Raw genomic sequence first — 57,671 nt, 5'->3', positions numbered from 1 at the left:
GCGGTTGCATTTACTGGTGTTACCTTAGCTATTGGTGTGTGCACTTGGGTATTGTCACCCATTAAATTTCAAGCTGACATGGGCTTAATGCTTACTTTCATGTTTATCTGGAATATGATCGGTGCTCTATGTTTCCTACCCGCGCTAGCATGGTTGTTAAATATTGGCGGTAATACTCAAGTCGTAACACCAAGTCAACCCACTCAAATAGAGGTGAATAAAAATAACGCGGCGTAAACTTATGCTTGTTATTTTCATTGACTTAATCATTATCATTTAAAAGGCAGCTCCATTTGGGGCAGCCTTTTTACTAATATGGTTAAAAAACAGTTATTATGAAGTTCTATGCATTGAAAGTTTGGTATTTTAGTTAACCTAGGTTTAAAATGATTGTCTATCTCAATAACAAGACAGTTTTCATGGATCAACAGCGTACAGCTTGGCAAACGGTTAAGCGATTTTCTATATATGTTCTCGACTTAAAAACCACCTTAGGTTTTGGTATCCTCGCTATGCTTGGTTACGGCATTGTCGATGCAACGTTACTTAATATTCTACAGCCGCTTGTCGATGATGGCTTTAACGCTGAAACGTCAGCATTCTTAAAGTGGATGCCACTCTTTGTTGTCGGTATGGTTTGTTTACGTGGCTTAGCTTCATTTGGTTCAAGTTATTGCATGGCGAAAGCGGGTAATACCGTAGTAATGCGTTTACAACGTCAGTTATTTGATCATTTAATGCATTTACCAGTGAGCTTCTTTGATAAAACCCCATCCGGTGAATTAGTATCAAAAATTATCTATGATTCCAGCCAAGTTTCAGGTGCAGCATCTAAAACAATCATAAACGTGTTCCGTAGTGGTGCGTTTATTCTTGGTTTGCTTATTTGGATGTTCTACCAAAGCTGGCAGTTATCCCTCGTTTTATTATTTATTGCTCCACTGGTCGGTATCATTATTGGTACTGTGAGCCGTCGCTTTCGTGTGATCAGTCTACGACTACAGCAAGCTATGGGTAATGTGTCATCAACAGCGCAGCAAATGTTACATGGTCATAAAGACGTATTAATGTCAGCTGGGCATGACACAGAACGTGAACGTTTTGGTATTGTGAGTAACCATATTCGCCAGCAACAAATGAAAATGGCGATAACCGGTGCAGCAAGTAATGCGCTAGTACAGGTCGTGGCTTCATTTGCACTTGGTGTTGTTTTATATCTTGCGTCTTTTGAATCCATTCGTGCGGAACTTACGCCAGGTAAATTCGTGGCCATTGTCGGCTCTATGATGGCGTTATTACGTCCATTACGTGATATTACTAACGTCAATTCTGAAATCCAAAGAGCAATTTCGGCATGTAACAGCTTATTTGATATTCTTGATCTCGAAGCAGAGAAAAATACAGGTACCTATGTAGCGGAACGTGTTACAGGTAAAATTACCTTCTCAAATGTTGATTTTACTTATCCAACCGCGAGTTCGCGCTTGATTGAGAATATGAACTTTACTGCACAACCCGGTGAGATGATCGCTCTTGTTGGTCGCTCGGGTAGTGGTAAATCAACATTGGCCAGTTTGATTACGCGTTTTTATGAAATAGAAAAAGGTCAGATTAGTATTGATGATATGCCTCTTCATGACTATGAATTGAAATCTTTACGTAACCAGATTGCCTTAGTATCGCAAAATGTACATCTATTTAATGATTCGATCGCTGCTAATATTGCTTATGGGCGTATTAACGAAGTGACACGTGCAGAGATTATTGAAGCCGCGACTAAAGCCAACGCATTAGAATTTATTGAAGGTTTTGACAATGGCTTTGATACTATAGTTGGTGAAAATGGTGCAATGCTATCAGGTGGTCAACGCCAACGTCTGGCCATTGCACGAGCATTGTTACAAGATGCACCCATCTTAATTCTCGATGAAGCAACGTCTGCATTGGACGCTGAATCAGAACGTAAAGTACAGCAAGCCCTTGAAATATTACAAAAAGATAGAACGTCATTAGTGATAGCTCACCGCTTATCAACGATTGAAGCAGCAGACCGAATTTTAGTAATTGAAAATGGCTCTATTATTGAAAGTGGCTCACATAGCGAATTACTTGCTAAAGGTGAACATTACGCACAATTACACCGTTTACAACTTGGTGGCTAAATAGGACTCAGTGTGAAAATAGAAGAGGATGTTTGGTATGGTAACCATTGGGCTAAATGGTTACTTGCACCGTTAAGTGTTACTTTTGCAGCCATTACAGGTTGCCGTCGCGCGTTATTTAAATCGGGCATTAAAGGCAGTATCAAACCTTCGGTACCGACGATAGTTGTTGGTAATATCACGGTTGGTGGTACTGGTAAAACGCCGCTTGTTGTATATTTGTGTGAGCAACTGACCGCTGCGGGTTATAAGCCTGGTATTATTAGCCGAGGTTACGGATCTAAAGCACCCCAATATCCTTATATTGTTACTGATGAGTCGCCTGTTGAGCACAGTGGTGATGAGCCGTTTATGTTACAGCAACGTACGCAGTGTCCTTTGGTGATTAGTCCTGTACGTGTCGAGGCAGCTGCGCACTTGTTAGCTAATTTTGATGTCGATGTTATTATTACTGATGACGGGTTACAGCATTATGCCATGCAAAGAGATATAGAATTAATTGTGATTGACGGTAAACGTCGCCTTGGCAATGGTCATTTATTACCAATGGGACCGTTACGAGAAGGGGCTTGGCGTTTAAAAACGGCTGATTTTGTAATCTGTAATGGTGGTAACGGCTTGGCTGGCGAGCTGAATATGTTATTAGTTGCTGCGCCATTACGTAAAGTAGCAAATAATGAATTAGTGACATCGGGTAAATCTAAATCGATGGTTGCAATTGCCGGCATTGGTAATCCTCAGCGTTTTTATACTACATTAGATAAACACGATTATGTGATTGAAGAATATCTTTCATTTCCTGACCATCACGCTTTTACTGCCGCTGAAATTGAACAATTTGCAGCAGGCCGAACCGTTATTATGACTGAGAAAGATGCTGTAAAGTGTCAATCTTTTGCTCAAGATAATTGGTATTATTTACCGGTAAACGCAAGTTTAGATAGCGATTTTTTACCGCAGTTATTATTAAAATTAAAGGAATTAACCCATGACTCTGGATCATAACTTACTTGAAATTATTGCTTGTCCTGTTTGTAAAGGAAAACTGCATTATGATAAAAGCAACAACGAACTTATTTGTAATGTAGATCGTCTTGCTTATCCAATTACGGAAGGTATTCCAGTACTACTTGAGGTTAAAGCACGTCAGTTAAGCAGTGAAGAGTTAGATAAATGAGTTTTATTGTCATTATCCCATCACGCTATCAATCTAGCCGCTTGCCCGGTAAGCCGCTCGTTGATATTTGCGGTAAAACAATGATTCAACGAGTTGCCGAACAAGCTATGCAAAGTGGTGCTTCACGTGTTGTTGTTGCTACAGATGATATTCGTATTGAACAGGCTGTTACTGCTTTAGGTTATGAAGTTTGTATGACTTCACCCACGCATAACTCTGGTACAGAGCGTTTAGCTGAAGTATGTAGTAAATTAGGTTTTAATGATGATGACATTATTGTTAATGTACAAGGTGACGAACCATTAATTCCACCGCGTATTATTGAGCAAGTAGCGACTAACCTTGGCAAACAAAGCGAAGCGCGTATGGCGACACTATCTGTTGCTATCACCGATGTGGAAGAAGTCTTTAACCCTAATGCGGTGAAAGTTGTCACGGACAAACAAGGTTATGCTTTATATTTTAGCCGTGCACCTATTCCGTATCATCGTGATAACTTTATGCATGCGACAGTGACAAATATTAAGCCTGTGTACCAACGCCATATCGGTATTTATGCATACCGTGCTGGTTTTATTCGTGATTACGTTCAGTGGGCGGAAACAGAATTAGAGCAGATTGAATCGTTAGAGCAATTACGTGTACTTTGGCATGGTGAAAAAATTCATGTTGAAGAAGCGCTTGAAGCACCCGCTGCAGGCGTTGATACACCAGAAGATCTTGTTATTGTACGTAACATTGTAAACGGTTGATGGTTTACGGATAATACAAACTTATTTTAAGTAGATTAAGTCATGTAAACTTCTCTTTCAATAAGTATTTGTCAGTATATAAAGCACTAGCGTGGAAACGTTCGGTGCTTTTTTAGGGCGTAAAAATGATGACTTTATACGGTAAACATTAGGTATTTAAGTTTAGCTTTCATGAATACCTTTTATTAAGATCTGGTATAAATGTATTTTTAAGATGTTTAAGATCTTGATAGGTAATGGAATCTAGCTCGTGATGTAGCTGTAAAAATTGCTCTAATTTTATTAAAGAGTAGGGGGATAAGCTTTTTGGGTGCCCCATTATATTAAAAATACTATCTTGATTTGCTTGTTCTAGATGTTCTTGAAATGCCTTCTCTAGCTGTCCTGCTTTAGAGCCATCAATCATGACTGGCCCGTAAGTTGTTTTCGTTAATCGCTCAATATAATAACTGCGACTTGCGATCATTGCTCGCCCATCGCCGAAGGTACTAAATAAATGGCTGGAGAATCTTTTACGAAATGCGAGCTTCCAAAAAAATAGAGGTGATGTTTTAGTCGCACTGATGGGAAGTTCGGTAAAGTAACCGTCTTGTTGTTGTTTTAAAGGATCATTATCAAAAAACCAATATGCTTGCTTAGGTATGGTATTAAAATCAAATCTGCGAGTTGGATCATCTGAATGTCCTTGAGAAAACACGGTACTGTCTAACCAAATCCCACTCGCTTTTAACGCTAACTTGATTTTCTCAAAGGGTTGTAAACACCAGCCGCCAGCTCGAAAAGCGAATACAGCTTGTCCACTACATGATTCAAGTTCTTGTTTATAGCTTTGTACTATGTCATAGATTTCTTCCGGGTTAAAATCATGCAAGCGATAGCGCTTAGTATTAATTACCCAAGTATTACCATTATAATAGCTATCCTGCCAATGAGGATGAATATGGAGTTGTATATCATGGCCTTGTGATGACAATGATTTTAATTGTGTTTTAATCGTTTGATATTGTTTTTCTAAAACTGGAAAGTCAAAAGATTGCGCTTTTAGTTTAACTAGAAACCCTGCATCAACAAATAAGCTGACTTTACAATTATACTTATTCAATAATTGAAGTAACTGTTGTGTCGGATTAATCATACAGTTTTCAATACTGCCAGTACTATCACCAAAAAAAAGCTCATAATCTAAACTGAGTATTAATTTTACTTGATGTTTTTCCATTAATTCATTCCCATGAAAACAAGTGACTTATTACCTATCAACGCTATACGGGTATAAATTGGTATAGGGTTAGTTGTGTTGCACCTGATTATTACGACGAGTGAATCCAAAGCCTAAAATAGCTAAACCTAAAAGCGCTGCACCAGCAGGCGCAGGGACCACAGTCGGAGGGAATGAACTCCTAGTTCGGATAATACTAGGGGGGGCAGGAGATACTGTTGCAGAGAAGGAATTATTACCTCGTCTGCTACTGTAAGCCCAATTATAGGGCGTTGTTTCATAGCCAGCCTTTGAAAGAAAACCAGCCCCTTCAACGATAGCTACACTACCCACAATCGTATTTATAGTAATAGCAGCAAGGTCAAATTCAAACCCTCCTATATGCCATAAATCAATTGTTGGAACTATGGTGGCTAAATCCGAAAATATGACTGTATCACCTGGCGTCACAGCTGGAATAAAATCACCTGTAACCGCATCGATTTCAAACGTAGAGAACATCAATGACGTTACTGCTGAACCATTGTCGGTAGTCGTTGATAGACCGGTGAAGTCTATTTTACCTTCAAGTAACATTGCAGATGTTGTCGTGCTTACTAATAAAAATAACGCTGTTAGTAGATATATAAACTTTCTCATGGTTATTGCCTTTAAAATATACCTATTCAATATAAAGCATTTTTCACACCAATTTTAATATTATTTAATTTTCAATGTGCTACATATTTACAGTTTGATTACTTGAAATTTGTGTAAATTATTTCGACAGTTATCCCTTACTTACCTCGTCTAAATGTTGTTGAATGTTTTTATCATTAGGCAATAATTTACTGGCTTGTTGGATTAAGGCTTTTCCTCGGTTTTTATCCCCATTATGAAATAATATCCAACCATAAGTATCTAAAATGGCAGCATTATTGGGCTTTAATTTATAGGCTCGCTCAGCAAAAGAAAGAGCCTGTGGAATACCAGCTTCAAAAGAAAGCCAAGCGGTATTGTTTAAACTGATTATCTCATTTGGTGCTTTTTGTAATATGGAATTATAGATGGCAATCGCTTGCTTATTTTCACCTTGTTCCTGCAAGTAAATAGCCTTATAACGAGTCGGTATCAGGCTATCAGGAAACTCATTTTGCCATTCATCAAGAAACGTGAACGCTTTTTCTGAACTATTAGTTTTTAATTGTAAATATAATTGCTCAGCGACGCTTCTATCTTTTACTTTATTCCAGTATGAATGTAATAGCTTAATTGCTTTATTTTTTTCTCCTTTGGCATCCAATATCTGTGAATTGAGTAGTGTAGCTAATGAATTATTAGGTAATAATTGGTTTATTTGTTCAGCTAGGCTTTGGGCTTCGTTATATTGACCTGAAGCAATCTCTATATGAGTTAATAAACTGAGGAGGTGGACATTATTTACATAATGTTTAGTTGTAGAAGTAACTATTTCTCTCGCTTTTAGATAATCTTTTTCTATGAAAGCGGTACGTCCTTTCAATAGAGCAACTTGTACCGTTAATTCATCATGGTTTACTTGGTATTTTTTAGGCAACTCATTGTTTGCTTCTTTTGCATAATTATCAGCTAAATCAAGCCTATTTTGTTGTAGGCTTAAATGGGCTAAGGTTAGTGCTAATACACTAGCATTATAATTTTCGGGAAGGTAGTCAGCTGTCTTTAAGGGATCTTTTTTTAATTTCATTAAGCTCAGTATCGCTCCTTTATAGGCTGTGATTTCAGTAGGGTAAAACTTAATAATGTCGTTATAGCTATTTAAAGATAGCTGCCAGTTTTTATTTATATTATTGATTTTAGCCAAGGTATAAAGTGCTTGGATATTATCTTTCTCTGATACCAAAATATTTTCTATTATTGGCATTGCCTTATGTAATCGCTGTTGATACATGTAGTAACTCGCGATAATTAATTGTGTATTCGTATTTTTACTATATGTTTTCTCTAAACTTGCCACATAGTTATCTACTTCCGTTGTTTTATTAAGTGTAAGTAGTTGTCGAATGTACAATGTTTGTAATTTTGGGCTTTCTGGATTAAAAGTTAAACTTGAAGATAGGGTTTGTAATGCCATCTTTGGCTGTGGTTCTGGTAAGTTGCTGTAATAAAGGAATGCAAGTAATGCAACACGCTCAGACTTAGGGCTTAATGACATTGCTTTATCAAGACCTTCTTTGGCTTTGCTGAACTCTTTTTGCTGGATTGCAGCACTTATATAAAGAATCCATGTGTCAGTATCTCTATTTGTTTCGGGTATATACTTAAGTAGATCTAATACATTGTCATATTTATTTTGTTGTAATAGGGTTTTAACATAAAGTTCTGTGAGTTTTTTTGGAGATACTTCTGGGTCAACAACATCTATGAGATACTTTTCGGCGTTTTCTGGGTTACCTTCATTGTAAAGTATTAATCCTAATAAGGCGGCTGATTTTTTATGCCCAGGAGAACCATCTAAAATTTCCAATAATATTTCTTTAGCTGCTGAAAAATCTTCATTTTTAAATAAGTTAAGTGCCTGAGTATATTGTAGTGACAATGATTCTGACATTGGGAATTCATCAGATAAAATACGTGTATATATTTTTGCTTCAGATAGTCGACCTTGTTGTGTTAATACGTGTGCTAAGCTCTGAAATATTTTAATTCGTTGTACTGTAAATATATCAGCATTTGGAAGGCTAGCTAGTGTTTGTGATAGTGCTTCTTCGGCATTAGTAAGCTCATCCATATTGATATAAATTAGACTTTTTAAGAAGAGAGCTTCTGTGTTTTTAGGGGCGATTTCGATGATACTATCAATTATATTGATTGCATTAATTTCGTTGTCTGAGGCAACTTCAATTTTGGCTAAGCCAAGCATGCTCTCAACTTTGTAATCCGGATCTTCTAATAATTGGTTAAACGTTGTTTTGGCTTTTTCTAACTCATCGGTATGCAGTAGTTGCTGTGCAACGGATAGCTGTAAACGCTGTGCTTGTGTCGATAGTAATTGTTGTCGTTGTTCAATAAGTTGTTGTGCTGAAATTAATTTGTTTGACATTTGGTAGGCATCCAGTAGTGCAAAATAGTACTCGACATTTTTACTGCCAGTAAAAGCTTCAAGCACTTTAATACTATCTTTGGGATGCCCTGATTGTAGGTGTATTGACGCTAAAATAAGATAACTCTCAAGTCGGTTAGGATCGGCATTGATCCCTTCAGTTGCGGCATTAAAAGCGGATTTAAATTGATGCCCGTCGAGGAATACTTTACTCTGTTGAATATATATATTTGGATCAGTGTTGTTCTGTAAATCAGCTGATTCATTGCAGCCTGCGACTAGAATTACACCTGATAGTAATAATGCTGTGAAGAGGTTTTTTATTTGAATATTAAGTTCAATTAATTTCATATGTGTCTTCCTAGTCTAACTTTTTTAAGGTTTATGTGTTTGACTGATTTTTAGTTTGTGATTAAATTAGGTTTGTTTTTAAGCTTGCATCCAAATTATGTTTTTTCATTAAATCGTATAATGTAGGTCTAGTGACACCAAGCAGTTTTGCAGCTGCAGAGATATTATTCCCCGTTGCACTTAGTGTTGTTTTAAGCGCATCTTTTTCCGCACTTTCTCTAATAACTTTTAGATTTAGATGGATGTTTTCAGCTGACTTTAGACCGAGATCTTCTGCGCTAATGTATTTATCTTCACACATGATTGCGGCCCGAGTTACTTTATTGCTAAGCTCTCGAATATTGCCAGGCCATGAATATTCCTCGATAGCATTGATGGCGTCTTCACTAAGACCGACTATGTTTAAATGTTCTTTTTGAGCATATTTTTTTAACAAATAACGAGCGAGTAAAGTTTTGTCTGAGCTTCTATCTCTTAATGGCGGAATTTCTATCTGTATTTCTGCAATTCGATAATAGAGGTCTTCCCGGAATGCGGCGTTAGCCATCATATCTTCTAGATTTCTATTGGTTGCACAGACAATTCTGGTATCTAGGTGAATTAACTTCCGACCTCCAATTCGTTCTATTACTTTCTCTTGCAGAAAGCGTAGTAGTTTAGCTTGTAATTGCAGGGGCATTTCCCCAATTTCATCAAGAAATACTGTTCCACCATTCGCAAGCTCAAACTTTCCGGGGGTACTTTTTACAGCGCCGGTAAACGCACCTTTCTCATATCCGAATAATTCACTCTCAAACAAATTCTCGGGTAGGGCTGCGCAATTTATTGCCACAAAAGGATACTCATTACGAGTACTGAGAGTATGTAATGCTTTAGCTAATACTTCTTTACCTGTTCCACTTTCACCAAGGAGTAAGCAAGCCGCATTGGTCGGCGCTACTTTTTCGATTAATTTACAAAGTTTTAGCATTTTATCATCGGTAGTGATTAATCCTTCCAGGTTGCTACTTTTAGATAAGTTAAAGGCTCTATTTTTGCTTTCAAGTTGATGCATATGAAAGGCACGTTGAACGATAAGTTCCAGTGTTTCAGGGTTGGCTGGTTTACTATAGAAGTCATAAGCACCTAGGCTGACCGCTTTTAGCGCATGCTCATTACAATCATTACCTGTCATCACTATTAATTTCATGTGGGGATGTATACGCAGGGATTGTTGTAGTAATTCGAAACCCTGTATTACACCATCTGGTTCGGGTGGTAAGCCAAGATCTTGCACCATAACTTGTGGTTCATGTAAACGTATAGCTGTAATAGCATCATTGACATTCGCAGCTACCACTACATTATAATTAGAAAAATGCCATTTAAGTTGAGTTTGAAGTCCAATGTCATCTTCAACAATGAGTAATGTTTGAGTGATGTTTTTTTGCAAAATATACTCCCTAATATAAGAATATTTAGTATCTGAAAGCTATTCTCGTTGCATAGTTTTTCTCTTCATAACCAGCAGAGTTCTGCATGCTATTTTGTTTTTCAAAAGACACAGTAAATTGGATATATATTGAGGAATTTAAATTATAACGGCTGCCAATTTTTGCTTCTACGAATTTTTTTGTGTCGCTAGTTGAAAGCTCTGCGTTATAATAGTTGAGGAATAAGTTAGCACTTAATTTGTGTGTAAATGACCAGGATAGCTTTACGTAAGCGCCATATCTATCTTGATCGCCAATATCAGATCCGTCAATGGATGTGATCGCATCATCATTGTCATAATATAAGCGGATTGTACTGAGTAATCGTTCATCTAATGACGTGTACTGTTGTTGCAATGAAATATTAGTTCTATAAAACAATTGATTTTTTGAAAAGTCTAACTCGTCATCTGTGCCAACTTGGGCTGAAGTATTGGTTAATACTTGAGATGCATTAAAGATAAATAAATGCCGATGACGTCTTGCATCAATAGTGAACCCATAATGGTATCCATCATATTTTTCGCTGGAAGTATCAACCCAGTTTCCTCCTGCGTTAAAGGCGTAATTTCCCAGTAAGTATTGACGTGTTAAGCTGACATCTAAGTTGTGCTCATCGTAGGTGTAATCAAAATCATCAAACTTATTTTGGCTACGAAAATAACTGAGTTGAATTTGTGATATGTCATCGAATGCATATTGCAAACTGACTTGGCCTTCGTTCGTACTGTTATCATTAATTTTCTCTTTTTTAAACCAAGTTTGTGTATGTGTAGCACCTAATATAAAGATGACTCGGGGTGAATAAGGTATTAGCCATTGTAAACCAGCTGTTAGAAGATCCCTTTCATCTTGATTGCTATCAAGTCCTGTTTTAGTTTGATCTATAAGGTAACGCTGACGTGTATGCTCAAGATTAAACAGCAGATTTTTACTGAAAACGTCTTGTGAAATTGCAGAGTTACCGACCCAATAACTATTACTTTGTAATTCTGCTTCACTTGTCTCTGAGTGTTCAGCATAGTAGTTAAGAGTAATGCGGTTGTTGGCTTTACTTTGCTTATAGCCGAGTTCTATTCCTGCAGTCGTCGTCGTCCCATCCTTCTTGCGATTAGGTAATTTATAGATGTTATCGCTGTGTTCATACTCCGCGCCTACCTCTATAAATTTATTTCGGGCGTCGGCTTCAGATGCAATAGCGCTACCCCCGTAGAAGATGCTAAACGAGGATAGAGTTATATATATTCGAATAGTATTGTTACTCATATTCATAGATATATTACTCATTGTTAAGAATAACACCCGCTAATTTATCACTGTTAATCAGATCAATTCCGGTCTGCACTTCTGATGCTGTAGTATGACCGTAGCGAATGACTAAAATAGCTATATCGCAAATTGACGCTAAAATTTGGCTTTCTACATAAAGGCTAATAGGTGGAGTGTCTAAAATAATAAAACGATCTGGATAACGTTTTTTTACTGTATCGATAAACAATTTCATTTTTTCAGATGAAAAATTTTCAGCTGCATATTCAGTTCGAATACCGCTAGGTATAATCCTGACTCGACGAATACCTGAAGGGTAGATAATATCTTCGATTTCTTGGGTGTTTTGCTCAAGGTAGTTAGATAATCCGAGTGGATCTTCATCCTTCACATAGTTATGTAAATGAGGGTTGTAGCTATTACAGTCTATTATCAGCGCTGTTTTACTGTGGTCCAGTGCAATACTTGCAGCCAAGTTAACTGCAACATGACTCGTTCCAGCCCCCTCTGCGATGCTAGAAACCATACAAACAAAATTTTTGTTATTGGCTGCTTTTAATAGTTTAGTGCGTAATTCGCGATAATAATTAAGAGATTTATCATTTTTACAGCCGGGATAAATTATTTTTAGCTCATCTAGTTCTTCTGAAGTGAATAGACAAGCATCATTCATATTTTTAATTTTTTTACAGTTATCGCTATCCATACTATTCGAATTCAATTGGCCACTACTAATATTTTGTGCTTTTAAATTTAAAGGGTTCTGTGTCATTTTATTAATTCCATTAATTGAAAATACAATGGTGTAATTAATGTTGGTATAGATACGTCATATTTTTGCGTAAGTGCAGTTGCTATATAGATCGTTAATGCGCATAAGAAGTAAAACGTGCACAAAATATTGTTTATTTTTTGTTTTTTTCTTTCAGAGCGACTAAAAGTGTGATCAATACTGATTAGAAGTTGTGTATTAGTGAGTGATGACAGTTGAGATGCAAAGCGAATCTTATTATCGAGTACGACTTTTACTGCAAATAGACAGATGACCGATAATAATCCAAGGATGGGGCCTGCAATAACGAAGTGTATAAAGCGAAGTCCAGATGGGATCATGGGGTAAGTTGCTGGCTCTTGTATTTTGTAGTTAACACCTTGTCCTTCAATATCTAGCACCATGGAAATGCGCGCTTTTTCTTTATTTGCAAGCATGTCTTCATATAGAGTTCGAACTACATTGTAATCCCGAGTCAATTCAGACAACTCTGCTTGGTTATTTGCAATTCGCTTACGTCGTTCATAGGCATCTTCAATTAACTTATAAAAGGCTTTAAGTCTGTTTTCTATTGTGCTGTTTAAAATAGTGGCTTCTGCTAAATTTATTTTTAGCTCTTGATATAATGGGTTGAGAGTACTTGATATATCACTTTTCTCTTTTTTTCCAGAGTTCAAATCTTGAATAACTTTATTTAGATTACTAATTTGGTATCTAACGTCAGATACTTCAGGGTAATCGTCTTTATACTCGAGTAGTAGGTTTTCAAGGCGAAGTTGTAATGCCCTAAGTTGATTTTGGTAAATGGATACTTCATAATCATTCGATGAGAATTTTTTTTGAGAACTTAATTGTTTTTTAAGTAAATGAATACGATTTAAGTTTTCTAATTTTTCTATTTTCATATCTTCAATATCACTACGTAACACTGAAATTCTAGATTCGACGCCTGTTTCTGTGCCATCTAAATGTGATGATTTAAATCTCTTTAATTTATTCTCAGCTAACACTAATTGATTCTTATAACTCGTCACTTGTTGTTTTATAAAGTTATATGCGCTTCGACTTTCATCTCTTTTAGTATTCGCACTATCTTCAATGAAGAGTCTAACTATTTCATTAAGTAATCTATAGGTTTTCTCAGGGCTATCATCTTGATACACTATTTTAATGTAATTACCTGATAACCCTTTGACCTCTAGTTTTTCTCGTATACTGGCAAGCTCTTGCTCACGGTCTGCCGCTGTTGTGAAAGTATCTTTGCCATAAATATTATTAATAACTTTATTTAACTGTCTAGGGGAGTACATAACATCTCGAATTTGTGCTGTTCTACTTTGTTTTACATTTGTTACTGAAGTTTGCTTTCCTAGTAAGGGTTTGATTATATTTTGAGTATCAGCAAAAATAGTTACTTCACTATTAAATACAGAAGGTTTATAGATTCCTATACTTAAAATGGCAAAGCTGATTAACGTTATAAGCAGTATCGATTTGAATTTTTTTAAACAGATTCTCTGCCATATAATGGGTATATATTTTAATATTTCATTTTGTTCCATGTTTAAAATACCTCATTAAATTCACGTTAAAATAAACTTTCAGGGACAATCAGAATATCTGATGGACGTAATTCATAATTCGTAGATATATCCCCTTGTTTAATAATGTGATCAAGTTCTACAGAGTAACGTTTAACACCATCGTCTGTTTTTCGGTATAAAATAGCACCGTCACCGTCGGCAAAAGGGGTTAGACTTCCTGCTTGTAATAGTAAATCGAGTACGGTCATCCCTTGTCTGTGAGGCGTCGATTGAGGGGCGTTAACTGCGCCAGTGATACGAACTCGAGTTAAAAATTCGGCACTGATCGGTGATGTAACTATTACCGTCACCTCTGGGTCTCGAATAAACTTCTTTAAGCGTTCGTTAAGTTGCGCAGCTAATGTCTCTGCAGGAAGACCTACGGCGCTAATATCACCAACAAGTGGGACGGATATTTTTCCATCAGGACGAACGAGCATATTTAGTGATAAGTCCTGATTTTTCCAAACGTTAATATATAATTGATCCCCTGCACCTATTTTGTATTCAGGAATACTGACATTCTGTTCAGGTTCGCTCGTTTCGAGTGAACCTGATGTAGAGCAACTTGTTAATATAAATATTGTTAATACAATGGATAAAATGTTTGGCATATAGTCCTCTTTTAGTTGAGCTAAAGCGTGCCAGTTTTTATGTAATGATCATGAATGTGCAATATCTTATTTATTTCTATTGTTATTCAAGGGTAAAAAAATTAAGAATGTGGTGCCTTTTCCTATGATGCTATCAACAAAAATTTCTCCTTGTAATGAATGTATAAGCTCCCTTATTTGGTATGCACCAATACCCATTCCTTTATCTTGTTTCGTACTTGAAAAAGGTTTAAATAATTGTTCCTTAATAAATACTTTGTCCATACCACATCCGCTATCTTTTATTTCGAACCAAAGTTCTTCATTTTTCGTCGCTAGTTTTATTGCTATGGTTCCACTATTTTCTGTTGCATCTTGCGCATTTCTAATTAAATGATAGAGCACCATTTGTAATTTATCTTTATCTGCCATTACAAATGCATCTTTACCTTGTATGGATACTGTTGGAGTCGGAAAGTTAGATATATTCATTTCTATCGCATTTTTAAGAAGTTTATTTATATTGACGAGCTTAATATCACCGTGTGGATTTCCTTTTAGCTTGACTAATAATTGGTCCATTTTTTCTACTGAGTTAGTAATCGTTAATATGACATCATGAATGAAATCAGGGTGGTGCATAAATTTCTCGGCGTTATTAACGATCAAACTTTGTTGTGAAATAAGATTTTTTATATCGTGAATAGCAAAGGCTGTGATTTTATTAAATAGATCAAATTGCTTATTTTGAATTAGTTTTTCAGACGTTTGATGGCTAATAATATAACTACCGATCTGGCGTCCCGTTAGTTTTAATATATCTAAGTCTTCCCAAGTTAATGGTGCATTAATTGTGTTCTCACACAGTACGGTAAAGCCAATTAATTCTTGATTTGCATTTAATGGAACGATAACCCAAGGGCCTTTAGCGTTGAGATACCACAGAGGTAAAAGTTTATTTTTTTCTTTATCATAAATATTGGTATTTCTATGAGCTTTAAATACCCACTCATTTTCATCCATTAATTGTATAAAGTGGCTGTTGTTTGCTTCAATTGCACCAGAGGAGGGTAATTCGAAATTTTTTAAGGCAACTGGGGAGTAAAATTGCTGGCCTTTTAACCAAATTCCTCCGCTGTTACATTTAAATAAAGTGGTCATGGCTGAAAGTGCTATTTCGTAACCGTTGTTATCTTCTCGTTTTTTTGACAGCAACGAATCTAACTCAATCCATTGTTTTTGATAGTCATATTTATTAACAAAGAAATGCTTACTAATCCACACACTAATAAGTAGACGAAATTTTTCGACACACGATAAGGCAGCTATGGCAAATATTGACATTACATACAGAAGGATTTTAGAGACTTGAGCCCATTCAGCATTAAATATATTAACCACAAGCCCCAATGTAGCCATGCATATAAGGAATATTCCTCCCAATATGAAACTGGCATTAAACATGATGATCGAACGAGATAATTTAAATTTACTATCTTGTAACTGCTGAAATGGGTATATGATAATTGACAGTGCGAATATTAGAGATGTTGTTGTGCTAATCATGCCCCTTGTATACCAAAGGCTATAATTCTTGCTGGTAAATAATAACAAGTTAGAAAAAACGAGTATGTCATAAGAAAGTAGAGTAATCGCAACAAGTGCCACTAATTTACTCACTCTATTTGAATGCGTATGTCTGAGGATTTGTTCTGCGGTAACGACTGCCATCAAACACAATATTATTTTTATATACAGCCATGATTTTGGATGAAAAAATGGATTCAACGGTTTGTTTAAACCAAATAGATAAGTGGCACTCGCGGTAATAATGATGAGGTACATAAAGGTTGAGTAATGTGCTGGAAGGCGTGTCTTTTGTGAATACATTAATAGGTAAATAAGCACCAAGAATAAACCAATGTAACGCATTATTTCGAGCAGTTGAAATTGGTAACTAGATGCTAGATTAGTGAATGGCGTTTGACTTAAAGTGATATGCCAAACAGCTGAAAAAAAAGAGAAAATACAAAAGCTAAGCTTTATTTTTACGTTTTTTATTTTAATCAGCGCAGTTAAAGCAAGTGCGAGTTCAACGCAAGCTACTAGAAAATCAAATGTAGTTAATTGGGATAAATAACCCATCATGGATCTTTCGCAACCTTTATCTGCTGTAATGCCTGAATATCGAAGTTGGATGGAGCTTTAACTTATAGGATCCCGCGAGTATCAATAACAACTTGTTTTGAAAACAGGGCTTTATCTGCCGCTTTAAATTCTTGATGGTCTACAAGTATAACGACTACATTAGCAACCGCTAAGGCGGTTTCTAAGCTTGTTAACTCAATGTCTGAATGTGATAAATGTGGGGGTAATGACCTTATGTTTGGCTCGACAGTAAGTAATAGACCTACTCTTTTATTGGCAAGGAATTCAACTATCTGCAAGGCTGGACTACCTCGAAGATCATCAATGTCAGCTTTAAATGCAAGTCCTAAACAGGCAATTATAGGACGTTTAAATTCATCTGCAGCACGTATTATTTGATCAACAACATAGTGGGGTTTGTGATCGTTTATCAAGCGTGCTTGCTTTATTAATTGTGCTTCTTTGGGGCAACTGTCAATAATAAACCAAGGGTCGACGGCAATGCAGTGTCCGCCAACGCCTGGGCCTGGATTTAAAATATTAACACGAGGGTGGCGGTTGGATAGTTTGATTAGCTCCCAGACATTTATTTTTAATTTGTCACAAATAATAGAGAGCTCATTAGCAAATGCAATATTCATATCACGAAATGAGTTTTCAGTTAGCTTCGCCATTTCAGCTGTTCTAGGGTTTGTCACGATGCATTCACCGCGAACGAAAGTGCGGTAAAGTTCAACGGCTTTAGCACTACAAACGTTGCTCATACCACCTATTACGCGATCATTGGAGATAAGTTCTTGCAAAACATGTCCTGGTAATACTCGTTCTGGGCAATATGCGATATTGATGTCTGCTGCATTCCCCTCATCTTGAGGAAAAGAAAGATCGGGACGAGCTCTCGCTAACCAAGCCGCTAACTTTTCAATCGTTCCCACGGGAGATGTTGATTCTAGGATGACCAAGTTACCTTTTTCAAGAACGGGGGCGATTGTTTTAGTTGTTGATTCAATATAACTAATATCGGGTTGATGGCTATCATCATCACTATGGATAAAAGGAGTTGGCACGGCTACTATAAATACGTCTGCTGGTTCAGCTTTTGTCACTGCTCGTAAATTACCACTAGAAACCACACTGCGAACGAGAATGTCTAGGTTAGGTTCGACGATATGTATTTTTCCTGCGTTAATAGTTTCGACAGTATCTTGGTCAACTTCGACCCCAATAACAGTCAAGCCACGAGAAGCAATAATTGCTGCAGTAGGAAGCCCTATGTAACCTAACCCAATTACTGATACTTTATCGAGTGCCATAATTTATTGCCTTTAAACTGTTATTGAAGATTATTAATACATTGAGGTCGTTATTGCTATTCACCATTATTCCTTATACCTAAACAGAGCGAATAATACGTGTATTATGGGGTTTCGAAATAGTGCTTTATTTTAGCTATTATTTTCTGACACGCTTGCCCATCTCCATAGGGGTTATGTGAACGACTCATTTGATTATAGTGAACCTCATCTTGTAATAAGCGCTCTATTGCATTCACAATCTTGTTTTTATCAGTACCAACAAGTAAAACGGTTCCTTCACTGACTGCTTCAGGACGTTCCGTCACATCACGCATGACTAAAACTGGCTTACCTAAGCTTGGTCCTTCTTCTTGGATACCGCCAGAATCAGTTAAAATTAAGTATGCTTTGTTCATTAAGTATATGAAAGGAAGGTAGTCTTGTGGCTCGATTAAAAAAACATTGTCGAGGCCTGATAATATTCGATTTACGGGTTCTAGGACGTTTGGATTTAGATGCACAGGATAAACGATTTGAATTTCAGGGTGCTTACTTGCAATTTCAGATAACGCTTCACAAATTCGTTCAAATCCACAGCCAAAGCTTTCTCTGCGATGCCCTGTAACTAAAATAAGTTTTTTATCGTTACTTAATTGTGAGAATCTGTCTGCGAGAGTGTTGGATAATTGATAGTCATTCTTGAGTTTATTCGTTATTTCTATCAATGCGTCGATTACTGTGTTGCCGGTTACTTCAATGTCATTAGGATGTACACCCTCATTAAGTAAATTCATTTTTGAGCTTACAGTCGGTGGAAAATGAAGCTTTGTAATTGCGCCTGTTAGCTTTCTATTTCCTTCCTCTGGCCAAGGGGAACTTAGGTTTCGAGTACGTAAACCTGCTTCAACATGTCCAATTGGAATCTGTTGATAAAAGGCTGCCAAGCTTGCAGAGACAGTGGTGGATGTATCCCCATGAACTAAAACTAATTGGGGTTGAAACTCTTTAAGAATGGGCTCTAAACCTAATAGTATATTCGTCGTAACTTCGGACAATACTTGCCCAGGTTTCATTATATTTAGATCGTAGTCAGGTATAATAGAAAATAAATCAAGAACTTGATCTAGCATTTCTCTGTGTTGTGCTGTGACGCAGACTTTAGCATCAATACCTTGTTGATCATTCAGCGCATTAACAAGAGGGGCCATTTTAATTGCTTCTGGCCGAGTACCAAAGATGGTTAATATTTTTATAGGCATGATAATTTCAACATTCTGTATGAATTGTAATACCTAATACTAAAAGTATTAGGTCTGTTATCTTGTAGTACGTATATAAATTAACCTTATAAAGAATGAGTTTCATAAAATCGCTTGCTACTTTCAAAACTCTCCACGTAAATGAGGCTGAGAGTTTGAGCTGTCCGATTGATAATTGCCGTTGGAAGTATTAGTATTTGGTGCATATTGCCAGTGAGTATTTTCAATGAAGTATAGACAACGATTATCAGTTGTTTACAGAAAATGTGATTTTTTAAATTTGAAATAATTATTCTAGTTATATAATCAAATTTTTGAGCATTTATAGGAAATTATGCATATAGACTTATTTGAAGCGGAGTGAGAGGTATGAGTGCTTAATATCATGAAATAATAGTGACAAAAACCGTAAATCGTAAGCCTGAGCCTAGTCAGTAAACTAATGTTAGATAATCGCGATTACATTAGTTTTACTGAATTTGCACGAGAAATTATTTAATATGAATATATTGATAACTTCTACAAAATATCCACAGTGTCGCTGCATTTACTTTCAGAACCCGCGGTACTATAAGCTGATATACAAAAAAAGTAACTGTTGTTTGAGTCTAAATTTTTGATGTCGTATGAGGTTTCTGAGGGGGTGTTGACTATTATCGATACGTCGAGGTTAGTTATAGATTGACCATAATATATTTTATACCCTGCCAAGTTCGTCAGTGTTGAGCCATTTTCGTTTTCAGTCGGTGCTGTCCAGTTGAGTTGGGCTGTATATTTCCCATTTTCTGGTAATACAGTTACAGACACTGCATCTTTATATTCCTGATCTTGATTGTCAGTGACTGTTACTTCGAATTCTAAAAAGTCATTTACAAGTGGCGTAAATGCGATATATGAACTTTTATTGTCTGGTAACGATATTGTATTTCCGGATGTTTGTATCCATAGGTAAGAGATCGTATTCGAGTCCAAATTTTTGATTGTAGGGCTGAGGTGAACGGACTCACCGATCTCGACAGTTAAGTCAGGGCCTAAATCAACACTTGGGCTCGTGCCATTGTTTGATGCTGAATCTTGATTACAAGCTGTTAAAAATGATAAACATAAGCAATAAAAGACGAGTAGACGAGGGTGCTTAATGGAAACGCTCCATTGTTTTAAATCATTCATTTTCAACTCCATATTTATTTGTAATCTCAGATATTAAGATGTGCAGTCTAGTTCATAATCCTTAGAAGTCAAACGTGATAAACAAGGCGAACAATTTATTGTCCGCCTGTGCGTTTGGCAGTGTAAATGGCTGAAATCATTTGTTTTAATTTTTATGTTTAGCTTTTTATATGTTTTATTTTATACCCGGAACTTTCTATTGATTTGATTTTTAAGCTATTATTTTTTATAAAAAGGTTAAATAATTTATAGGGCATGATGAGGTGGTTTATATGGTAAACGGAGAAGATAAATCTATCGAGATTAGAGTCATAAAAGAGTGGAGTGAATTTGAGGCTTTGAAACCGGATTGGCAAAACCTTCTCGAACAGTCTGATGCGAATCATATTTTCCTGAATTGGGAGTGGATAGATTGTTGGCGGAAAAGTCAAAGTACGGTGATTAATCCACTCATCATCGTGATTCAAAATAGTCAACAGATCCTCGCCATTGCCCCTTTCTACATACAAGAATACCGATTAGCTAATTTAATAACTTATCAATCTTTACGCTTTGTTGGCGATCAGAACTCTGGATCAGAATATTCAAATTTTATTGTTAAAGCAGAGAGGTGCCTCGAGCTTAAAAGCATGCTTTGGGCGTATTTGCTTAGCCCTGATATTAAACTATATTGGGATTTCATTTGGTTTACTAATGTTGCATCTTGGACTGCTGGAGGTACAACATTATTAGAGTCATTAGCAACAGTAAAACCCCTCAATTGTAATTGCCGTAGTGTCGAGTTTGCTCAGGTGGCGTTACGAGATTTAACAACAGAAATACTACCTAGTCTATCTAAGAATTTACGTATGAGTATACGTAAAACTCATCGTCGCTTAGACAATATTGGACCTTGGCAGGTTGAAATTAGCCATAAACGTGATGATATTGGAAAGCATCTTGAGAAACTGTTTACATTACACAATAAACACTGGCAATATTTAGGTTTAGGTTCTTTTCAGCGGCGTCCTGAGTTAGTTGATTTTTACCGTGACTTTGTGCCTTTGGCATTACAAAAAGGTTGGCTAAGATTACTCAGACTTGAGAGTGAAGGTGAAATACAGGCTATGCAACTTGGGTACGTGTATAACAACCAATTTTTATCCATTCAAGAAGGTTATAATCCTGATTACTTATCAGGAATCGGACAGGTTTTACGTTATTTCTCATACAGAAGGTGTAAAGAAGAAGGTGTATGTTGTTATGATTTTCTTGGTGTTTACACAGACCATAAAAGACGTTGGCTTGCAGAAAAAAAACACGGGGAAAACCTTTTCATTTGGCATAGACAAATGAAGAACCTGCCTTTTGAGGCTAAACAGATTTGGCCAACAGGGCGCTATTTAAAGCCAATATAATATCTTATTAAATCCAAGTGATGACTGTGGTGAATAGTTTGTTTCCACTGATATTACCTTTTGAAATTAAAGTGTTAATCGCAGTGCGGTGATGATAGCTACGACTTATCCAGCCTAAAGATGTATGGTCGGTATCTTCATGCCATTTACCGCTAGCTATTTCATGAGTTAAATTTTCGGGCAGGCAGATACATATTTTACTGCTGTTTAAGTAAAGGGTACAAATGTGACCTTCTATTTTAATATTACTGCAAGCTTCTGATAGATGAAAATATAACGCAATATCATGATTGCCTTGAGACTGTATTTTATCAGTTATTGCTAAACTATTTCTTTGAGTGTTCAAATCTAAGTGACGTTCATGAATAAGTGGCGATGAGAGTCGTTGGTAACCATTATGAAAACCAGCTACCTGTCCTCCTGACTTAGTGGGATTCCAGAGAGTGCACTGCGCTTGTGCATGTTGCTCCCACATAAATGGACCAGTCATGACCGACTGATCTACGCCATCAACTTCGATCGTATTATGTGCTTGCGTTTTCCTAAACTGATTACGCCAACGTGGAAAACTATAATAATCGTATGTACCACTATCAATGAATAGATCGTTGCCGTTTATACGCATCACTAAGCTTAATGCATCGGCATGACCATGAGCAGCGATAGATGTATAACCTAGCTCTGCGCAATCAAATAAAATACTAACTTGATCATTATTAGTGAGACTACCTGCTTGTAATAAAAAGTAGCCTGACTCTTGAAATTGTCTAGAAATTAAATGAGGAACCTCCTGTAAAACGTTGTGCTTACGCTCTATGCGTTGATTGAATAACCAAAATGAAGACTCACAGGGTTTTCGGTAATTGATATGAAATATTTGATTGTCATAAAGGTGGGCTGCCAAATCACAAAGTGCATTTACATCATGGACATGGTTTCCAAGATCAAGCGCATAACCATCGTCTTGATCACCTAGCATGGGATAGTCTTCACCTCCTTGTGCAATTAACGCAATAAATGCCGCCAATTTTTTTAACGTATCTTGGTAGGAGGCAGAAAAATCATCTTTTTGCCAACGTCCAACCTGTGCTGAGAACAAGTAGAGCTGAAATACAAAAAATTGATAGCTGAAGCCGTGCTCTTTTGAGCATCCATCAGCAAAGGTTTGTGCTTGTATTTCAGTTTCTAAAACATTTTTACTTTTATGACGCCAATGATTAGCATTTTTTAACATTGAAAAATAACTACTGGCTATATAGACACCTGCTGCTTCACCAACCAAATGGTTATTCGCAGAAGAGCCTTGTGAAAATTTACTACTAACATCACGGCAATGAAGATAGACACTATTTAATACTCGTGCTTTAAAGTCACCAACAAACAGTCCGGAGTCGAGAATAAGATCAATTGCCCACACCCAATTAATCATTCTTATACCTAATTCAAGGGGGCTTTTCCAATTCATGCCGTAGCCGTAAGGGTTAGCATCTAACCAGCTTGTTAGTTGAGTAACGACACTGTGTGCATATTTTATTTCACCCGTTATTTTATATGCGCGCGCTAATACTACAAATTGATGGTGTCGGTTAGGCTCCCAAACTAATTTGCAATCGCCATTTTTACTCATATCACGATAGTTAACAGACATGATAGCTGAACGACTTGTTTGTTGACCTGTTGCATGATCTTTATGCCAGTTGATAGGGGTTTCTAGATGATGTTCTTGTAAATCAAAATAACTGAGCTTATGTTGTATGATTTTATCCGCTTTGTTAAGTAGCGATACCTGCCACTCAGGACTAAAGGCTGATATATCACCTATAAATACGTTAAATGGAGGTTGAAATGGTGCATTTTCTTGATAGTTGTCATGAAACTTCGCTTGCGATACGAGGTTCATACTTACTCGTAGGTGTTCAAAAAGTGCTGAGGATAATGACGTTACACGCCAAGTAATTTCCTTTATCGACATCGTTTTAATTCGTTTTATATACCAAGATAGTGCTTGCATAGGTTATTCTTATATTGATTTGTTCATGTTGATAGCGTGTGAGCTAAAGAGTGTGACAAAATTAGTCATGGTTTTTAAGGCGCGCGTCTCATTTTCATTACTGTAATCAATTGCAATAGCAATGAGCGTCGCGCCTGGTTGGCCTTTAATAGCGGCTTGAACCTCATGCCACTTAGCTGTTTTTTTATCGGCTATAAAGTGGCTGTCGACTAAGTACCAATAGGCAATTAATCGAGAACGATGGCTGTCTTTTCTCAGCGTGATTAAATTAACCTGCTTAAGAAAGGGGGAATTTAATAAGGTTGTTTGTTGTTTGACATTGAACCAACGATTTTCATCAAAGAGGGTATTTCCAACAAAAATAATCTCTTCGCCTTGTCTTTGTCGAGCGTAATTTGCCAAGTAAACTTGTAGTAAATCCTTATCTTGTAAAAAATAATTAAACTCTTCGCTAGTCGCACCGTGTGAAACAGGGAACCAGTTTTGACTCGCTGCATTATTTAATGATAAGTGCGCATAGGATGGGATTATAGGCAGGGCGAATTTATAATTAGGATCAAAGCGGGAGGGAAGTATTATTGTCGCAGCCGCAAAAAATAGAGTGATGGTCGATACTGCGAGTAAATACCATGCACTTATTTGTTGTGGTTGCTTTATTACCTCTTTCTGCTTGCCATTTTCAGGGGGCTGCTCACCAAAATAGGTGTTTCCTGCAATGATGACAGGTATGAAGCAAGCTGCAAAAACGAACCAGCCGAATGTTAAATGGTCTTGGACGATATAATGCTGCATCGCGGTTTGGCTTCCAACGATAATGATAGTCGTAATACGGATCCAGTTACTTATGACTGCAACCATTACGGCGAAAGTGAAATAAACGAGCGTTGCTGGTCTAGATAGATTATTAATCTGTGCGACAAAAACAGCGTATAAAGCTGATGCTAAAAAGAAACTGAGTCCAGAGCAAGCACCTTCAACCATAAAAATGCCACTCGGTGTTATTAGCTTGTATCCTTCTCTAATTATTTCAAATCCTAATAGATGAACACTATGAAAGCTTACCCAAGTAGATATATCTCTTAGCGGTAGTTGTAATACATTCCAAATAGGTAGTATTAATAAAATCATCAGTAAAGGCAGTAATAGCCTAGTGACAGATTGAAAACCAAAAAAAGAAAGTAATAGCGCTAATATCACAAGAAACAAGCTGAGCATTTGTAGTTGACCAATACTGGCTAGATTAGCGATCAAGAGTAATAGGCTCGTCGCTATTAGTAGAACCAGACCGAATAGATTACTTTGCGGAGATGAAAAATCCTCTCTTTTTGTCCAAAAAACATATATTGCAAGTGCTAGCCCTAATAGACCATGATTATAAGCGCCAGTGCTCCACCACTCCTCAATGAGATTGACAACGACAACTGAGTTAACCGCTAATACAAATAAAAAATTAAACAGGAAAAATGAGATTAATATTTTCCGATTATAGGCCCTCATAGAATGTCCCTAATATAATCATTTGACTAATACGGTAAGTTATTAATACTAAATATTGCAATGGTATTATCTAAGTTGTTGATAGTAGGTTACAAACTAAAATTTTAACTTTTTTTGTAAGATTCAAATAGTATTTGTAAGCGTAGCGCTGTTGAGTTTAGTTAAGGATATTATTATCCGCATCATTAAAGCATCTGTTTGAATAGTTTGACATTGTAAGAGACTGTTTTTCTATAATTAATTGTATGAAAATAACTGGGCTACGATCATTTAGTCTGATTACTAGCAATGCATAGGCATTGTGACAAAGCTTGCACTATGCTTGTGAGAATGTCATTACATGCAAGCCTAGTTTTTCTGGAATTAAATGATTAACATCGCATTGAAGTTTTATTTGTGATTAAGGTGGTTATTAATGCTGTCATTTAAGGACTTAGGGGGTTATTCCTCTCTTTCTAAATTTGAGGTTTCACAAGAATATGTCAATATATTTGGTATTAAAGTTCACGCCTTAACGTCAGTGCAGGCCTTAGATAATATTGACCGAGCTATCAAAAATAGGCAATCACTACACATTGGGATGTTAAACGCGGCTAAAATTGTGAATATGAAACGCAACCCTGCGTTAGATAAGGACGTCCGCTCTTCGAATATGATCCTTGCTGATGGCTACTCTGTTGTTAAAGCAAGTAAAATACTGAGAAAAACTTTACCTGAACGTGTTGCTGGTATTGACCTGATGCATGGGATTTTAGCGCTAGGCGATAAAAAAGGTTATCGGATATTCTGTTTAGGCGCAACGCCTGAAATTGTGACTAAAACGGTTACTGAAATCGAAAGCCAGTACCCTGGTGTGATAATTGCTGGTTCTCAACATGGTTACTTTACTGACAGCGAAGAAGCAACCGTTGCGCAGAAAATTGCAGATTCCAATGCGGATATTTTATTTGTTGCTATCACCTCACCGAAAAAAGAACAATTTATGGCGCGCTGGAATAAAACCATGTGCGTACCTGTTGTGCATGGCGTTGGCGGTTCGTTTGATGTACTGGTCGGCAAAGTGCAACGAGCTCCACTTATTTGGCAAAGGTATGGCATGGAATGGCTGTACCGAGTGAAGCAAGAGCCTGCGCGCTTGTGGAAGCGTTATTTGGTCACCAATACCTTGTTTCTCGCAATGTTAGCCAAAGAAATATTTTATCCAAGTAAACCCTTTTAATCTAGTCACTTATTTTACTGATAAAACATGATAAAAAATAAAAAACAACAGCTTATCTATTTAGTCGTAACCAGTCACTCGGAATCGACGGTGACAGTCATGTTATTAGTCGCGAACCCTGACGCAAGTCCGTATTCATTGAAATTACAGCAACGTAATGAGGATTGTGTGAGTGAATCTGATCTTGTACATTTTTACGACACACCAAGTGGATATCATTATTCACTTGGTTACGTGAAATAGTATTAATGGTGACCGAGTCACGATCTAATAAAGAAGAAGATCTAACTGGGCAAGATCGTTTTGCATGGAATTTAATTGTAAGTTGGAGTAGCCAGCTTGTTCTTGTTTTATCTGGTTTTATTATGCCTAGACTCGTGGATGATAAAGTTGGGCAAGTCGCATTAGGTGTCTGGGATTTTGGTTGGTCTTTTGTTAGTTACTTAAGTCTAGTAGGGCTAGGTATGGGGGCATGCTTTAATCGCTATATTGCAAAACACCGTTCTGCGGGGGAGTTTGTTTTATTAAATAAGGTGGCAAACTCAGCTGTATTTGTACAAGTTATTTTTTCACTTATTACTGTTCTATGCACGGTTTTGTTCTACGTGTTATTACCCCGTTATTTTAGTGATGCATTAAAAGAGAATACGACAACAGCGCAATGGGTTGTACTATTTTTAGGCTTAAGTGTCGCTGTTCGGATGCTCACTGGTTCTGCAAGTGGACTATTGACGGGGTATCACCGTTGGGATATTCATAACACATTACATGCAGGCGACAGTATATTGTCATTAATATTGATGGTTTCTGCGTTACATTTAACAGGATTAGGTGTCGTGGGGATGGCGTTAGGCTATTTAATTTCGACAACTGTTTTTGAAGTACTTCGTTTTGTTTCTGTGGGAAAAGTATGTAAAGAATTTCATTTTGATTTACGTATGGTTAATTGGTCAACGTGCCTAGAAATGTTGATATTTGGTATAAAAAGTATGCTGTCCAATATTCCCCCCATCATTCTATTACAAACTATTAGCATAATGTTGGTTAGTATTATTGGACCAGCTGCTTTAGCTATTTTTGCAAGATCGATGGCATTAACTAAGCAAATTACAACGTTCATGACTAAATTTACCTTAATGTTAACTCCGACTACGGGGTCCATGCTTGGAACCGGTGATATTAAAGCAATTAAGTCTCTTTTTATTAATACCACGGCACTTAGTTTTGCATTTACGTTGCCGAGTTTAGGTTTTTTATTTATTTATGGGGATGTGATTTTACAATATTGGATGGGCAATGATTATGCGCAATGGCCGTTGATCATGATTTTAGCTGCTGGACAGTTGCTGCCTATGGGGCAGGATACCTCAATCCGAATACTGATGGGGATGAATCGACATGGTGCAATTTCTATCGTTGCTTGCATTGCAGTATTTGTTATGTTTGTTATCGGCCTGTTTTGGGCTGGTCTTGATAACTGGGAACTGACCACTGCTGCTATATTATTTGTTGTACCCATGAATATTGTTTATGGTTTTATTATTCCTATTTATACATGCAGACAATTAAAGCTACCATGGTTAAATTATGTCTATTGTAGTTTTATCAAGCCCGCTATATATACGACCCCATTTTTAGGATTCCTTTGTTGGTCGCGTGAAGCCTTTGATTCGGATGATAACAGCACTGCATTAGTCACTATTTTCTTCGCTGTAATTATCACGATTATTATTTATTTCATATTTTTAGTACCTAAAAATATGCAGCATAAAATTATCTCTCGTTGTAAATTTTAATTATATATTTTGAAATGAAATTACTAATAAGGTTGGTTAAATATGGATGTTAGTTTACGAAAATACCCCTATCCTTATAGAGCCATGCTGTCTATTTGCAGTGATTTAGATGAAACACCGAATAAAGATATCTACTTTGAAACGGCACGATATTTAAATACCAGCGAAGATACCTTACTTGGAAAAGGCGTCGATTTAGAAGTGGGCAATACAATCTATTTTGATATGCCAGATCATAATTTTTCTTATACGAATACGGATGATGACGGACGAAACAAGATACAAATATTAATTGAATCGGGTCATATAGATTGTTTGCATTCGTTTGGCGACTTTGTCGATTCACGAAAACGCATCGAGCAGTGCTGGTCAGAGATACAAAAAACGAAGCGAAAAATTGAGGTGTGGATCGATCATGCGCAAGCACCGACGAATTTAGATAATGGCATTATGAAGGGCCGCGGCGCGATAAAAGATGCGGATGCTTTCCATGTAGATCTTACTGTGCAAACAGGTGCATTACCTTTCATCTGGAAAGGGCGGGTGACGAGTGTCGTCGCGCAAAATGTAAAACGCCGGTATGATAGCCTTTTTAATCGAAACGAAATTGTAAAATCTAGTAAAACCATGCTGTTAGAGTTTACTAAAGCTTGGTTAGCACGCTTAGGGAATAAAAAATATGCGATGCATAAAGCGAATAAAGTATTAAGGAAAACACAATTAGTTGACGGTTCTTCTGTCATTGAGTTTATACGTTGTAATCCTTCTTGGGGTGGAGTATCTGTTTTCGACTCTGCACGCGGTATTGATCAGGTGTTAACCAAGTCCGTTCTTGATACTTTGGTAAAATACGAAGGTTGTAGTGTTGTTTATAGCCACTTGGGCAAGGTTTATAGTCAAGAAATACCATTTCAAGATGAAGTACTAACAGCATTTGAGTTGTTAGCAAGTTATCAAAATAACAAGCAGATATTAATAGCAACAACGAGACGTTTGTTAGGGTATTGCCGCACCGTCGATGAACTGGATTTTTTAGTTAAAACAGTTGGTAAGGAAACACATATCTATCTTTCAACCGCTTATAGTGGAGAAGATATTCACGGTTTAACTTGGTATGTCGAGAAACCAAAGCAAGTCCGATTATACATAAACGAGCAGTTATTTAATGGGGTAATCATTAATCCACCGGATACTAATAATCGGCTAAGTATCTCAATTCCTTGGGAGAGACTAGTGTTCCCTTCTTTAAAGAGTCAACAACCATGAGGACTAAAATAGTACCCAGTAAAGACGCTACGATTGTACAGCATACTTACCGTTGGGTTCTAAGGGGCATTTTGATTTTTTATCGTTTTTTTATGCTGGTAGTGAAGATAATACCGAAACGAAAACATAAAGAAAATAGTCAGATTAATATCTTGGTGACGGGGACATTTTATTCAGATCACTGGTTAATCACACATTTACGGCCCATGGCAAATGCGAAAAACTGTCAAAAATTAACGATGGTTGCAACCTCTCCCGTACCTGAAATGAATAAAGTATATGCTGCTTATGCGCCTAGGTGGTTACAGCAAGCAACGGGCAAAGTAGGTTCTAGACTATTATATTTTTGTTGGTTAGCAATTAAAGAACGGCCAGATGTACTCGTGGGATTTCATTTGTTACTTAATGGTTTGTTTGTTGCGTTACTGGCTAAATTAATAGGTGCAAAATCAGTTTATATTTGTGGTGGAGGCCCTAGAGAGGTTGCTGGCGGTGGTATAAGAACTGAAAATAGAATATTTAGTCGAATCGGTCAGGCTGATTATTTTATTGAGGCACAACTATTGAAAGCAGTTAATGAAATGGATTTAGTTGTATCAATGGGAACGAGTGCAATTAAATACTTTAAAAACAAAAGCGTTAACACTGAGTTTGAGATTGTGCCTGGCGGTTTTGATGACGAAGTATTCACGCCTAACGTTGAACGAAAAAAAGAGTACGATCTTATTCTTATTGGGCGCCTTTCAGAAATAAAGCGGGTGGACCGACTTCTACATGCGATTAAACTTGCGAAGAAAAAATTACCCAAATTAAATGCTGTTATTGTCGGTGATGGGCCAGATAAAAAAGATCTAGAGGAATTAGCGATACAATTAGGTATTGCTAATGATATCGATTTTGTCGGGTTGCAAAACAATGTCCATGTGTGGTTACAAAAATCTAGATGTTTTGTGCTTACTTCAGATTCTGAAGGTCTTTCTCAGGCGTTAATTCAAGCTATGATGACAGGTCTACCCGCAATTACATCAGATGTGGGTGATTTAAGTGATCTTATTAAAAAAGGATATAACGGGTATTTAGTTTCAGAGTTAATCCCTGAGAAATTTTCAACAATATTTATTCAATTATTTACAGATGTGTCATTGTTGGAAGAGTTATCTAATAATGCATTAAATAGTACTAAGCCATTTTCAACCATTCAAGTTCAAGGTCATTGGCAGAGAATATTTGATAAATTTTTGAATCGTAGGATTATCTAATGATTAGGATCACATTATTAACTTTACTAATCGCTTATTTGTCTGTTTATGCATGGAAAGATTGGTTCCGCGCCACTTGCTGGTTAGTTTTATTGATGGCGGTATTTCAACATCCTGATATGCCAAAATCTATAGTAGGAATTCCTGGTCTAAATCATTGGAATTTTTTATTTTTAAATACAGTATTATCTTGGATTTCAAATCGAAAAAAAGAAAAATTAACTTGGGAAATGTCACAATTTATTAATGTTTTGTTATTGATATATGGTCTTTTTATTTTAATCAGTGTGATTAGATACTTATATGACTATAGTGGCGTAACTGAATTGTTTGAAATAATGGGTGTCGCTCCTCCACGGCCTATAAGTGATATCAATGAATATTTTATAAATTGTTTAAAATGGGTATTGCCCGGTATTATTATTTTTGATGGGTGCCGTAGTCTTAAACAATATAATTTTGCCGTAGGATGTTTACTTTTAATGTTAATATTATTGGCATTGCAAGTTATAAAAATGATGAAGTTAGGGTCGCTTACCTTGGGCGGTGATGCACTTCAGCATAAGGCGCTTAGAATATTATCAAATGATGTTGGTTTTCATCGTGTAAATATATCCATGATGATGAGTGGTGCTTTTTGGGCTATTTTTTCTATGAAAGAGTTAGTTAGCACTAAGTATTATTGGTTACTTATTTTACCTGGTTGTTTTATTGTTTTTCTTGCTATGGCTTTAACCGGAGGGCGAACTGGTTATGGTACTTGGGCTATTCTCGGTTTTTTTTATTGTTTATTTAAATGGCGAAAATATATTTTATTAGCACCGCTAGTTTTTTTAGCCGTAATAATGTTTGCCCCTTCTACGATAGATCGTCTTAGCTTCGGTTTTTCATCTGAACAGCCTACTGACACACAAAATATAGACTTTGAAGAAAGAGGCGTGGATATTTATTCTGTGACGTCTGGACGAAATTTGGCCTGGCCACTTGTTTTGGAGTCAATTAAAGAAGCGCCATTTTTTGGTTATGGGCGAGAGGCTATGGGGAATATAGGAATAACACTGAGGATGAGGCGAGAATATGGTGAGTATGATACCTTCGCTCATCCTCACAATGCCTATTTACAATGGGTTCTAGACAATGGCGTTGTCGGTGCGATTCCTGTCTTTTTATTATATTTTCTATTATTAAAGTATTCTTGGAGTCTTTTTCGTGATCGAACTGAAAGTATATATGTCGCTACGGGTGGACTCTCATTCGCGTTATTACTGGCTTTTTTGATTGCCTCGATAGGAAGTCAAAGTTTTTATCCGAGAGAAGGTTCTGTGGCGATGTGGGTGGGGATAGGCATTTTGCTTCGAGTGTATATAGAGCGCAGCAAAAAACGTTTAGGAAAAAATAGCACTCTTATTGATGGTTAACATTACTTTAAAATATGAGCTGTAATTCCCATCAACATTTTAATCCACTGATTAATTAGGTCTTTATGATATTTAGAAAAGATGTTAATGGCTTAAGGGCAATAGCTGTTATTGCTGTTGTATTGTATCATTTTAATGCATCTTGGCTACCTGGTGGTTTTGCTGGCGTAGATGTTTTTTTTGTTATTTCTGGTTTTTTGATGACGGGAATAATATTCAGAGGAATAGAGCAAGACAACTTTTCCATTTTAAAGTTTTATGTTGCACGTGCTAATAGGATTATCCCCGCTTTAGCTTTTCTTTGTTTGGTATTACTTATTTTTACTTGGGTTTATCTTACACCGCTTGATTATAAAGTATTAGGTAAATATGTTGCTAGTAGCTTAGGCTTTTTTTCTAATATTCTATATTGGAAGGAGATTGGTTATTTTGATGCCAGAGCACATCAAAAATGGCTCTTGCACACTTGGTCACTATCTGCAGAATGGCAATTTTATATGTTATACCCGCTGACACTTGTCGTAATGCGAAAGTTTATATCTATAAAGATTATAAAATCGATAATTATACTTGGAACAGTTTTAGGTTTTATTGTTTGCATCGTCGTTACCTACGCCAAGCCTGATCCGGCATATTATCTATTACCTACAAGAGCATGGGAAATGATGGTTGGTGGTATTGCCTATCTTTATCCTTTTACGATTAAAGAAGAAAGAAAGAGATTAGTTGAGTGGACTGGGGTCGCTCTTATTTTTACTTCATATCTATTTTTTTCAAAAGAGAACCCATGGCCGGGTTATCTTGCTATATTTCCTGTTTTAGGTTCATTTCTTATTATCCAAGCGCAACGAAATAATAGTTTTATTACTAATAATATTGTATTTCAAAAGTTGGGAGAATGGTCTTATTCTATATACTTGTGGCATTGGCCATTAGTTGTAGGGATTTATTATTTTTCACTAAATGATGAGTATGTATACTTAGGTATTGCATTATCGACGTTATTGGGTTTCTTGAGTTACAAGTATATAGAGAAAATTAATTTAAGAAATGATTTTGATAGTACTTTTAGTTATTTAAGATGTAAACCATTACACATGGTTTTTATCGGGAGTATCTTATCAACGACTATTTTTTATAATGCTAATTATTTTTATGATATGCCAGAATCTATTTTTGATGCTGTTATTATAAGTCCGGCAACGGATGGGCATAGTGAATATACATGGAAATTGGTTCACGAATTCGATAAAAAAATATCATTCAAAGATGTAAAACATAAAGTATTAACAATAGGGGACTCTCAATCGGGAGATTTTATAAATGCACTTTATGGTGCTGGTCTTAGTCAGAATGTCGATGTAGTATCGAGAATGGTTAAAATGCGCTGTGAGGTTTTCTATATAGATGAAAATAGCTTAAAGGAGTCATTTAAAATAAATGAAAATATAATAAATGGCTATGTTTCAGAAGAGCTATGTAAAAATCAAATTGAAAGAATCCAAAAAGACCCTATTGTCGAACAAGCGACAATCATTATTTTATCGATGCTTTGGAAAGATAAAAATATGCCATATGTTATACAGTCGATTGAAAACATTAGAGAGGCTAATGAAAAGGCTATTATTTATATTGTCGGAGGTAAGTCATTCAATAAATCGATCCAAAAAATAATTTATGAGTCACATTATAATGATGTAGATCTTGAACTTTCGGCATTTGATGAAATTGCGAATGATAAGAATGTAAATATTGATTTTCAAAGTCATATATTCAATAAAAACAAAGATGTTTTAAGGTTTGAATATATAGACATTATGAGTACCTTATGTGACTCTAATAAGTGCGCAATTTTAACTGGTAACAATTTGCCTGTTTACTTTGATGATACTCATACCACGCCTGTGGGTGCTGAATACATAGGGATGAAAATTAAAAAAAGAAATATTTTTCCATCAGGTTTTTATTTAGCTGAGTAACTACTTTTATATACAATATTTAAACGTGTTATTCGATAATATTGTACTCAGGTTGTGGTTTTTTAATTATTAAGGATCTAATGTTTTTATGGAAATTCCTGAAGGCGCCTTAGGCGTTTCGCCCTTGCCTATGTATTCATACGCGCCAATATCCCATTCTCCATCATGTGGACGATTATTACCAAGTATATCTGTGGTTATCTCCTTGCCGTAAAGATTTTTAAAAACAGTGTAAGAACTGGAAATACTACCAGCATTTATTGCAGGAGAACCTAACGTTAGGGTGTGACCATCTTTATAAAAAGATGGGTTCTGGGTTACACAACTGTTTACGCTATCATTACATTTTCCTGATGACACTAGTGTTGCGAGTTCGGTGTGTATTCTGCCATCCACATAAATCCGAATAGGGTTATAAAACAAACTATTTTCAATGTTTGAATTAGCCACTGCAGTATCATCACCCTTCAAGATAATTGCGTATGCATTGTTACCTGAGAATTCGCCATTGCGTAGATTTGCTATTATATTCCCTGTAATATCGGCTTCGAATCCAGGAAGTGTTTGATACGCAATACCATGAACTGCATCAGTAATGGTGTTATTACTAATGTATGTATTTCCCGTATTGTACGCCATGAATCCTACCCCTGATTGATAAGTTGATATATCGGGATGTTTTTCTCCTGAGATTTCCCTCATCCCATGAATGTTATTGCCGATAACGTGTAGCTCACTGGCTCCTGAAGAATTTATTCCGTAAACACATTCAGATATATCGTTATTAATAAACCAGATTCTACTGGGTTCATAATGAACCACCATACAAGATCCTTGTGAGGATGATGAACTCTCTATGTTAGAGCAAGTATTCTGACTAATAATTACATCATTTGCTTGCTTAATGTCCACACAATTTTCACCTTCATCATAGCTAGTATTTCCTCCGTAATAGAAGTGGTGACTATCAACGCCGCTATGGGAATATTGAACTCCATCACCACCATTGTGGTGTGTCGTGTTATACAAATGCCATACATCATTAATATAACTGCCAGTTGTCAATGCATGCCGATCATTTTCAGCTGCGACTTCCGAATCACCCATATACGATATCGTATTCTTATACGCGATGAAGCCTTCAAATTGTAATCCAGACAATCCGTTTGCATTAATGCCGGTAGTGCCAACACTAAAAGAACCAGAACCTGTTATAACAGTATTACGCACCAATATATGATCTGTTTGTCTATTCTGATAAGGTCGGGCTGAAATCCCTTTATCACCTTCAATATTTAATCCATCTAGATATAAATATGTTCCAGATAGTACAAGATGCATTTTTACCAGATTATTTTTTGCACCTATGATCCATACAGGTTTAGATTTAGTTCCTTCAGAGTGGAAATAAGCTGTGTTTGTATAAGTATATGGTCCTCCGTGTATCTCTACATATGAGCCTGCTGGAAGTAATGAAGGAAAAGTACATCTTGGTTTGGTAATTGTTCCATATGTAATTTTTGCAGAGCAATTAGAACTAGAGCCATCAATATAATACATATTAGTGATCTCTGAGGTCCAAGGTGAGGGAGACAAAGGGGCTGTAATATCAGGGGGAATCCACGCATCAGGAATACCTACCGGATAGTTAAACGCCCAAACGGCGCTAGTTTTTGAAAGTATTATTATGAATATACAATATGTTACGTATCTTAATAAACTATTCATGTTTACTCCGTGTGGAAATAACTTATGTTTAGTAATAGATAAATTGATTATTCCTATATTGCATTTATTTTGTATTTGAAAAGTATGTTTATTATAATCCAAAATGAGATAAATCCCAGTTTAAAGCCTAAAATTGAAGCGTTAGCTATATGGTTTGAATATTTAGATTAGATGCTTCTGCAGTTCACTCAGGTATAACCTAAACTAATTGGAATAAGCCTAGAACTATTTTAAAGGGCTTTGATGAAGGTTCCAGAAGCAAGCTTTCCCGTATAATAGCTTTTTGTGTCGTTCAATCCTTCCATTAGTGATTTAGCCGGGCAGGAGGTTGGCTTTAAAAATAAAGTTGCACCGTTATAGTTTTAGCATCTGTTGAACGGTTTACTTCTGTTAAGCACTCACATGTTCGCCATTCATGGAGGAGTGATGAAAAGTAATAATTTTTTTAAATCTATAGCATTGCACTGTTTAGCTAAGTTGGGGATCTTATCATTTTGGCATTATAAAAATCGGCATAAAATTTGTGTTTTGATGCTACATGGAGTTATGAAAAAGCACTCAAAAAGTGCTTGGGAACCACTGCGCGAACAGCTTTCTCCTGATGAATTTAAACGTACTTTGAGTATTTTGTCTGGTTACTATCAGTTTATTAATATTGAGCAAGCGGTTGATATATTAGCAGGAAAAGCGCCGTTAATTGATAATGCGATGCTTATTACTTTTGACGATGGTTACCGTAATAATATTGATTATGCCTTACCAATTTGTGAATTATTTGGTATTAAGCCTGTTTTATTTGTTGTCACTGGGCATATTGATTCTGGGCTACCTTTTTGGTTCGACCGGTTAGACTACGCACTACAACAAAATATGGGGGGAAAGATCACCCTTGAATATAAAAAGAAGAAGTATTACTTTGATGCAACTTCTCGTGGCGTTTTGCAGAAGAGTTACAAAAACTTTAGGGATTGTTGTAAGCATCATTTTACTGACGAGATTCAAATGAATGAGCTATTTAATGGGCTTTCTGAAATACTTGAACAACAGTCTGGTAGGGCTCTTTCTGATATTTGTGCAAATGATGATTGGTCTGCTATTGCTACATGGGCCCAGCTTCAAGAAGTGGTAGTGCAGGGACGACTAGACGTTGCAAGCCACACTGTGGACCATTTTCGTTTAGAAAGATTGTCGGAAACACAAATGTCACCACAAGTTAAATCTTCTAAAGATCATATAGAACAAGAGATTGCAGTTAAATGTCAATATTTTTGTTATCCTAATGGTAGCTATAATCAGTTAGCGATTAAACTAATAAAAGAATGTGGTTATCGTGCTGCTTTTTCTACTGATCTTGGTTTGTGTAAATCAAAGGATGATTTAATGAATTTAAAACGCCTTGATTTCCCTTCAAATAAAACAGTATCTGAGATTCTTTACCTGCTTAATCTTTAAGTATTTATCACTTATTAAACTCAAGGTTAAATGTCATGGTTAATATTTGTCTTGTTGCTCATTTTGCATATGGCGCGGTAACGGGGGGAGAGCAGGGATCTATCGGCGGAGTTGAAAGACAAACGAGCCTGATGGCAAAATGGTTAGTGAAAAAGGGCCATAAAGTCTCCTTATTAACTTGGATTGAAGGGGGAGGGGATGATGAAATTATTGATGGCGTACATGTAATTAAAACCTGCCGCCAAGATGCTGGCCTACCTGGTATTCGCTTTTTTCATCCAAGATGGACTAGCTTAATAAGCGCTATGAAACGTGCAGGCGCCGATGTGTATTATCAAAACTGTGGTGAATATATTACCGGGCAGGTAGCAATGTGGTGTAAAGCTAATAATAAAAAGTTTTTATATTCATTAGCAAGTGATATGGATGCTGATCCTAGTTTGCCTATCATGAAAACATTAAGAGAGCGTTGGCTTTATAAATACGGTTTGTTAAATGCGAATGAGGTAATTGCACAAACTAATAAACAAGTTAACATGTTAAAACATGGTTTCGGTATTGACTCTTCGATGATGCCAATGCCCTGCCTAGGACCCGATGACAGCCAATATTCACCATTAAAATGGCATAAAGGTAAGCCAACGATACTTTGGGCTGCTCGGATTCACGAATGTAAGCGTTTAGAGATGTTTTTACAAGTCGCTTCTGAATTGCCTGAATATAATTTTGTTGTCGGAGGGAGCCCGGGTAAAGAAGACGCCTATTCACAAGGGTTAATGGATACCATGAGAAACTTGGTTAATGTAACTTATCTAGGCATGGTTGCACGTACAGATATGCCCGAATTATATCATTCCAGTACTGTATTTTGTTGTTCTTCAGAATATGAAGGTTTTCCGAATACTTTTTTGGAAGCTTGGAGCCAAGGTTTACCGATTGTTTCTACGTTTGATCCGGACAGTTTAATACAGAAAAGAAAACTTGGGATAAGTGCAACGAGTAAAGATGAATTAATTTCAGGCATTCGAAAGCTTTGTTCTGATCGTGATTTATGGCAAGTATATTCGTCTAATGCGAGAGATTATTATCAAGAGCATCATTCCGTTGATCAGGTTATGGGGCGATTTGAAACACTATTTAATAATCTAGGGACTCAAATTTAACAGGTCTTTTCATGAAATCAATAAAACTCGCTTTTGTCACACAATTTCCTCTTGATGTTAATCACCCTTTTGGTGGTGTAGAGGCTGTCAGTGTTAATTTGGTTAATTCACTATCTGCATACACTGAACTGGATATTCAGATTGTTACCCTTTGTACGCAAACAGAGAAAATAACTCAAAATAGTTGGGGGAAAGTGACTATTCATCGCTTACCTAAACCTAAAGGTAGTGATCTGTTTAATGCCGTGACGAAAAGTAAGGGGTTGGTTGCTGGTTATGTGCAAAGTTTACAACCAGATTTAATTCATGTACATGATACTTACGGTATTATGCTTAATGATTTATCTATTCCAAAAGTGTTTACCGTACATGGTTTTATCTATGAAAATACACTTTTTTCATCTAGTCGGTTTTGTTGGTTGAGGTCCAAAGTTTGGAAATTAATTGAACAACGCAGTTGGGCTGCTCAAAAAAACATAATATCTATTAATCCTCATGTACGGGAAAAAGTATCATCTGTTTCTTCTGCAACTATTTACGATATTGCAAATCCAATTTTTGACGATTTTTTTTCTGTGGAACGGAATGAAAATAAGCAGGTTATTTTTACATCCTCGATGATATCACCGTTAAAAAATACACTTATTCTAGTCAAAGCAACAGCTTTACTTATGCGTATAGGGTATGACATTGAGCTTAGAATTGCTGGTGAAATGGTTAATAATGAGTATGCAGAGACGTTAAATAATTATATTAAAGAAAACAATTTGTATGACAATATTAAATTATTGGGTCGACTATCGGTATTTCAAATAAAAAAAGAGCTTGGTCAGGCTTCGATCTATGCCTTAGCTTCGTTAAGTGAAAATGCCCCGATGGGAATTGCAGAAGCAATGGCTGTCGGTGTACCAGTTGTCACTTCTAACCGCTGCGGGATGCCGTATATGGTACGTAACGGTGAAACTGGTTTTTTAATTAATCCTTTGGATGAAAATAATATTGCTAATAAATTTAAAATGATATTGGATGATGTTCAACTAAGATTAACGATGGGGAAGAACGCAAAAGAGTTCGCTTTTTCGCAATACCATGCCCAAAGCGTCGCCAAGCGTACATTTTCTGTGTATCAGGAGTTGATGAATAGTAATAGCGTTCATCCTAATTAACCGTTTACTGGAGTCCTATCATCTGAAGTTATAATTTAATTTAAATAAAAATTTGAGTATTGATTATTATGTCCACTAAAAAACAAAAGTTGATTTTTTTGTCTGCAGCCAGCCATTCAGGAACCACCCTAACCGCTATGTTATTAGGGGCGCACCCAGATTTGTGCTGTGTTGGAGAGTTAATGACACCTAGGTTAGGTGGAAAAGAGCGCTATCTGTGTTCGTGCCAAACTATTATTGATGAGTGCTCTTTCTGGAGTGGGATCAGCGATAAGATGGCGAATAAAGGACAAAATTTCAGTATTTCGAATGCCCGAACGGACATTCGTACTGATGCCACACCATATATGTTGCACTTGTTTAAGCCATTAGTGCGTTCCCCTTTTATTGAATTGCTTAGAGATGGCCTATTATCATTGTCACCAACATGGCGGGAACAATCGCCAAAACTACAACAACGTACTACCGATTATGTTAGCGCGATTATAGAGCAGACTGGATCGCAAGCTGTGGTTGATTCCTCTAAAATTGGGATCCGTCTTAAATATCTGCTTAAAAATGAAGATCTGGATGTAAGGGTTATCTGGGTAATACGCGATGGACGAGGTGTATCGCTTGCTTACAAAAATCCTTCTAAATACGCTGATGCGAAAGACCCTAAACTACGTGGTGGTGGTAGTGGTGAAACTCAAGAGCAAGGACGTACTATTTCTGCTGCGGCTAGAGAATGGCTCCGTAGCAATCAGGAATCCGAGGCTTTATTAGCAACCATGGATCAAGATAAATGGATTAAAGTTTATTATGAAGATATTTGTAAAAATACAGGTAATACCTTAGATCGAATTTTTGAATTTATCGGTGTTGATCCTACGAAAAAACGATTGGATTTCAAAACTGTTGAGCATCACGTTGTTGGAAATGGTATGCGTTTGGATTTAAGTGAAGTGATCAAACTTGATGAACAGTGGCAATCGGAATTAACTGCAGAGGAATTAAAAGGATTTTATAGCGTAGCTGGTGACTACCTCAAGTCTATGGGTTATTAAATTTAGGTACGTTGAGTATAATAAAGCACTGAATGTTTTACGCCCAGTGCTTTTTACTTAACCTTACGGTCTTTTGCTATGTCAGTGACTAATGGTCTGCTGCGGCCCCTGCACCTCGAGGAAAGCGTAGGTTATCAACCAGTTGTTGAATATGTAATGGTGCATCACCTGTTACTTTAGTCACAATGAAAGCAACGGAGAAGTTAACAATTGCACCGACTACACCAAATGCGTTTGGTGAAATGCCTAGGAACCAATTTTCTTCCATGCCTCCGAGGAATGATGTACCAGGGATGAACATAATGCCTTTGTGTTGGAATACATACAGCATAGTGATACCTAAACCTGAACACATACCAGCGACCGCTGCACGACCATTAATTTTCTTCGAGAAGATACCCATCATTAACGCTGGGAATAATGACGAACCTGCTAAACCAAAGGCGAGGGCAACGGTTCCCGCGGCAAATCCAGGCGGGTTAAGCCCGAGGTAGCCAGCGACAATAACGGCAATCGTCATCACTATTCGACTTAGTTTAAGTTCCGACTTCTCTGACATATTTGGTGTTATTATACCTTTCATTAAATCGTGTGATATGGCGGATGAAATAGCCAATAACAGCCCCGCAGCTGTAGATAGTGCAGCCGCTAAGCCACCCGCAGCAACGAGTGCAATCACCCAGTTTGGTAAATTTGCAATGGCTGGATTCGCCAGTACCATAATGTCTCGGTCAACTTTTACCATCTCATTTTTAATTGGGTCTGCAACATAGTTGATTTTACCATCGCCATTTTTATCTTCAAATTTTAATAAACCTGTTTTTTCCCAGTCTTTAAACCATTGTGGGCGTTTTTCATATTCTAGTGGTTGACCAGCAATTGGCTCAATTGTATTCATTAGATTGAAACGGGCCATTGCACCGACCGCTGGCGCAACGGTATAAAGTAACGCAATGAATACTAATGCATAACCTGCTGAAGCTCGCGCATCTTTAACCGTTGGAACAGTAAAGAAGCGCATAATTACATGGGGTAAACCAGCTGTACCGATCATAAGCGACATGGTGTAAGCGAACATGTTTAATGTGCCACCCATGTTATCAGTGGTATATTCCTTAAATCCAAGGTCGGTAACAACCATATCGATTTTATCGAGTAGATAAACACCACTACCATCAGCGAGTGTACTACCTAAACCAAGTTGAGGAATTGGATTACCAGTCAGTTGTAATGAAATAAATACCGCAGGGATTGTGTAAGCAAAGATAAGTACACAGTATTGCGCGATCTGGGTATAAGTAATCCCTTTCATACCACCAAGTACCGCATAAACCCATACTACAATCATCCCTATGCCTAAACCTAGGTCGTAATCAACTTCTAAGAAACGAGAAAAAGCAACACCAACCCCTTTCATTTGACCTATGATATAGGTTACTGACGCGACAATTAAGCAGACAATGGCAACGACACGTGCAGTCTTGGAATCATAACGGTCGGCAATGAACTCTGGCACAGTAAACTTACCATGTTTACGCATATAGGGAGCAAGTAAGGTTGCAAGCAGTACAAAACCACCAGTCCAGCCCATTAAGAAGACTGAACCACCGTAACCGAGGAAGGCGATAAGACCTGCCATTGATAAGAATGATGCTGCACTCATCCAATCGGCGCCGATCGCCATACCATTTTGTAATGGTGTAATACCACCACCGGCAGCATAGAAATCACTGGTTGTTTTGGCGCGGGCAAACCAAGCAATAGCAAAATAAATGGCAAATGAACCAAATACGGCGATATAGGTATAGAGTTTTAATTCACTCATTTATTCTTCCTCAACGTTATGTTTTTTGTCCAGTTTATTCATCTGTACTGCATACCAAAATACCAAACCCACAAAGGTATAAATTGAACCTTGTTGCGCGAACCAGAAACCAAGTTTATATCCGCCAAGCCTAAACTCATTCAACTGTTCGACGAATAAAATGCCACAACCAAATGACACGACAAACCATATAACTAAGCAGGTTAGTATGAGTCGTATATTGGCTTGCCAATAGGCGTTTTCTTGTTCCATATCCTTTCTCCCAAAAAAAACGATTAAATCTAAGTAAGTAAAATTAGATAGTGGTTGATCACCTTATAAGTTGTCCTTAACTTGAATGACAAATTGTTGGTGCTCGCAACTAGCATGTTGTAAATCTAGCAACCTTTAAAAATTAACCCTATACAACTTTCGTCTATATATTATTTATGGCGTTGACGATTTAGAGGTAGATAGGTTAAAACTAAACATACAAAACAAGTGGTGTAGACTTTAATTAGCGTTCTTTGATTAACGAGTAGGGATAGAGATATGAATGCAGCATTAAACGACATGGTTGATTTTATTAAAACTACTCCTCCTTTTAATTTGTTAAGCGATCAGCATTGTCACCTCATTGCTAAACACGTCTCAATTGGTTATTACCGAAATCAATCAGAATTAGAAACACAGCGTGACGATCAAGTCATACTTTATCTGGTTAAAAAGGGCGTTGTGGCTTATTACAACGAGATAAACGAACTTCAGGCTAAGTTTACTGAGGGTGATTTGTGCAGCGTATTATGCCAAAAAAATATAGATGCATTACAGATAAGCTTACGGATTGAAGAAGATAGTTTGATCTATTCAATTGATTTTAAAGCATTGCAGGAATTACTGATTGATTACCCTAATGCGTTACAATTTTTATTACAAACGGCTCCACAGCGCTTACAGGATAAAATGGGGGCGGTAAGTGAATCTGCATTGATAGCGTCTAGTCTGACCAATGCGCCAATTATGGATTATTACAATAGTCCTGCCATTACGATATCAAGCCAAGCAAGTATTCAAAATGTTGCCAAATACATGACAGTAAAAAATGTATCTTGTTTGGTTATTATGGCTAATGGTAGCCCTGCGGGGATAGTGACAGATAAAGATATACGACGACGTTGTGTTGCTAGAGGACTGAGTAGTCAAGGTCCGGTGACAGAAATCATGACTGATAAAATGGTGACAATTGATATCAACCTGTGTGGACATGACGCTTTAGCATTGATGATAAGCCAGCGTATTCATCATTTGCCAGTGACAAATCATGGGGTGTTAGTTGGGATGCTAACGGCAACGGATTTAATGAATCAAGAAGGCCATCATGCTGTAAATTTAAGTTCTGTGATCCATAAAGCCAGTTCTGTCACGGCCTTGGTTGAACTTAGTTCGATGTTACCGAAACTGCAGGTAAGCATGGCGAAACTGGGGGCTAGCGCAGATTATTTAGGTAAAAATATCAGTGCGCTGACGATGGCTTTTACTATCCGCTTGATCGAATTAGCAGAACAAAAATTAGGGGCGGCTCCGGTAAGTTATGCTTGGTTGTGTACGGGATCACAAGCACGGCAAGAGCAACTTGTTTATTCCGATCAAGATAATGCGTTAATCATTGCTGATCATGCTACGCCTGAACAAGAAGGCTGGTTTGAAGCTTTCGCTCATTTTATTTGTGATGGCTTGGCGGCCTGCGGTTATATTTATTGCCCGGGTAATATTATGGCGACGAACCAGCTGTGGCGACAAAAAAAGCAAGTTTGGCAAGGGTACTTTACCGATTGGGTGACGCAACCTGAGCCTCAAGCATTGTTGAATAGTTGCGTGTTTTTTGATCTCGCCACTGTGCATGGTGATAGTTCATTATTGCAAGATGTTCGTCGTAATATGCTCATACAAACCCAAAAGAACACTTTATTTTTAGCGCATTTATCGCGTAATGCATTATTACAAAAACCGCCATTAGGTTTCTTTCGTGATTTTGTACTTGTTCATGATGGCAATAACAAAAAAGGTCTCGATCTGAAACATAACGGTCTTGCTCCGATTATTAATCTGGCTCGTATTTATGCACTTGCTGAAGGCATTGAAGATGTAAATACGATAATGCGGTTAAAGTTAGCGGCGGGTACGCCATCATTAAGTCGGACCGAGTCGGCTAACTTAATTGATGCGTTTGAATTGTTAGGTATGTTACGTGCAGAGCATCAAGCCAAGCAGATCGAAAGAGGTGAAGAGGCTGATAGCTATTTGTTACCAAAAGAAATCTCTCGGTTAGAACGTGAACATTTAAAAGATGCGTTTAAAGTCGTTAAAGCAATGCAAAATTATCGTCAAATGGTTTAGCCGTAGGTCAATAATAAGGATGTGAGATGAATCTTATACAATCTTTCTTTAGTCTAGAAACACAGCGAAAGCGATTATTAACTAAAGCGCCAGAAGGGGCGTTGAAACAATATTTGAGTGTCCCAATTGTCGATCTTGATAAGCCTATTATGCACAGTGATATTTTAGCTGTCGATTTTGAAACAACAGGGCTAAATGCAAAACACGATGATATTTTGAGTATTGGTTATGTTGAATTATCTGGAAACCAAATTAGGCTGGGTAGTTGTTACCATCAAATTGTTGCAGCGCATTGTGAGCTCGAAGCGAAGAATGTCATGATTCATACCATTACAGACCAAGATAAAGCCAGCGGGCGATCATTGGCAAGTGTAGTCGAAGACTTATTAACCGCATTGGCTGGAAAAACAATGTTGGTTCACTATGCACAAATTGAAAAAACATTTCTAGAACAAGCCTGTATAAAGCTTTATGGGATGGCACCTGTTTTTCCGATAATCGACACGCTAGCATTAGCTAAAAAAAGACATGATAGATACAATCAAATATATGCGCCATCTACACTTCACCTCCGCAATTTACGTGATGAATATGGTCTACCACACTATCCAGCACACAATGCATTGAACGATGCGATTGCCACCGCAGAACTATTTATGGCAAAAATTCAATATTCAGAGCTTAAAGGAAATACCCAACTTAAATCTTTGATCTCAACTGCTTTTAGTTAATTACGTCGTCGTGTACCTCGAACTGAGCAAGTTAAGTTCGTCACAGTTTGTCTACAGGGTGTCATGTATAGTGGAGGTTAATTATTTGTAGCAACGCATGGATGAATATGCACGTAATGCCAGAAAAAATCATCATTGCTGACGATCACCCTCTATTTCGTCAAGCATTATTGATTGCATTAAAAGAGCAATTTAAAACGACACATTGGCTGGAAGCTGAAACCGTCGAAAGTATTAATGAGTGCCTTGTCGCTAACGTAGATGCTGATTTATTGTTGCTGGACCTAAATATACCTGGTGCTCATGGATTCGATCATTTAATTCGTATCAGAAAACAATATCCGAATATCCCTGTGGTTGTTATTTCTGCCTACAGTGATGAAACTATCATAAGTAAAGCAATGCAGCATGGTGCGTCGGGTTTTGTGCCCAAGTCTGAGTCGGTACCAACAATAATTTCGGCTATTAGCAAGGTGTTAGCTGGTCAGTTATGGGTTCCTGGTTCATATGAAAAAATCAAAGAAGAAACGAATAGCACAACAGATGAAGCGATTGCGAGTTTAACCGTTCAAGAGTATCGAATATTAATGATGTTTTCTGAGGGACTCCTTAATAAGCAAATCGGGGATAAGCTTTGTGTCGCTGAAGCCACGGTTAAAGCCCATGCGAGTGCGATTTTCCGTAAGTTGAATGTACGGAACCGGACACAAGCTGCAATGATGTTGGGTCAGTTGGATGTCGTAGAGTATAGTAATAGCTTAAAGGAATAAGTGCATGAATAAACATACCAAAGTGGCAGTACTTGTCGCGCCATTATTAGCTGTATTGGGCTATATAGCATCAGATTATTTAATTGAAAACGATGCGGATAAGGCTAAGTTGATCACATTAATACCAGAATCTTCTTGTGAAGTACTTGCTGGTGGGTGTGTGTTGATAAGTGGTGACTTTAAAATAAACGTGTTTGATAAAGCGGGTTCAACTGTCGTAAATTCTACTTTCCCTCTTGATGAAGCGGTGCTATTCCTAGTAGATGAAGATAATACAGCGACTGCATTTCCCCTATCTCAGGTACAAAGTAATTATTACTGGCAAGCACAAACACCACTGCGTGAATTAGCCCGTACCTCGACAAGTTATAAATTAAGGTTGATCGCCTCAATTAAAGGTGGCGATTACATTAGCGAATTTGAAACCTCGCTTTAGTCGTTTTGCATATACCCAAGGCGTGTCATGCTTTGAATATCTCTTTTTCTGTTTTCTATTGGTTAACTTTGAATTGCTTGGGTATCGCGCTTTCTCTGTTCTTGAATAAGTTAATTTAGTCGTAGTTCGATAGGCACAGTTGAGTAGATTGTTGCTGGGTAGGTTATAGTATGTTTGCAAATTGGCAGTTGATGCTATTAAGTTTTTTTTATATCGCGTTATTATTTTTAATTGCATATTTAGGTGATAAATATCGTTATCTTATCCAAGGAAAACGGCAAGCGTTAATTTATGCTTTTGCTGTTTCTGTTTATTGTACTTCGTGGAGTTTTCTAGGCACGACAGGGCAGGCTGCCAGTAGTGTTTATTCGTACCTGCCTATTTATTTAGGCCCAATATTACTACTTGTTTTCGCTTGGCCTTTCTTGTTGCGGGTAATTAAAACAAGTATTGCCTTTAATTTAACCTCCATTGCCGACTTACTCGCCGCTCGTTTTGGGAAATCACATGCATTAGCAATTCTTGTCACACTAGTTTCTCTTTTTGGCACAATGCCCTATATTGCATTGCAAATTAAAGCCATTGTTTATTCATTCCTGCAATTACAAATTCAACAAGACTTTATGCCTTGGCAGCTTGGTTTAGTGACGAGTTGTGTCTTGGCAGGTTTTAGCATGTTGTTTGGTATACGCAGTATTGATGTGACAGAGCGTCATCCCGGCATTATGTTGGCAATTGCGTTTGAAGCTCTGGTTAAAATTGCAGCGTTTGCCAGTGTAGGTATTTTCATTTGTTACATCGTGTTTGATTCACCACAAGAGATTTGGCAACAAGCGAGTGCTAATGCTGAATTAGCTAGTGCATTACAGTTTCCCGATCTAAGCGCGATGGGTGGTATGCTTGTCATAGTCATGGCTGCATTTTTCGTTTTACCACGACAGTTTCATGTCATGATTGTGGAATTACGCGATGAACAAGATGCATGGTTAAGTCGTCGTATCTTCCCACTGTATTTACTTGTATTTGCATTTTTCTCTGCACCGTTAGGCCTCGCGGGTTACTTGCTATTGGGAAATAGTGTTCCTGTTGATATGTACGTGTTGGTCTTACCTTGGTATCAAGATCAAATATGGCTGACACTATTTGCATTTTTGGGTGCTATTTCAGCGGCAAGTTCAATGGTGATTGTATCTACAATTACTTTAAGTACTATGCTCAGTAACGAAATAATATTTCCTATTTTGTTTAAGAAAAATAAACACCCGACTCAATACAATGCGTTTAGATTAAAACTTCTTAACATCAGAAAGTTATTAGTCCTGCTTGTGATCCTGTTAAGTTATCTTGTGTTTCTGTTTATACCACCAACCACGCTATCAAGCTTAGGTGTAACAGCGTTAGGTGCATTGGCGCAGTTAACGCCAGCATTGTTGGCCGCTTTCTATTGGCGACGAGCGACATTAAAAGGTGTGTTTAGTGGTATCTGTATCGGCTTTTCATTATGGACAGTTGTTAATTTTTTGCCTCAACTCGGCTTTTATCCTGGGCCACTAGAAGGTACTGTTTTTGCGAGTTCGACAGCTATTAACTTACTGTGCCTCGCGATTAATACCGTATCTATGATCGCTATTTCGCTGGTGACTAGGTCGAGTATTCAGGAGCGAATACAAGGCGCATTATTTTTAAAGCGGCAATTACCGGCATCTCTTATCGAAAGTAAACGTAGAACTAAATCTAAACGACAAGCCATATCTGTCGATGAATTGTTATTGTTAACAGCTCAATTTGTTGGTGATGATAAAGCGTCTGCAAGTTTTAAAGCATTTGAACAGATGGCTATCACGTTAGGTCATACAGCAAAGGAGATCGCAGAGCATGCACTTGAGCATACAGAGAAAGTATTGTCGAGTGTGATGGGTTCTTCGTCTGCGCGGTTGGTACTTAATTCTGCTTTAGATGGGCATGATTTTGCGTTAGACGAACTTGCGACCTTAGTGGGGAATGCATCCAGCCATCGACAAGAATTTAGTCAAAACTTGCTGAAAAGTGCGATAGAAAATACTAGAGAGGGGATATCAATTATTAATGATGAACTCGAACTCGTTGCTTGGAATAAACAGTATACGATGTTGTTTAATTATCCTGATGATATCCTTTATGTTGGTTGTCCGGTCGAGTCATTAATACGCTATAACGCCGAGCGTGGTCTGTGTGGTTCGGGTAATACTGAAGAGCATGTCCAGAAACGCCTCGATTTTCTGCGTTTAAGGCTGTCCCATAGCTCTGAACGTTTACGTGAAGATGGCAAGGTGATCCGTATTGAAGGCAATCCATTACCGGACGGTGGATTTTTAATGGTTTTTTCAGACATTACGGCATTTAGGCAAGCAGAACAGGTATTAAAAGAAGCTAATCAAGACCTAGAAACCCGAGTCGCAGAGCGAACTAAAAAACTCGAAAAGGCAAATAAAGAACTAGCTAAAGCGAGAGTGGTTGCTGACGAGGCACTAAGTAAGAAAAGCTATTATTTACAAGTGTGTAGTCATGACTTGTTACAACCGCTTGAAGCGGCACGTTTGTTTACATCGGCTCTTGCTAGTCAGTCTACGCTAAATGAAAATCAACAGCGGCAAGTGAGTAGTATTGATTTGTCGTTAAAAGTGGCTAACGAAATGATTGTTAATTTAGCTGAAGTTGCACGAATAGAGAGTGGCAGTATTAAACCCCATATCGAAACATTTGCGTTAAATGATCTATTTAGTCAACTTGCGAGCGAATTTTCTGCTGCGGCTAAACAGCATGGTGTTAGTTTTACGATTATGCCAACCACACATTGGGTTAATACCGATAAACACCTGCTACGTCGCATTTTACAAAATTTAATTGGTAATGCATTTCGATATGCGAGTCCTGGACGAGTATTACTCGGTTGTCGTCGAAAAAATGGTCAGTTGAGTGTTCAGTTATTTGATAATGGTCCGGGTATTGCTACAAAAGATCAAGAACGCGTTTTCGAACAGTTTAGTCAATTAAAGGCCAATAATGGTTCGAATGATGGGTTAGGGCTAGGCCTGAGTATCTGTACTAGTTTGTCAGCATTATTACAGCATCAGTTGACGCTTGATTCAGTCGAAGGCAGGGGATGCCAGTTTAGCCTACAACTTTGTGAGGCAACAGCGTTACAACAAGACAATACCACGTCGGTTATTGTGCCAACGGACCTGACGGGAACAGCTGTGTTATGTATAGATAACAACCCTGCTATTTTAGAAGGCATGCTAGAGCTCATGAGCAGTTGGGATTGTGAAGTTTATGGCGCCAGTTCAATTGTGAGTGCTATGACGTTATTTAAACAATGCGATTTTGATATTTTGTTGGTTGATTATCAATTAGATAATGATGAGGATGGACTAACATTAATCTCAGCTTTAAGAGAAATAAACCCAGCGATACCCGCTATTCTTATTACGGCGACAACAGAGGTTGGGATTGCAGATAAAGCAGCGGCGGCTAAAGTTGGCTTATTACGTAAGTTAGTTAAACCTGCATCACTAAGAGCGATGATGAGCGCACAATTAACGGAAACATTGCAAACACAGTTTATTCGCGAGTAGTTATTCATCAACGGCTTATTTGTTTAATATATTACCTGTATTTCTGATAGATATTAAAAAGGCTTCTGACATAAATCAGAAGCCTTTTGTTTATTAAGATTAATAACTAACGTTTAGATTAATCTTTATCGTTAAATTTTTTAAATGGACGTTGTGCTTCACCCGTATATAACTGACGAGGACGACCAATTTTCTGTCCAGGTTGACTTAACATTTCGTTCCAGTGAGCAATCCAACCTACGGTACGGCCTAATGCAAAAATAACCGTAAACATAGAAACTGGGATGCCAATAGCACGTAATGTAATACCTGAATAGAAATCTACATTTGGATAGAGTTTCTTTTCAATGAAGTAAGGGTCTTCAAGCGCAATACGCTCAAGTTCCATAGCTACATCTAATAGAGGATCATTAATGTTTAGTTCTTTAAGTACTTCGTGACAGCTTTTACGCATTACGGTAGCACGAGGATCTTTATTTTTGTAAACACGATGACCAAAGCCCATTAGACGGAACGGGTCTTCTTTGTCTTTCGCACGAGCGATAAACTCAGGAATACGATCAACACTACCAATCTCTTCAAGCATTGTTAAACAAGCTTCATTAGCACCACCGTGAGCAGGGCCCCATAGTGACGCAATACCTGCTGCGATACATGCAAATGGGTTAGCACCTGACGAACCAGCAAGTCGAACCGTTGATGTAGAAGCATTTTGTTCGTGATCTGCATGCAGCGTAAAGATACGATCCATTGCAGTTTCTACAACAGGATTAACCTCATATGTTTCACACGGTACAGAGAACATCATTTTAAGGAAGTTACCTGCGTATGAAAGGCTGTTATCTGGATATACAAAAGGTTGACCAATTGAATATTTGTAACACATAGCAGCAATTGTCGGCATTTTAGATAATAAACGGAATGCTGAAATTTCTCGGTGACGTTGATTGGTCACATCTAGTGAATCATGATAAAAGGCTGCAAGTGCGCCTGAAACACCACAGAGGATCGCCATTGGATGAGAATCACGGCGGAAACCTTTGAAGAAAGATGCAAATTGTTCGTGCACCATAGTGTGTTTATGTACTGTCGCTTTGAATTGTTCATATTGTTCTTTAGTTGGTGCATCACCGTAAAGAATAATATAACAAACTTCTAAATAATCCGCATTAAATGCTAAATCATCAATAGCGTAACCGCGATGTAGTAGGATACCTTCTACACCATCAATATAAGTAATTTTTGACTCACATGATGACGTTGCCATAAAACCTGGATCATGGGTGAAATATCCTTTACTACCTAGGGTACGAATGTCGATAACATCGTGACCAGCTGTACCAGATAAAATTGGAAATTCAACTGGCTCTTGGCCGGGTAGGTTTAACGTGGCTTTTTGATTAGCCATAGCACGTCTCCTTTGCTTATTTATAATTAGATTTCTTCATGAAATTCGAAGCTAAAGCTACCTTTATTAATTACCAATGTCAATTTTGTTACAAAATAATCAAAGAAAAAACACTAAAAGGTTAACCTATGTTTCAATTTCAATGTAAATGTTGCTATAAGGTCTTTTATATTTGTAAATAAATTGTGATGTAGGTATACTTATTCACGGATCAAGAGTCCTTCTTTTAATTTTGTTCTAGATATGTAAGTGCTTATAATCATTATTTTATTTGCCTTTTGAACAAGAAATAAACAAGGGCTTTCATTTGAAAGAAATTTGTTATGGAAATAATAAATTTCTGTGATCTATATCAATATAATAATAACTATGCTCAATGGAGCTGAGTGAGCGATATCGTGAAAAAGCAAAGACCTGTAAATCTAGATCTGCAGACTATTAGCATGCCAATCACAGCAATCGCATCTATCCTACACCGAATCTCTGGTGTAATAATGTTGTTTGCAGTGGGTATTCTTTTATGGTTACTGACAGAATCACTATCTTCTGAACAAGGTTTCCAGAATGCACAAGAAATTGTGTCTGGTTTCTTTGGTACATTCATTCTTTGGGGAATCCTAACCGCACTTGCATATCATATTGCTGGTGGTATCCGTCATTTATTGATGGACATGGGTTATTTTGAAGAGCTTGAATCGGGTGCATTAAGTGCGAAAGTATCTTTTGTTGCAACCGTTGTTTTATCAATCCTAGCGGGGATAATGGTATGGTAACTAACGCAGCAAGTTATGGCCGCAGTGGCACTCATGATTTTATCATGATCCGCGCAACCGCCATTATCATGGCACTATATACATTTTATTTTGTTGGTTTCGTTGCATTTAATGATCTTACTTATCAAGTATGGTCTGAATTTTTTGCAAGTACTGGAAATAAAGTATTCACTCTTCTTACCCTTATCGCTATCGTCATCCATGCATGGATAGGTGTATGGCAGGTATTAACTGACTATGTTAAATCAACCGGTTTACGTGGTGCATTACAGTTTGTTCTAACAACCACTGCATTTGTTTATGCGCTTGTTGGTTTTGTTGTTCTTTGGGGGTTATAAGTGAGTATTCCAGTTCGCGAATTTGACGCAGTAGTTATTGGTGCCGGTGGTGCTGGTATGCGTGCTGCGCTATCAATATCTAAATCAGGTAAAAGTTGTGCACTTTTATCTAAAGTTTTTCCAACTCGTTCACATACCGTATCTGCTCAAGGTGGTATTACCGTTGCTTTAGGTAATTCACACGAAGATGATTGGACATGGCACATGTACGATACTGTTAAAGGCTCTGATTATATCGGTGACCAAGACGCTATCGAATTTATGTGTAAAACGGGTCCAGAAGCAATTTTAGAACTTGAGCACATGGGTCTACCATTCTCTCGTTTTGAAGATGGTAGTATTTATCAACGTCCATTCGGTGGTCAGTCGCTTGCATACGGTGGCGCACAAGCGGCTCGTACAGCTGCTGCAGCCGATCGTACAGGTCATGCATTACTTCACCTTCTTTACCAACAAAACGTAAAGAACGAAACGAAAGTATTTTCTGAATGGTATGCACTAGATCTCGTTAAAAATGACGATGGTATTATCACTGGTTGTACGGCGATTGATATTGAAACAGGTGAAATCTGTTACTTCAAATCAAAAGCAACCGTATTTGCTACAGGTGGCGCAGGTCGTATCTACTCTTCTACAACGAATGCACACATTAATACTGGCGACGGTGTTGGTATGGCAATTCGTGCTGGTATTCCATTACAAGATATGGAAATGTGGCAGTTCCACCCGACAGGTATTGCTGGCGCAGGTGTGCTTGTAACAGAAGGTTGTCGTGGTGAAGGTGGTTATCTTCTAAACAAAGATGGCGAACGTTTTATGGAACGTTATGCGCCTAACGCAAAAGATCTTGCGGGCCGTGACGTTGTAGCTCGTTCAATGATGACTGAAATCCGTGAAGGTCGTGCGTGTGATGGTCCTTGGGGTCCACACATTAAACTAAAACTTGATCATCTTGGTGAAGAAGTACTTGAGTCACGTCTACCTGGTATTTGTGAATTATCTCGTACATTTGCTCACGTTGATCCAGTGAAAGAACCAATTCCAGTAATTCCTACTTGTCACTATATGATGGGTGGTTTACCTGCAAATATTAACGGTGAAGTATTAACACGTAAAGAAGACGGTAGCATGGAAGTTGTTGCTGGTTTATTTGCTGTTGGTGAAATCGCTTGTGTATCTGTACATGGTGCAAACCGCTTAGGTGGTAATTCACTGCTGGATCTGGTTGTATTTGGTCGTGCTGCAGGTAATTACCTTGGTACAGTGCTGGATACTATCCCAGAGCCAAAAGAAGCAACTGACGCAAATGTCGATACGTCACTTGAACGTTTAAACCGTTGGGAAAATAATAAAGACGGTGAAGATCCAGTTCAAATTCGTAAAGATTTACAAGAATGTATGCAGCTTAACTTCTCGGTATTCCGTGAAGGTGAGTCAATGGCAGAAGGTCTTGAGCAATTACGTGCTATTCGTAAACGTTTACAAAATGCACGCTTAGACGATACGTCAACAGAATTTAATACACAGCGTATTGAATGTCTAGAGCTCGATAATCTAATGGAAACGGCATATGCAACTGCACATGCTGCTAACTTCCGTACAGAAAGTCGTGGTGCACACAGTCGTTTCGATTACCCAGATCGTGATGATGCGAATTGGTTATGTCATTCATTGTACTTGCCTACAAATGAAGAAATGACAACTCGTGAAGTGAATTTATCACCTAACTTGTTAACTGAAGAGCAGCTGAAGCACTTTGTGCCTAAAGCACGCGTTTACTAAACATAAGGGATCAAGATGCAAGTTAAATTTTCAATTTATCGCTATAACCCTGATGTTGATAGCAAACCTAAAATGCAAGAAATGAACCTTGAAGTACCTGAAGGTTCAGATATGATGGTTCTTGACGCACTTATCTTGTTAAAAGAAACAGATGCGACATTAGCTTTCCGTCGTTCTTGTCGTGAAGGTGTATGTGGCTCTGATGGTGTTAACATGAATGGTAAAAATGGTCTAGCATGTATTACACCATTGTCTGATTTAAATATGAACAAAACGATTGTTATTCGACCGCTACCTGGTTTACCAGTGGTCCGAGATCTCGTTATTGATATGTCACAATTTTATGATAATTATGCACGTATTAAACCGTTCTTAATTACAGACGACAGTGCTATCCCACCTGCTCGCGAAAACCTTCAGTCTCCTGAAGAACGTGAGAAGTTAGATGGTCTGTATGAGTGTATCTTGTGTGCGTGTTGTTCTACGTCATGCCCATCATTCTGGTGGAACCCTGACAAGTTCGTTGGTCCTGCAGGATTATTAGCGGCTTACCGTTTCTTAGTCGATAGTCGTGACTCAGCAACTGAACAACGTTTATCAGAATTAGACGATGCGTTTAGTGTATTCCGTTGTCACGGTATTATGAACTGTGTAAACGTGTGTCCTAAAGGTCTAAATCCTACAAAAGCAATCGGTAATATTAAATCTATGTTACTACAACGTGCGGTGTAGCAATGTTTTTTGTTAGTTTTTAGTTACAATGGTCATTCCGTTGGGAATGGCCAGTAATTTAAAATCTTTGCTACCATCTCTGGCGCGGTGGACATTTAAAGTGAAAAGGGCAGAGAATGCAGAATAACGTCATGAAAGCCTGGTTAGAATCCTCTCATCTAGCCGGTGCGAACCAGACATATATTGAAGATCTATATGAGCAATTTTTGGCAGATCCAGATTCAGTTGGCGAAGAATGGCAAGCTGTATTTTTAGGGTTACCTAAAGTTGATAATACTAAAGAAGTTCCACATGGTCCTGTAAAGGATTATTTCATTCGCCTTGCGAAAGATACATCTCGATATGCTGCTCAAGTAAGCGACCCACATAATGATGCGAAACAGGTTAAAGTATTACAGTTAATCAACGCTTTCCGTTTTCGTGGTCATCAACACGCTAACTTAGATCCATTAGGTCTATGGACACGTGATCGTGTACAAGATCTAGATCCTGAATATCACAATCTTTCTGATGCTGATTTTGATGCTAACTTTAATGTTGGTTCATATGCAATTGGCCAAGAAAGCATGAAACTCAGTGAGCTTTATGCTTCATTACAAAAAACATATTGTGGTTCAATTGCAGCCGAATATATGCACATTGTATCTACTGAAGAAAAACGTTGGATCCAGAGCCGTTTAGAATCAGTTGAAAGCACACCAGAGTTTGAAAAAGAAGATAAATTACGATTTTTAGATAATTTAACTGCTGCTGAAGGTCTGGAAAAATACCTTGGTGCTAAGTTCCCTGGTGCTAAACGTTTTTCGCTTGAGGGCGGTGATGCACTAATTCCAATGATGAAAGAGTTAATTCGTCGTAGTGGTGAACAAGGTATCAAAGAAGCTGTTATTGGTATGGCTCACCGCGGCAGACTGAATATGCTGGTGAATGTACTTGGTAAAAAACCAACAGACTTATTTGATGAGTTTGCTGGTAAACACAGTGACGCATGGGGTGCTGGTGATGTTAAATATCATCAGGGCTTTAGTTCTGATTTTAATACTCCAGGCGGAAATGTACATTTAGCACTTGCTTTTAATCCATCGCATTTAGAAATTGTTAACCCTGTAGTAATGGGCTCTGTTCGTGCTCGTCAAGAACGTCATGGTAGTACTAACGGTGATGAAGTACTGGCAATTACAATTCATGGTGATTCTGCAATCGCTGGTCAAGGTGTTGTTGCTGAGACATTTAATATGTCACAAACACGCGCTTATGGTATCGGCGGTACTATTCGAATTGTTGTCAATAACCAAGTCGGTTTCACGACATCAAATCCGAAAGATATGCGTTCGACAGAATACTGTACGGATATCGCAAAAATGGTTCAGGCACCTATCTTCCATGTAAATGCTGATGATCCTGAAGCTGTTGTATTGGTTACACAAATAGCGCTTGATTTCCGTAACACATTCAAGCGTGACGTTGTTATTGATTTAGTTTGTTATCGCCGCCATGGTCATAATGAAGCTGATGAGCCTAGTGCAACTCAACCATTAATGTACAAAAAAATTAAAAAACATCCAACACCACGTAAAATCTATGCCGATCAACTTGTTAATGAAGCTGTAATTGATGCTGCCGAAGCAACCGGTTTTATTAATGAATATCGTGATTTACTTGATGGCGGTGAATGTGTTGTTAAAGAATGGCGCCCAATGCAACAGCACTCTGTTGATTGGAACCCGTACTTAAAACACGAATGGGATATGCCTTATCAATCTCAGGTTCCGCAAGAAACATTGTCAGACCTTGCGTTGAAAATGACGGTTGTACCTGAAGGACACAAGATCCAATCTCGTGTACAGAAGATTTATAACGATCGTGTTGCTATGGCAAACGGTGAAAAACCTTGTGATTGGGGTTTTGCTGAAACATTAGCATATGCAACATTACTTGATGATAACTACAAAGTACGTATTACTGGACAAGATGTAGGCCGTGGTACTTTCTTCCATCGTCACGCAGTTGTTCATAATCAAGAAAATGCGAGTACTTATACACCATTAGCTAACTTAAAACCTGAACAAGGTGAGTTAACTATCCATGATTCAGTTTTGTCTGAAGAAGCGGTATTAGCATTTGAGTACGGCTATGCGACAACTGAACCAAGTGGTTTGACTATCTGGGAAGCGCAATTTGGTGATTTTGCCAATGGTGCACAAGT

45 protein-coding genes (2 of these 45 only partly in view) are annotated in these 57,671 nt (G+C 37.6%); 27 read left to right on the top strand and 18 right to left on the bottom strand.

Going from position 1 to position 57,671, the window contains the following annotated elements:
* The 5 genes from HWV01_RS12615 to kdsB all read left to right on the top strand — a co-directional run.
* Window positions 1–237 carry the end of an RND family transporter gene (locus HWV01_RS12615; RefSeq protein ID WP_211671886.1) on the top strand. 2,130 nt of this gene lie to the left of the window's left edge, so 237 of the gene's 2,367 nt are visible here — the last part of the coding sequence; the start codon falls outside the window, past its left edge; the stop codon is at window positions 235–237.
* Between the two features lie 149 nt (window positions 238–386).
* Complete coding sequence (gene msbA, locus HWV01_RS12610; RefSeq protein WP_211671885.1) at window positions 387–2,162, top strand: lipid A export permease/ATP-binding protein MsbA; 1,776 nt, start codon at window positions 387–389, stop codon at window positions 2,160–2,162.
* Between the two features lie 12 nt (window positions 2,163–2,174).
* Window positions 2,175–3,167 (top strand): tetraacyldisaccharide 4'-kinase, encoded by a 993-nt coding sequence (gene lpxK, locus HWV01_RS12605; protein WP_211671884.1) that lies wholly within the window; start codon window positions 2,175–2,177, stop codon window positions 3,165–3,167.
* Entirely contained in the window at window positions 3,151–3,339 is a 189-nt protein-coding gene (locus HWV01_RS12600) for a Trm112 family protein (RefSeq protein ID WP_371816326.1), read from the top strand. The genes lpxK and HWV01_RS12600 overlap by 17 nt, the downstream gene beginning before the upstream one ends.
* Window positions 3,336–4,091: a 3-deoxy-manno-octulosonate cytidylyltransferase gene (gene kdsB / locus HWV01_RS12595; protein WP_211671883.1), complete on the top strand. Its 756-nt coding sequence runs from the start codon at window positions 3,336–3,338 to the stop codon at window positions 4,089–4,091. The genes HWV01_RS12600 and kdsB overlap by 4 nt, the downstream gene beginning before the upstream one ends.
* A 169-nt stretch (window positions 4,092–4,260) precedes the next feature.
* On the opposite strand, the gene HWV01_RS12590 is transcribed toward kdsB, so the two are convergent.
* The 12 genes from HWV01_RS12590 to HWV01_RS12535 form a co-directional block, all read right to left on the bottom strand.
* Entirely contained in the window at window positions 4,261–5,310 is a 1,050-nt protein-coding gene (locus HWV01_RS12590; protein ID WP_211671882.1) for a hypothetical protein, read from the bottom strand.
* Window positions 5,311–5,379: 69 nt separating this feature from the next.
* Complete coding sequence (locus HWV01_RS12585; RefSeq protein ID WP_211671881.1) at window positions 5,380–5,949, bottom strand: hypothetical protein; 570 nt, start codon at window positions 5,947–5,949, stop codon at window positions 5,380–5,382.
* Window positions 5,950–6,079: 130 nt separating this feature from the next.
* On the bottom strand, window positions 6,080–8,722 hold the full coding sequence (locus HWV01_RS12580) for a tetratricopeptide repeat protein (protein WP_211671880.1): 2,643 nt from the start codon (window positions 8,720–8,722) through the stop codon (window positions 6,080–6,082).
* Between the two features lie 61 nt (window positions 8,723–8,783).
* On the bottom strand, window positions 8,784–10,154 hold the full coding sequence (prsR, locus tag HWV01_RS12575; RefSeq protein WP_211671879.1) for a PEP-CTERM-box response regulator transcription factor: 1,371 nt from the start codon (window positions 10,152–10,154) through the stop codon (window positions 8,784–8,786).
* A 25-nt stretch (window positions 10,155–10,179) separates the two neighbouring features.
* The gene (locus tag HWV01_RS12570; RefSeq protein WP_211671878.1) at window positions 10,180–11,466 is read right to left on the bottom strand and encodes a hypothetical protein; all 1,287 of its coding nucleotides are present in this window, start codon (window positions 11,464–11,466) and stop codon (window positions 10,180–10,182) included.
* Window positions 11,467–11,473: 7 nt separating this feature from the next.
* On the bottom strand, window positions 11,474–12,235 hold the full coding sequence (locus HWV01_RS12565) for an AAA family ATPase (RefSeq protein ID WP_211671877.1): 762 nt from the start codon (window positions 12,233–12,235) through the stop codon (window positions 11,474–11,476).
* The gene (locus HWV01_RS12560) at window positions 12,232–13,797 is read right to left on the bottom strand and encodes an XrtA system polysaccharide chain length determinant (RefSeq protein ID WP_211671876.1); all 1,566 of its coding nucleotides are present in this window, start codon (window positions 13,795–13,797) and stop codon (window positions 12,232–12,234) included. The genes HWV01_RS12565 and HWV01_RS12560 overlap by 4 nt, the downstream gene beginning before the upstream one ends.
* Before the next feature lie 26 nt (window positions 13,798–13,823).
* Entirely contained in the window at window positions 13,824–14,432 is a 609-nt protein-coding gene (locus HWV01_RS12555) for an XrtA/PEP-CTERM system exopolysaccharide export protein (protein WP_211671875.1), read from the bottom strand.
* A 66-nt stretch (window positions 14,433–14,498) separates the two neighbouring features.
* Window positions 14,499–16,559 (bottom strand): XrtA/PEP-CTERM system histidine kinase PrsK, encoded by a 2,061-nt coding sequence (prsK, locus tag HWV01_RS12550; protein WP_211671874.1) that lies wholly within the window; start codon window positions 16,557–16,559, stop codon window positions 14,499–14,501.
* 62 nt (window positions 16,560–16,621) lie between these two features.
* On the bottom strand, window positions 16,622–17,872 hold the full coding sequence (wecC, locus tag HWV01_RS12545) for a UDP-N-acetyl-D-mannosamine dehydrogenase (RefSeq protein WP_211671873.1): 1,251 nt from the start codon (window positions 17,870–17,872) through the stop codon (window positions 16,622–16,624).
* 104 nt (window positions 17,873–17,976) lie between these two features.
* Entirely contained in the window at window positions 17,977–19,113 is a 1,137-nt protein-coding gene (gene wecB / locus HWV01_RS12540; protein WP_211671872.1) for a non-hydrolyzing UDP-N-acetylglucosamine 2-epimerase, read from the bottom strand.
* 519 nt (window positions 19,114–19,632) lie between these two features.
* Window positions 19,633–20,283, bottom strand: a complete 651-nt coding sequence (locus tag HWV01_RS12535) for a fibronectin type III domain-containing protein (RefSeq protein WP_211671871.1) — start codon at window positions 20,281–20,283, stop codon at window positions 19,633–19,635.
* A gap of 272 nt (window positions 20,284–20,555) precedes the next feature.
* Here HWV01_RS12535 and HWV01_RS12530 point away from each other — a divergent pair, with 272 nt between their 5' ends.
* Window positions 20,556–21,680 (top strand): GNAT family N-acetyltransferase, encoded by a 1,125-nt coding sequence (locus HWV01_RS12530; RefSeq protein ID WP_211671870.1) that lies wholly within the window; start codon window positions 20,556–20,558, stop codon window positions 21,678–21,680.
* Window positions 21,681–21,687: 7 nt separating this feature from the next.
* On the opposite strand, the gene HWV01_RS12525 is transcribed toward HWV01_RS12530, so the two are convergent.
* Window positions 21,688–23,691 (bottom strand): alginate lyase family protein, encoded by a 2,004-nt coding sequence (locus HWV01_RS12525; protein ID WP_211671869.1) that lies wholly within the window; start codon window positions 23,689–23,691, stop codon window positions 21,688–21,690.
* 9 nt (window positions 23,692–23,700) lie between these two features.
* Window positions 23,701–25,188, bottom strand: a complete 1,488-nt coding sequence (locus HWV01_RS12520; RefSeq protein ID WP_211671868.1) for an exosortase C-terminal domain/associated protein EpsI — start codon at window positions 25,186–25,188, stop codon at window positions 23,701–23,703.
* A gap of 415 nt (window positions 25,189–25,603) precedes the next feature.
* Here HWV01_RS12520 and HWV01_RS12515 point away from each other — a divergent pair, with 415 nt between their 5' ends.
* From HWV01_RS12515 to HWV01_RS12485, 7 genes are all read left to right on the top strand, one after another.
* Window positions 25,604–26,407, top strand: a complete 804-nt coding sequence (locus HWV01_RS12515; RefSeq protein WP_211671867.1) for a WecB/TagA/CpsF family glycosyltransferase — start codon at window positions 25,604–25,606, stop codon at window positions 26,405–26,407.
* Window positions 26,408–26,434: 27 nt separating this feature from the next.
* A complete protein-coding gene (locus tag HWV01_RS12510; protein ID WP_211671866.1) occupies window positions 26,435–26,650 on the top strand; it encodes a hypothetical protein in 216 nt (71 codons plus the stop codon).
* Window positions 26,651–26,655: 5 nt separating this feature from the next.
* Window positions 26,656–28,203: a lipopolysaccharide biosynthesis protein gene (locus HWV01_RS12505; RefSeq protein ID WP_211671865.1), complete on the top strand. Its 1,548-nt coding sequence runs from the start codon at window positions 26,656–26,658 to the stop codon at window positions 28,201–28,203.
* 42 nt (window positions 28,204–28,245) lie between these two features.
* Window positions 28,246–29,469, top strand: a complete 1,224-nt coding sequence (locus HWV01_RS12500; protein ID WP_211671864.1) for a hypothetical protein — start codon at window positions 28,246–28,248, stop codon at window positions 29,467–29,469.
* 71 nt (window positions 29,470–29,540) lie between these two features.
* A complete protein-coding gene (locus HWV01_RS12495) occupies window positions 29,541–30,728 on the top strand; it encodes a glycosyltransferase (protein WP_211671863.1) in 1,188 nt (395 codons plus the stop codon).
* Window positions 30,728–32,146: an O-antigen ligase gene (locus tag HWV01_RS12490; RefSeq protein ID WP_211671862.1), complete on the top strand. Its 1,419-nt coding sequence runs from the start codon at window positions 30,728–30,730 to the stop codon at window positions 32,144–32,146. The genes HWV01_RS12495 and HWV01_RS12490 overlap by 1 nt, the downstream gene beginning before the upstream one ends.
* 65 nt (window positions 32,147–32,211) lie before the next feature.
* The gene (locus HWV01_RS12485) at window positions 32,212–34,125 is read left to right on the top strand and encodes an acyltransferase family protein (protein ID WP_211671861.1); all 1,914 of its coding nucleotides are present in this window, start codon (window positions 32,212–32,214) and stop codon (window positions 34,123–34,125) included.
* A 69-nt stretch (window positions 34,126–34,194) separates the two neighbouring features.
* On the opposite strand, the gene HWV01_RS12480 is transcribed toward HWV01_RS12485, so the two are convergent.
* Window positions 34,195–35,853: a choice-of-anchor Q domain-containing protein gene (locus tag HWV01_RS12480; protein ID WP_211671860.1), complete on the bottom strand. Its 1,659-nt coding sequence runs from the start codon at window positions 35,851–35,853 to the stop codon at window positions 34,195–34,197.
* A gap of 426 nt (window positions 35,854–36,279) precedes the next feature.
* On the opposite strand from HWV01_RS12480, the gene HWV01_RS12475 reads away from it, so the two are divergent.
* The 4 genes from HWV01_RS12475 (at window position 36,280) to HWV01_RS12460 (ending at window position 40,680) form a co-directional block, all read left to right on the top strand.
* Window positions 36,280–37,305 (top strand): polysaccharide deacetylase family protein, encoded by a 1,026-nt coding sequence (locus HWV01_RS12475; RefSeq protein WP_249185297.1) that lies wholly within the window; start codon window positions 36,280–36,282, stop codon window positions 37,303–37,305.
* A gap of 35 nt (window positions 37,306–37,340) precedes the next feature.
* Window positions 37,341–38,468 (top strand): glycosyltransferase family 4 protein, encoded by a 1,128-nt coding sequence (locus HWV01_RS12470; RefSeq protein ID WP_211671859.1) that lies wholly within the window; start codon window positions 37,341–37,343, stop codon window positions 38,466–38,468.
* An 11-nt stretch (window positions 38,469–38,479) separates the two neighbouring features.
* Complete coding sequence (locus HWV01_RS12465) at window positions 38,480–39,634, top strand: glycosyltransferase family 4 protein (RefSeq protein WP_211671858.1); 1,155 nt, start codon at window positions 38,480–38,482, stop codon at window positions 39,632–39,634.
* A 68-nt stretch (window positions 39,635–39,702) separates the two neighbouring features.
* Window positions 39,703–40,680: a sulfotransferase gene (locus HWV01_RS12460; RefSeq protein ID WP_211671857.1), complete on the top strand. Its 978-nt coding sequence runs from the start codon at window positions 39,703–39,705 to the stop codon at window positions 40,678–40,680.
* A gap of 88 nt (window positions 40,681–40,768) precedes the next feature.
* On the opposite strand, the gene HWV01_RS12455 is transcribed toward HWV01_RS12460, so the two are convergent.
* On the bottom strand, window positions 40,769–42,505 hold the full coding sequence (locus HWV01_RS12455) for a sodium:solute symporter family protein (RefSeq protein ID WP_211671856.1): 1,737 nt from the start codon (window positions 42,503–42,505) through the stop codon (window positions 40,769–40,771).
* Window positions 42,506–42,757, bottom strand: coding sequence for a DUF4212 domain-containing protein (locus HWV01_RS12450; RefSeq protein WP_045110219.1), 252 nt, complete (start codon window positions 42,755–42,757; stop codon window positions 42,506–42,508).
* Window positions 42,758–43,036: 279 nt separating this feature from the next.
* On the opposite strand from HWV01_RS12450, the gene HWV01_RS12445 reads away from it, so the two are divergent.
* From HWV01_RS12445 to HWV01_RS12425, 5 genes are all read left to right on the top strand, one after another.
* Window positions 43,037–44,881: a DUF294 nucleotidyltransferase-like domain-containing protein gene (locus HWV01_RS12445; RefSeq protein WP_211671855.1), complete on the top strand. Its 1,845-nt coding sequence runs from the start codon at window positions 43,037–43,039 to the stop codon at window positions 44,879–44,881.
* 26 nt (window positions 44,882–44,907) lie between these two features.
* Complete coding sequence (locus HWV01_RS12440; RefSeq protein ID WP_211671854.1) at window positions 44,908–45,612, top strand: exonuclease domain-containing protein; 705 nt, start codon at window positions 44,908–44,910, stop codon at window positions 45,610–45,612.
* A gap of 107 nt (window positions 45,613–45,719) precedes the next feature.
* Window positions 45,720–46,382 (top strand): response regulator transcription factor, encoded by a 663-nt coding sequence (locus tag HWV01_RS12435; RefSeq protein ID WP_211675843.1) that lies wholly within the window; start codon window positions 45,720–45,722, stop codon window positions 46,380–46,382.
* A gap of 4 nt (window positions 46,383–46,386) precedes the next feature.
* Complete coding sequence (locus HWV01_RS12430; RefSeq protein WP_211671853.1) at window positions 46,387–46,818, top strand: hypothetical protein; 432 nt, start codon at window positions 46,387–46,389, stop codon at window positions 46,816–46,818.
* A gap of 170 nt (window positions 46,819–46,988) precedes the next feature.
* Window positions 46,989–50,432: a PAS domain-containing hybrid sensor histidine kinase/response regulator gene (locus HWV01_RS12425; protein ID WP_211671852.1), complete on the top strand. Its 3,444-nt coding sequence runs from the start codon at window positions 46,989–46,991 to the stop codon at window positions 50,430–50,432.
* A gap of 118 nt (window positions 50,433–50,550) precedes the next feature.
* Here the strand turns inward: HWV01_RS12425 and HWV01_RS12420 are convergent, their stop codons facing one another.
* Window positions 50,551–51,840 (bottom strand): citrate synthase, encoded by a 1,290-nt coding sequence (locus tag HWV01_RS12420; protein ID WP_211671851.1) that lies wholly within the window; start codon window positions 51,838–51,840, stop codon window positions 50,551–50,553.
* Window positions 51,841–52,226: 386 nt separating this feature from the next.
* Here HWV01_RS12420 and sdhC point away from each other — a divergent pair, with 386 nt between their 5' ends.
* From sdhC to sucA, 5 genes are all read left to right on the top strand, one after another.
* A complete protein-coding gene (gene sdhC, locus HWV01_RS12415; protein WP_211671850.1) occupies window positions 52,227–52,613 on the top strand; it encodes a succinate dehydrogenase cytochrome b556 subunit in 387 nt (128 codons plus the stop codon).
* Window positions 52,607–52,951: a succinate dehydrogenase, hydrophobic membrane anchor protein gene (gene sdhD / locus HWV01_RS12410; protein ID WP_211671849.1), complete on the top strand. Its 345-nt coding sequence runs from the start codon at window positions 52,607–52,609 to the stop codon at window positions 52,949–52,951. Before sdhC ends, sdhD begins: the two co-directional genes overlap by 7 nt.
* Window positions 52,952–54,733: a succinate dehydrogenase flavoprotein subunit gene (sdhA, locus tag HWV01_RS12405; RefSeq protein ID WP_211671848.1), complete on the top strand. Its 1,782-nt coding sequence runs from the start codon at window positions 52,952–52,954 to the stop codon at window positions 54,731–54,733.
* Between the two features lie 15 nt (window positions 54,734–54,748).
* Complete coding sequence (locus HWV01_RS12400) at window positions 54,749–55,465, top strand: succinate dehydrogenase iron-sulfur subunit (RefSeq protein ID WP_211671847.1); 717 nt, start codon at window positions 54,749–54,751, stop codon at window positions 55,463–55,465.
* A gap of 116 nt (window positions 55,466–55,581) precedes the next feature.
* A protein-coding gene (gene sucA / locus HWV01_RS12395; RefSeq protein ID WP_211671846.1) for a 2-oxoglutarate dehydrogenase E1 component crosses the window boundary here: on the top strand, window positions 55,582–57,671 show its 5' portion. Its footprint extends 724 nt past the window's final position; the window shows 2,090 of its 2,814 coding nt (coding positions 1–2,090); its start codon is at window positions 55,582–55,584; its stop codon lies off the right edge, out of view.

This window comes from Moritella sp. 5, from assembly GCF_018219455.1.
In the GTDB taxonomy this organism is placed as follows: Bacteria; Pseudomonadota; Gammaproteobacteria; order Enterobacterales; family Moritellaceae; genus Moritella.
This window is presented reverse-complemented; position numbering and strand designations above follow the sequence as displayed.

What these genes read in the sequence shown, in the direction of transcription:
- msbA (WP_211671885.1), top strand. Translation starts at nt 387, where the DNA reads ATGATTGTCTATCTCAATAACAAGACAGTTTTCATGGATCAACAGCGT.
- HWV01_RS12600 (WP_371816326.1), top strand. Translation starts at nt 3,151, where the DNA reads ATGACTCTGGATCATAACTTACTTGAAATTATTGCTTGTCCTGTTTGT.
- kdsB (WP_211671883.1), top strand. Translation starts at nt 3,336, where the DNA reads ATGAGTTTTATTGTCATTATCCCATCACGCTATCAATCTAGCCGCTTG.
- HWV01_RS12590 (WP_211671882.1), bottom strand. Translation starts at nt 5,310, where the DNA reads ATGGAAAAACATCAAGTAAAATTAATACTCAGTTTAGATTATGAGCTT.
- HWV01_RS12585 (WP_211671881.1), bottom strand. Translation starts at nt 5,949, where the DNA reads ATGAGAAAGTTTATATATCTACTAACAGCGTTATTTTTATTAGTAAGC.
- HWV01_RS12580 (WP_211671880.1), bottom strand. Translation starts at nt 8,722, where the DNA reads ATGAAATTAATTGAACTTAATATTCAAATAAAAAACCTCTTCACAGCA.
- HWV01_RS12570 (WP_211671878.1), bottom strand. Translation starts at nt 11,466, where the DNA reads ATGAATATGAGTAACAATACTATTCGAATATATATAACTCTATCCTCG.
- HWV01_RS12565 (WP_211671877.1), bottom strand. Translation starts at nt 12,235, where the DNA reads ATGACACAGAACCCTTTAAATTTAAAAGCACAAAATATTAGTAGTGGC.
- HWV01_RS12560 (WP_211671876.1), bottom strand. Translation starts at nt 13,797, where the DNA reads ATGGAACAAAATGAAATATTAAAATATATACCCATTATATGGCAGAGA.
- HWV01_RS12555 (WP_211671875.1), bottom strand. Translation starts at nt 14,432, where the DNA reads ATGCCAAACATTTTATCCATTGTATTAACAATATTTATATTAACAAGT.
- prsK (WP_211671874.1), bottom strand. Translation starts at nt 16,559, where the DNA reads ATGATGGGTTATTTATCCCAATTAACTACATTTGATTTTCTAGTAGCT.
- wecC (WP_211671873.1), bottom strand. Translation starts at nt 17,872, where the DNA reads ATGGCACTCGATAAAGTATCAGTAATTGGGTTAGGTTACATAGGGCTT.
- wecB (WP_211671872.1), bottom strand. Translation starts at nt 19,113, where the DNA reads ATGCCTATAAAAATATTAACCATCTTTGGTACTCGGCCAGAAGCAATT.
- HWV01_RS12535 (WP_211671871.1), bottom strand. Translation starts at nt 20,283, where the DNA reads ATGAATGATTTAAAACAATGGAGCGTTTCCATTAAGCACCCTCGTCTA.
- HWV01_RS12530 (WP_211671870.1), top strand. Translation starts at nt 20,556, where the DNA reads ATGGTAAACGGAGAAGATAAATCTATCGAGATTAGAGTCATAAAAGAG.
- HWV01_RS12525 (WP_211671869.1), bottom strand. Translation starts at nt 23,691, where the DNA reads ATGCAAGCACTATCTTGGTATATAAAACGAATTAAAACGATGTCGATA.
- HWV01_RS12520 (WP_211671868.1), bottom strand. Translation starts at nt 25,188, where the DNA reads ATGAGGGCCTATAATCGGAAAATATTAATCTCATTTTTCCTGTTTAAT.
- HWV01_RS12515 (WP_211671867.1), top strand. Translation starts at nt 25,604, where the DNA reads ATGCTGTCATTTAAGGACTTAGGGGGTTATTCCTCTCTTTCTAAATTT.
- HWV01_RS12510 (WP_211671866.1), top strand. Translation starts at nt 26,435, where the DNA reads ATGATAAAAAATAAAAAACAACAGCTTATCTATTTAGTCGTAACCAGT.
- HWV01_RS12505 (WP_211671865.1), top strand. Translation starts at nt 26,656, where the DNA reads ATGGTGACCGAGTCACGATCTAATAAAGAAGAAGATCTAACTGGGCAA.
- HWV01_RS12500 (WP_211671864.1), top strand. Translation starts at nt 28,246, where the DNA reads ATGGATGTTAGTTTACGAAAATACCCCTATCCTTATAGAGCCATGCTG.
- HWV01_RS12490 (WP_211671862.1), top strand. Translation starts at nt 30,728, where the DNA reads ATGATTAGGATCACATTATTAACTTTACTAATCGCTTATTTGTCTGTT.
- HWV01_RS12485 (WP_211671861.1), top strand. Translation starts at nt 32,212, where the DNA reads ATGATATTTAGAAAAGATGTTAATGGCTTAAGGGCAATAGCTGTTATT.
- HWV01_RS12480 (WP_211671860.1), bottom strand. Translation starts at nt 35,853, where the DNA reads ATGAATAGTTTATTAAGATACGTAACATATTGTATATTCATAATAATA.
- HWV01_RS12475 (WP_249185297.1), top strand. Translation starts at nt 36,280, where the DNA reads ATGAAAAGTAATAATTTTTTTAAATCTATAGCATTGCACTGTTTAGCT.
- HWV01_RS12470 (WP_211671859.1), top strand. Translation starts at nt 37,341, where the DNA reads ATGGTTAATATTTGTCTTGTTGCTCATTTTGCATATGGCGCGGTAACG.
- HWV01_RS12465 (WP_211671858.1), top strand. Translation starts at nt 38,480, where the DNA reads ATGAAATCAATAAAACTCGCTTTTGTCACACAATTTCCTCTTGATGTT.
- HWV01_RS12460 (WP_211671857.1), top strand. Translation starts at nt 39,703, where the DNA reads ATGTCCACTAAAAAACAAAAGTTGATTTTTTTGTCTGCAGCCAGCCAT.
- HWV01_RS12455 (WP_211671856.1), bottom strand. Translation starts at nt 42,505, where the DNA reads ATGAGTGAATTAAAACTCTATACCTATATCGCCGTATTTGGTTCATTT.
- HWV01_RS12450 (WP_045110219.1), bottom strand. Translation starts at nt 42,757, where the DNA reads ATGGAACAAGAAAACGCCTATTGGCAAGCCAATATACGACTCATACTA.
- HWV01_RS12445 (WP_211671855.1), top strand. Translation starts at nt 43,037, where the DNA reads ATGAATGCAGCATTAAACGACATGGTTGATTTTATTAAAACTACTCCT.
- HWV01_RS12440 (WP_211671854.1), top strand. Translation starts at nt 44,908, where the DNA reads ATGAATCTTATACAATCTTTCTTTAGTCTAGAAACACAGCGAAAGCGA.
- HWV01_RS12435 (WP_211675843.1), top strand. Translation starts at nt 45,720, where the DNA reads ATGCACGTAATGCCAGAAAAAATCATCATTGCTGACGATCACCCTCTA.
- HWV01_RS12430 (WP_211671853.1), top strand. Translation starts at nt 46,387, where the DNA reads ATGAATAAACATACCAAAGTGGCAGTACTTGTCGCGCCATTATTAGCT.
- HWV01_RS12425 (WP_211671852.1), top strand. Translation starts at nt 46,989, where the DNA reads ATGTTTGCAAATTGGCAGTTGATGCTATTAAGTTTTTTTTATATCGCG.
- HWV01_RS12420 (WP_211671851.1), bottom strand. Translation starts at nt 51,840, where the DNA reads ATGGCTAATCAAAAAGCCACGTTAAACCTACCCGGCCAAGAGCCAGTT.
- sdhD (WP_211671849.1), top strand. Translation starts at nt 52,607, where the DNA reads ATGGTAACTAACGCAGCAAGTTATGGCCGCAGTGGCACTCATGATTTT.
- HWV01_RS12400 (WP_211671847.1), top strand. Translation starts at nt 54,749, where the DNA reads ATGCAAGTTAAATTTTCAATTTATCGCTATAACCCTGATGTTGATAGC.